Below are 57,671 nucleotides of genomic sequence, written 5' to 3' on the forward strand. Positions count from 1 at the left end.
TCCCTGAAATAGGCTGAGACAGCAGATATTCCAACATTTCCTCCCTCTGTTCTTTTTGCATCACTCTGGAATCTATCAATGCATGGATAATGGATGAAATATTTTCTGACGGAACCGGATATTGAGAAAGCTTTTCCCAAAGATTTTTCCTCGTTTCTTTAGAAATCTGCTCTACCTTGCATGCAGATGCCATCATTTCCTGCTGCTTCCCTGAAATAGGCTGAGACAGAAGATATTTTAACATTTTCTCTCTCTGTTCTTTTCCCATAATTCCATCAACTGAGGTTAATTGAGAAACTATTTGGGAAATGATGGATGAAGATATCTTTTCCTTTAAAAGCTTCTTCCATAGAATTTCACTAGTTTTAGATGATAAAAACGGGATTTGTGAAAAAATGGATGCTGATAATTCACAATTTTTAAAAATCAAAAAAGATAATAATTTTTGTTTCAGATGTGTAATTATTTTTAACACTGTATGCTCAACACTCCTCCCGTCTCCACTCTAAATAAATTAAAACTTCCTACTATTTTGAAAATTTATATTACGACATTAAGAAAGACTTTATCTCTAGAACTGAATTTGCCCATACCACGTTTTTCATCTTCTGAATTTCTTTCTCATCTTGAAATCCAAATCCATATGTTACGCCTATAAAAGAACATCCCTCCTGTACTGCACCTATATAGTCGTGAAGTGTATCCCCAACCATTAGAGTGGTTCGAGGTTCTGCCTGTAATGTAGATAGGCAAGTCCGTATTATATCTGCTTTTGTTTCAGTACTATTTCGGGCTCCCAGAGCAATATTAACTAACGGTAATATTTCTTTTTCCATCATTAAAGTTTGTGCATAATCATTTCGTTTATAAGTTGCTATCCCCATTTTCCATTTTTCTGCTTTCATCCAGCGCAGCAAATCCAAAATCCCTGGATAAGGTATCGCATCCATTAAATATTTTTCTGCATAAATTTCACGAAAAACTGAGGCCGCATGAGCAGCCTCTTCTTTAGACAGACAATAAATTTTTTGGAAAGATTGCTCAATTGGCGGTCCAATCATAAGTTTTTTTTGAGTTAGAGAAAGCTTTTTAAAACCAAGACTTTCAATTGTGGCATCAACAGCTTTCAAAATTCCAAAAGAGGTATCCAATAAAGTACCATCTAAATCAAAAAGCACAGTATTATATTTTTGTCTATTTTTCATAACAAGACTCCGTCAGAAAATCTATTTTCAATTTTGGACGAAATTCCTGCACACTTTTCTGAACCGTTTCATTAATAAGCTTAAGCTTGTCATAGTCTGTGGAAAAATCCATATATTCATCATAATAATTTTCTATTGTCTGTTCAGAAAAGCCATCAAATCCCGCAAGTGTAACATTATCAATTTCTAAAAGAAGAAGTGCTTTTAACATCATAATAAAAGCATTATCTTCAATGATGCAATTATCATCTCGTAATGAACTATAATTAAAAATATAATCAAAAGGCCTCTTTACACTCGAAATATTGGAAGTTGCAATTATTTTAGTGTTGTCTCTTAACTCTTTAAAAAATTGAAACAACATATTATATCTTTTGGAGTTTCCTATAAATACATAATCTAAACGGTAATCTAGAGGAATACAGTTTACAGAAATAACAATCGGATTTTTCTCTTCAATATAAGCATGGATTTGATCTCTTTTGGTATCAAGAGATTTCCCTGGGCCCAACAGTAAAAGACTTTTCCCTGTCAGCTCCATTTTTAATTGGCGTATTGTGTCACTTTCAAACTCTACTTTTCTCTGATACTGCTGATATAAGGATTCTATATATGACTGATCGTAATCCAGCTTTTTTTGCGATGAAATCTCACGTGCAATGTCATTGATTGCTTTGATAGAAAGTGTGTGTTTTGATAAGAGGTAATTAATATAATTTGGATGACAATCATTGGATGCTGATAGAAAAAATAGCAGAGAATACCCCCAATAATGTTCCCTATAAATCCGCATAATATTGACATCTATAATTTCCAGAATTTGATCAATATCATAATGAGCATTGTAATTTTCATTTAAATATTGCGCTAACAATTCCAGCGGTGCATTTCCTGCGCTTTTTCCCATTCCATACACAGTTCCATCAACCAATAAAGTACGAGCAGTAGAACGTTGGATCATTTCCACTTCATTGGAATAGCCCAGCTGAAAATTGTTATGGGAGTGATAGCCAATTGTAATACCCGGCAACAAATTTCGATCTAAAATGTGAAAATAATGAAGCATTTCTTCTTTATGCATCAAACCATAAGTATCCACCATAGAAATTGCATAAGGCCTTACCTCATTAATCTGATCAATTAAATCCAAAAGATCTCTATCGCTGTAGGATGTAATGGATACCATCTGTAAGGAAACCTGATACCCCTTTTCCATAAGCTTACGTCCAAACTCCACTGCCTGGTACATTTTTGGCTTTTTAAATATAACCCGAATGCCATCAATAAAAGATTCTTCACAAAGTCCAATATTTTCTAAGGAACATGTACCATAATCAATCATTGCCATAACAGTGGAATTTCCCTTATCGCATCCAGAAAAAATTTCATCATAGCACTTGGTCGTCGGTTGAATGGTACGATTTTTATCAAATGGATGGCGATCATCCAAAAAGCCAATTTCTATTAGATCAATCCCTGCACTTACCAGTCGTTCAAACATACATATAATTGTGCTGTAACCAAAATTCCAATCGTTTACATAACCACCATCTCGCAATGTGCAATCCAATAATTTAATTTTTTTGTCCATTTTTCCCTTCCTCTGACTCGATTAAAGTCTTTAACGTCTCTAAAAATTCAATTTGACTTTTTCCAAAACGCAATTCACGTGGAGCCATATCATCATAAAGATAGTATTTCAACATTTGAGCCACATGAAGTTCAAATGCCTCTTGTCGGGAGCTTGAAAATCCTTCTTGCAACGCCTTTTGAATTGTTTCTTTTAAATTTGACTTTTCAGCCTCGAATACAATTCCTTTTCCATGAAGTTGATTTCTTCCCAACATTACTACCGGCTTTTTTCGCAGCACCGCCTCATAACTGCATTGGGAAGCAATGGTAACAACAACATCCGAAATTTCTATGAGTTTGAAAATACTGAGCTCACTTATTACGATAACGTTGGATGGGATTTCTCCAACCTGTGATGATCGAACCATTTCCGGATGTGGTTTATAAACTATGTTCCATCCTAATTCCAGACCAATTTCTGATAAATCATGTAAAAGACTAATGCTGCTTCGATAATAGGGAGAATGAAAATTTTGCGTTATTGATGTGTAAGGATATAAACCTGACTCATAATCGCTTTGGCCAAAATAGAGAATAATAGGCTTATGTGGAACAATTAAGTTTTTTAAAGATTTTTCCTCTTTAAAATTAGAAATTTGTGGATTACGATTACATTGATGATCAACTAAATATGAACAGACTTTTTTTGCATATTCTCTTTCCTTTTCAGTTACCTTAAGGCGTAAAAACTTTTGCGCATTTCTGCAAACACTACTTTCTCCCATTTGTCCTATCTGATCAAAAGTTAGTGTTCCAGCCAATGAACCAAACTCCATCCATAAAATAGGAACGGATGATTCTTGGCAAAAATATTTCCAAATTTCATGAGATGGAATAAAGGCATTCCAAACAAGAACCAGTGAAGGTTTCAAAAGTGAAAGGCAGCTTTTTGTATATTTCAGAAAATATGAATATAAATATTCTGCATACCCTTTTCCCATTTTAGGAAAATGTTGCTCCAGATTCATGACAATTTGATTTTTTAATTTTGTTAAAAAATCAGATCCATAATCGACATTCTTTAAGGGAATAGAAAGATTTTTGTCAAAACATCCTTCAAATGGACACTTAGGAACTACTAAAAAAGGTATGTGAATTTTTTGTGCAATTTCTTTGCGTGAAATCTGAGGTGTTTCAGACAAAAACACCCAATTCCAAAATGGCATTTGTGCAGAAATTTCATTCAGATAACGGCAAGTTCCTTTATCAAATGAGGGCATATGACCTACTATCAAAATAGTGTGCTCTTTTGCTGGCAATTCTGTTGTAATATGTTCCAGTTCAACAAAGGATTTCTGAAGTTCATCTTTTAGCTTAATCCGTCTTTTTTGGGAAAGTAGTCCTTTATCGTTCTCTATAACCCACCTTCCAAATCGGTAAAATTTTCTCAAAAAAAAATATAAAAGAGGAATTTTATGAAGTTGTTCTTTTAAATTTAAGAATATTTCTTTTTTTTCAATATTTCTGTGAAAAACTTTTCTTTTTGGAAATTGTATCTGCAAATTACCACTATACTGCTTTTTCCATTTTGAAAATGCAGTCGATCTTGAAGCGGGAAATCCAATAATGCTTTGAAGGAGAATAGAGAAAAGGCGCCCATTCCCCCATGATACTGCTCCATCTTTGCTAAAAAGTTCTTGAAAAGATTTTTGATAAAAACCGCTCGCTTTTTCAAATTCTGGAAAAGAGGACAATAAAAATATTAGATCTCCCATTGCTTGACGCTCTATTTCATTTTGCTTAATGCCTCCATTGCCACCCAATAAAAAATATAAAGAAAAAGCTGTATTCAACAGCAAAGTTTCTGTGTTATTTTGATTGGAAGAAAAAAATAAGCGCACAGCATTTCCCAAAAGAAACGTATCATCAGAATCCCAATCAAATACAGACTCCATTTTTTTCCAAACAGCGGTTTTTTGAAATCGATAAACTGGAGAAGGATACCAAACTGCTTGAATTCCTGCCCTCCTCGCATTTAAAACATCGCTGATCCGATTGTCACCTATATGAATAACTTCTTTAGGCATAATGCCTTGATATGAAAGATCTTTTAACATAATATTAAAAAGAGAGCCTGTTGATTTTGTGCATCCAAAATTACTAGAAACATATAAAGATGAAACTTCTCTTATTCCATTTTGTTGAAGCGCAGATGTTATAATATTTTGTGGCAAATACATATCGGAGCAAAAAATAATCTTTTTATGCTCCGATAATGCCATTTCATACAAAGATTTAATTTCAGGATTTATACACAGGTGGTCCAGTTCCGTTTTTATTTCTTCTTCATAAATTTGATCGATTTTTGTAGAAGTAAACCCTAAAATTTTTTGAATTTTTTTGTAAATTTCCGTTAAAGTAATCTCTTCAGAAGCAGCAGACTCATTTCTTACCATCCATTCGGCTTTCTGCCTAATATCTGGGAAACTGTTGTCTAAACCGCAACGTTTTTGTACTAGGCGAAACATATCTACCGCTCTAAGACATGGACGCAAAAGTATTGTATCAAATACATCAAAGCTAACTGCTTTGCATGAAGAAAATTTCTTTTCAAACTCAGACCTATATGAATTTAAGTAATTGGATTGTCGCATAAATAATCCTCTAAATTCAAATACTCTTTTTCTTTAATTTGTATGGACTTTCTGGCCAACAATGCAGCTTCCGCAATTTTCCAGTCATCTTCTGTATCCAAATCTGCAGACTCATCCTTTGGAATAGAGAACCTGCCTACATTTCCACCAAAAATAGGACATTCACCATTTTCTTGCATCTTAATAAATGTTTCTCTTCTCCATGCTGTTAATGCCCAAACCACAAATTCTACAGGCTCCAACAATTGTGATGGTATTTTATCTTCTCCTGTAAAATTAATTCGTTTCCCCTGATAAAATGCTTCTGCCTGAATAGATTCTACTGATAAAACAGTATCAAATGTATTTTCCTGCAAAAATTGAATAAAGCGATTTAATGTCTTTGGCCTCAACGCAGGTGAAGTAGGGTTAATCATAACAACATAATCGCACTCATGATTTTTCAAAAATTCATATACAAAGTCTCGATTCGTAGCTGTATCGCTAGACAATTCTAAAGGACGTTTATGAAACTTTGCTCCCATTTTTTCGCAAGCATGCCCCAACGGAACGCTTTCTGTATTAACCCAAACACTTTCAAATGTATTGCTGCCAAGTGCTAAATCAATGGGGTATTGTATTAAAGGCTTTCCCATCATATATCGTATATTTTTTCTGGGAATACGTTTCGAGCCCATTCGTGCGGGAATCATTGCCACCAATTTATAATTTTTTTCCATAATTCATCCTCTCCCCTCGCAATTAAATCTATAATTATATCAAGAATTTTTACTCATTATTTGACACCGCATCCATTCCCACCAATAAACATTTTTCCGATACCACCATTTTTTCCACTCTGGTAAAAATGCAATAGCCCCATATGGCCAATAAGGTATTGGGCGGTTCTTTTTAGAGATTTTAAAAAATGACAAAATTCTTCTGGAAATGAGACAGTTCTGAAGTAATTCTTTATCAGGACTAGCCAAAGATGAAATAGAAGACTCTGTAATATCGGCACTGAACCGTAAGTCTCCATAATATTTCGCCTCTTGTTTAGTTGGATACATCATATATCTTTTTATTAATTTTTGCGTCTCACTTTTCTGTTCGTTTTCTTGAAAAAATTGGAATATAGTTGTTTCCAAGCGGTTTCGTGTATATTGCAAAAGCTTTTTCTCTCTATAAAAAAAAGAGCTATAATTTTGGGCCGGTTCCAATACTGGCATAAATTTATTATCCCTATAGGAATATTTTGTTGTCATACCATGCGGTGCGCTAAGTAGACATTCAAATAAATTATTACAAAACTCCGCTTTACCACGAATGTTTGTATTGGTGTCAAAATACCATGCATTATATTTTCCATTTTGCGGATCAGACGGAGATTTATATAAGCCAAAATAAAACCCTTCAATTTCCCCCTGAAACCCCATTGAATGTAAAAGTTGAGATAAAAAAAACTGCATGGACCCTAACCATCCACTATCCACAATAGCAATTTTTGGGGAATCCAATGGAATTTCCTGACGTAAATATTCACTTGTTGTCTGATACGCTTCCTTTGACTTCTTCATAACCAATTCTTTATATGCAGAGCTATTTTTCAAGCGTTTCGATAATTCTTGAAACTCTTTTTTCCCTAGAACCCGGTCTTTTTCTTTCCAAGAAAATTCACAATCAGAACAAACAATTTTACTTTCTTCATCAGTTAAATTAATTTGTTTCATTATTTTTTTAAATGTTATATAACATCCAGATTCTAAGAGGAAGTAGTAAGATTTTTCCCCTATCAAATGATAAGAAGGTAATCTTAACGAAACCCTTGAGCAATAAAGATATCGACATTCTATTGGCAACGCAAATCGATTACAAAATTCTTGAGCAATTTCTTTCAAAAGATAGCCATCTCTTGATAGAAAATACAATGTTTTAATTCCTCTTTCTTGAGTTTTCATTAAAACCCACCATACATAGGAAAAAAGTACTGGGCCTTCAAATTTATTTATTAAAGTCTGTGGCAAATTTTCAGATCTTATGTTCTCTGACAATTTCATAGTTTTTTTACCCTTTTTAAAATGCTTTCCGGCATCAATCCCACTGCAATTGGTTTCACCACATATGGCAAGGCGCCGGGCAAAATACCAAGTTCGTAAAAGCGATTCCAACGTGTTACCACTTCATTCCATCGATGCCGCATCTTCCGATTTCCTTTCACCATAGTGGGAATCGTGTAATCAAATAGATATTCCTGCAAATTTGCACCAAAAAAACCTTTGGCATATAATCGAAGCAAAAGATCGTAATCTTCGCAAAGAATTACTGATTTATCCTCGCTGTATCCATTTACAGCTTCTATCACCGTTTTCCGAAAAATAAGTGTCGGATGAATATATGGCTGTGTCAGATAAAAATCATGAACTTGTGGATATTCTGGAAAATATCGAGCACCAATGGTTTGACCTGCACGAGTCAGGCGAACATTACAGCCTACAAAAGAAATTTGTGGATGCTTGGCAAGGTAGTCTATCTGTTTGGCAAACCGATCCGGATGGGAAAAATCATCCCCATCCATGCGGGCCAATAGGGTTCCTCTAGCCTCAGCCAGACAACAATTCAACTTTACCGGCAACAAAATCGCATTTCCAGGACGAACCAATCGAATACGAAAATCATGCCGGGCTGTTTCTTCCAAATAAGATTGAATCTGTGGGGAGGAACCATCATCACAAATAAGGAACTCAAAATCAGAAAAAGTCTGATTTAAAATTGACCGTACACTACGCTGTACTGCAGTAATGTCTGCCGACTTATCATAAATCCCCATGAGAACGGAAACTTCCGGTTGATTCTGCATAACTCCCCCTCCGCAGCCGCATTTTGAAGCGATAATGCTGCAGCGCGTGTTCTCCGCTTTCCTTCCAGTCGGCGCTCTTCTGTTCTTTTTCAAGCTGATGCTCCATAGCCTGCTCGACAAGCAAATCGAAGTTGGCTTCAATGCCTGCTTGAGTGGTTTGGTACAGCTTTTTCAAGCAGCGCGGGTTACTTTTTCCTCTGGCACACCCGAAGCTATGCAGATCCGATGGATACGCTGTGTGATATTTGAACACTCCATGGTTTTGCCGTCTCGGGAGAGGAAGATCGGTCCCTGGTAAACGTTATTGTGGGCAGCGTAGTTCAGCAGTTCTTGCTGCAGGCAATGAGACAGTCGCAAGATCTGCTTGTTGTTGCTGGGCTGTGTCTCGATCCGTCCGGCTTTCACGGCTTCCATCGTTACTTTGAAAACCTCCAAAATGGTGATACCCGTAGAGACAAACAGCTTAATAAGAACATATTCGCACTCTCTGCCCAGAGCACGAGCAGTGTGCAGTAGGCGCAGATACTCCAATCGGTTGATTTCAGGCAAATTTTCACTCTTTGGGCGAAGCTGGTTATCCAGCTGGTACTCTTTAAGACCCAAATAACGGAACAGGCTGTTCGCCGCCGAAATGCACAGGTTCGCCGTCTGAGGGGCATAGCCGTCCACCAATATCTTCTCTCGGTAGTTCTCCAGCGTGTCCCGATAAACACATTTGTCCTTCGGCAGGGCAGCGTAAAACTGCTTGAGATCTCACTCATAGCGATTCACGGTTCCTTGAATATACTTTTTCTCTCTCAGATGTGCGACAAAATTTTCGATCTGTTCCAACGTCAGTACCCGTTCGGGCTGCCATGAATCGGCCACTGAGCTTCATGTGGTCTGCTTATCCACGACAGTCCCTCCTTCACCTACTCACAATACAAAATGAATATTTCGCATGAAAAATAGAAGAAATTCATATTCTAATCCCTTTTTAACCCTTTTATTCTAGCACAAAGAGAAAGGGATAGCAAGGCGTTTCTCCTGATTTTACATGGAAAGGCAAGCCAATTTGCTGTTCACTGTTATAGGAGCGTACCGCTTCCCGGCCCCCCTTTCCATACGACGACCTGATCTTTGGTCAATTCCCGCTTTCCCAGCCAAATCAGGAACTGCTCTGCATCCTGCACATACTTTTTGATGGTTGCTTCTCCACTTTCTTCACAGATAAAATATTGCCAAATCTTCTTAACATACTCATCAACTGCATGTTGAAAACTCCTTTGCTTTTCTTTATATTATAGCAGAATGCAGAAAGTTTATTGCTGTGCTGCCCTGTCAAGCAGACAGAAATTTATGATACCAGTTATGCTTCTGCTCCTAAACACATCTCCATAGAGGGATTTTTGTAGCAATCTGTATACGCTATGGTTATAAAAGTACATGTACTTGTCCACCAATTCAACTTCAGCTTGAATGATCTGAGGTTGGGGGCATAAATACACTCATTTTTCAGTAACTGAAAAAGTCTTCTACACAGGTATTTGTCATATTCAATTGATTGATGTGGTCTGCATCCGTCTTAGGTTCCACTATCTTCTCCCTTCCACGTTTGCGAATAATGAGTCCAGCAACTCTTTCTCATACCGACTTAGCTATTCCTTGACCGCTCGATACTGGATCCCTGTTTTTTCACCAATCCAGCAATGCTCACATCTTTTTCATAGTGTCGGTTGACCACACGGAGTTTAAATTCTTCCAAGTAGTATTTGGTGGTAGTGATTCCTTGCTTGCGGTTTTCTCGATACTGCTTGAGCAAATAGCACAGGTAAGATTTACTGATGCCGTATACCTCGCAGATTTCCTTTCGTGTTCTATGATGCTTTGTGTGTTCCTTGATAATCGCTATCTTTTATTTCCCAAAATAAGCTACACCATTTTCATGTTCAATATTTTCTTGGCTATATTCTACAGAAAAATGTCCTGTTTTTCACTGTCTATCTACATATATAGAGAGGATATCAACAGTCGCAAAAAAGCTCATAGTAAACGCATCACAATTTTGCAGGCTATACTCCGCCGCAGTAAAATAAATCACATCAAACTTCGTGACACACAGGAAGCAAAAACGCCTATTCTTTATCTCAACACCTTCTCCAATGAGGGGCAAAAGGTCTTTGAGGCGGCACGGGCTATCGGCTACCCGCCGTTTACGCTGGCAGCAATCAGCGATCTGGACTGGAATCACATATGGCGCTCTGGAACAGTCCAACTGTTTTCAAAAACGCTGAGCCCTTCATCGGAGACGCGGACGAGTATCTGCAACTATTGGTGGAGAAGATTGTTTCAGCAGCAGAAAAAGAAACTCCCTGCAACTTTACGTTGGCGTGGAGTCGCATGGTATTCGCTGGCAGGGCTGTTTGCCTTGTATGCCGTGTACCGGACCGATTGGTTCTTCCGTGTGGGCAGCATGTCCGGCTCCCTATGGTTTCTCGAGATGAAGGAGTATGTTTTTTCTCATGAACCGAAACGTTGACCTGATTGCATATACTTTTCTCTGGGAGACAAGGAAAGCAAGACCAGAAATCAGGTTCTGCAGCATGTTCGAGAAAACACGGAAGAGATTCAGACTTTTTACCAGGGCTGGGGGATCGATACCGTGTTTGAGGTGAACCCAGGCGGTTATCATGAGCGTGCAGAGGTGCGAACAGTTGCTGGCATTCGTTGGCTCCTGAACAAGTGAGGGAAGACTGTCTTTTTGGGGGGAAGCTTATCTTTGTTTACTACAGCTCAAAATTTGAAACATATGAGATTCTCTCATTTCTCTCCGTTGACCCACGCTCTGACCCATACCGGAAAATTTGCGTGTGACAGCACTCGTGAAAGAAGCCCGACCTGATGATTCAACCGCTGCAAAAAGCCTAAAAACTACCGTTTTACCTTGGTTTTCACTCTTGAATCCGCTTCGTAATCAGCAGGTCGTGTGTTCGAGTCACATTGCCAGCTCCAGAAATCTCCGTAAACCGCTTGGTTTGCGGGGATTTTTTTGTGTGCTCACAGTACTTGTTCCATAAAGCTTCCCCATCTTCTCTACTGCCCTCTCCTGCATCTGACGGGTAGCGTGCGTATTTTGAGGCGGGAGTAAAGAGCACAAAAGTTAGGAGTCTTTCTGCGAAACAGATAGCGGTTACTAAATATTGTATCTAAACAAAAATCAGGCTCTTCAAACTATTTTGCCATTTGAAGAGTCTGATTTGGATGCCAAGCTTTCTTTGTTTACTGTGCAAGCAACACTGCCATAAAAAAGTATTTTGATTTAAACCCTTAACACTACTTTTGCAAGACATAAGCATCAGCGTTTCAAAGAGATTGCTGCCAACCGCCTGAATCAGCCCCAGCTTTCCCAACCATCCGGCCCCCACCGACGGTGCCCCTTTGGTTTTAGGCTTGGAGGAAGTATCATCGTATCCATTTACATAGAGGAGCCAACGCGCTGCCTGGGCATACCCCATCCCGTTCTTTTCTTCGCCGGAGCAGGGGGGAAACAGCCGAATTTTATTACCGCTCTCGGAAAGCTCTCCGTTGAGCTTCGCCGCCGTGTACTCCGTCCCGATCTTTGCCTGCGGTACCTGCCAGAACGGGCGTTCCGGATGAAAGAGCCAAAAGCGCTCTCTCCATGTCTCCAGATACCGGCGCAGGGGTTCTTCCGGAAAACGCCCCAGGCGCCAAAGCGCTCCCCATCGAGCGACAGCATCCTCCTCCGACTGAAACGGCGCGGGAATCCCCTGCTCATCCACGCACGAAAAAACTGTATGCAAGACAGCAAGCAGCAGACGAAGCACCGCCGCATCCTGCGCGGGCAGCTCACCCGCCAGATCCGTTGCCTCGTGCGCATGCAGAAGAGCGTCTGTCAGCGAAACCTCGCGCACCGCGCAATCAGGGGATCTCACACGGAGCCACGGTTCCTCCAAGAGATTAAATTCCTTTTCTCTCATTGCCTTCCTCCCTCGTACCGTTAAGCCATTCTCACGGCTGTACCGCAAGGTTGTGTCCGCCAAAGAGGCGGTCAGGTTCTCGTCGAGCAGCAGCACCAGTTCTCCTCTGAGCAGCGGAGCCTCCTGCCATCGCGGCAGGAAGCGGCTGTTGACCTCCTCCAGTTCACGAATTATACCGTCGATACGCCATCTGCGGCTGAATGCGGCGGGAAGGCGAAGTTTCTGCCGCGCAATTCTCCTCGCCTCCTCCCGCGAAGGCGGCGCGTCCGCCGCCACTGCCGCTCCTCTCTCCTGCCAAGGCAGGAACCGGACAGTTCCATCCACTCCACGCATCATCACCAGCACATCGATCGAGGGATCCCCATCGCGGACGGCTGCCTGCGCGATGGTATCTGAAACAGCCGCCGTTTCATGCATCCAATCATCCAGCGTATCCGGCCCGAAAAGAGAACGTCCGGGACGTGGAGGCAGGATAACAAATGCATTTGCCCTTGCTTCTTTTTCCTTTTGCTTCAACTCAAACTCCTGCTTTGCCCGCAGGCTTTCCACGCTCTCCGGAAGGCAATCTTCATGTTCTCACCCCCTCACCCGGCAATCCTGCCGTCCTCAATCCGTACAATACGGTCGGCAAGCTGGGCAATCTCGTTGTTATGCGTGATCATCACCAGGGTCTGGTGAAACTCCCGGCTGGTGCGCCGGAGCAGCCCCATCACTTCGGCGCTCGTCCGGCTGTCCAGGCTTCCGGTCGGTTCGTCGGCCAGCACAATCGCCGGCTTTGACACCAGAGCGCGCGCGATCGCCACGCGCTGCTGCTGGCCGCCGGAAAGGGCTCCCGGCATGCTTTGAAGCTTTTCTTCAAGGCCCAGCATTTCCACCACCTCCTCCAGAAAACGCCGGTCCACCGTATCGCCGTCCAGCTCCACGGGTAGAACGATGTTTTCATACACACTGAGGATCGGAACAAGGTTATAATTTTGAAACACAAAGCCGATGTTGCGGCGGCGGAAGATGGTAAGCTGTTCGTCGCTCATCTTTGCCAGCTCCCTGTCCCGGACAACAACGCTGCCGGAGGTGGGGGTATCCAAACCGCCCATCATATGCAGCAGCGTGGACTTGCCGGAGCCGGATGTCCCTACCACGGCCACAAATTCCCCTTCCTCCGCGGAGAAGTTTACGCCGTCCAGGGCACGGACGAGATTCGGTTCCGTTCCATAATATTTTTTCAAATCGGTTGTTTGCAGGATACGCATGGGAATACCGCCTTCCTTTGTTGTATACAGCAAGGGTACCGGTCAAATGTTGCGGAAATGTCCTAACGCTCGTTTTTTATTTACGAGGCAGAAAAATCGAAAACGTGGAACCCTTTCCGATCTCGGAAGCCACCATCATATAGCCGCCCTGCATGGTGACAATCTTGCGGGCGAGATACAGCCCAATCCCGATCCCGTCCGTCTCATGCACGGCTTCCTCCCGGTAAAAGCGTTTGAAGATCGCCGCGTGCTCGCATTCCGGAATCCCCCGGCCGGTGTCCGCCACATCTATTTTCAGATACATCTCCCCACTCTGCACCGTCACACGGATGCTGCCGCCGGGCGGCGTGTATTTTACCGCATTATCCAGCAGATTGAACAGGGCTTCCGAGGTCCAGCGGCTGTCGTGGGATACCGTCAGCTCCTCCGGACAGTCCACGCTCAGGGAAAGGTTTTTCTTCTCCATGGGAGCCAAAATCCCATTGATGGCAGCCGCCAGCGTATCCTCTATGGCAGCATCCTTTTTTTCGAGAACAATCACACCGGTTTCCAGCCGGGAGGTTTTCACCAGCGCCTGAATGAGAAAATCCAGCTTGTCCAGCTGGCTCCCCGCCGCCCGCAGAAATTCTTCCCGCTGCTCCCCGGAAAGCGGACGGGTCAGCATGGTTTCGTGGATCAGCTTCAAATTGGCAACGGGTGTTCTCGTCTGGTGGGAAATATCCGATAACAGGGACTGGAGCTCCGCCTTTTCCTTTGCCACGCTGTTCCGATCCTGCTGCATGACACGATACAGCCGTTCCAGCCGGTGGCTGATCCGCGCCAGGAGCGTCTCCGCTTCATAGTCCATCCCCGGCCGGGCGGCACTGTCCATCATATCATCCAGCGTCCGGCACAGGCTGTCGGCAAACCGGGTCAGCTTCTTCTGAAAGCAGTACAGGAAAACCCCGCCCCACACCAGCAGCACGGCCGTCAGAGCTCCCCCATACAAAACCAGCCACCCATTCCCCGTCACCCAAAACAAGACAAGCAGCAGGATTGCCGACGTTGCCAGCGCACCGCAGATGATAATTCCCAACAGCTTTTTCACAGGCAGGCGTTCCATTTTCATCCCGGCTCACCGCCGATCCACTGATACCCCATCCCATAGGCTGTTTTGATGTATTTGCGTTCCTCCGTTTCAATTTTCCTGCGGATACGGCTGATGGTGCTGACCAGCGTATGCTCATCCACAAAATCCCCCTCCACGTCCCAAAGCTTTTCCAAAATCTGCCTCTTGGTCAGGATGATGCGCGGATTTTTCACAAACAGGGACAGGGTGCGGTATTCCTTCGGCGTAAAGTCCAGCGGTTCGCCGTCAATGGACGCGCTCCGCTCGGAAAAATCAATTTTCAGAAAGCCGTCGTCATATACATCGTGCCGGGGTGCGCGCATCTCCAGGTTGGCAAAAACCGCGGCCGCCTTCCTGCACAGCACCGCCACCGAAAAGGGCTTCGTCACATAATCCGCGCCGCCCGCCTCATAGCCTTTGAGCATATCGCTTTCCCTGTCGTCTGCGGTGATGAAAATAATGTAGGTATGCTGGCCGCGTCCCCGGATTTCTTCACACAGATCCAATCCGCTCCCGTCGGGCAGATGGATGTCCAGGAACGCGATGTCAAATTCATGCTCCTTCAAAGCCCGAACAGCCTCCCTGTAATTGCAGGCTGACGTGACATCATACCCATCGGAGATCAGGTTATAGCCAAGGGTACGGTTCAGCAGAGCGTCATCCTCTGCAATCAGTATCTTTCTCATGTGCTTATTTCCTCTCTTGTTGCATACGGATTCGGTCAGGCGGTACCGTTTTTATGTTAAACGGAAAAGGTTGCGCAAATGTCTCAAATTCTTTTGGCCAGGCGATTGACAGCACGATGAAGCAAACGGTATGATAAAAAGACGAAAGGTTTTCTTCTGAAACCAGCAGAACAGAGGGCTGATACGATGTTTTTCAGAAAAAAGCAGAAACCTCTTCCCTATGACAGGGACGTGTGCAGGCCGGTGATCCGCTCCAGCATCTGCACAGGGGAAAAGGTGGCGGGATTCCAAAACCTGCACAGCGGAAAATTCAGCGAAGTCATGCTGATCCGCACCCCCGGGGATCTGGAGGAATTCCGGCGTCTTTACGGCATCGGAGAGGAAGAAATCTCCACGGAATATTAAAAGACGTACCTACAGAAAGGAGCTTTACCATGCGTATTCTCATGCTGGGCAACAGCTTTATTTTCACCAACGATATGCCGCGGATGCTGGCGGAACTGACCGGCGCGGAAGTAGTCCACCACACGCGGGGCGGAGCACGGCTGTCGGAACAGCTGAATCCCGAGACTCAACTAGGCGCACAGACGCAGGCCGCCCTGCGGGAGGAGCACTGGGATTATGTGGTGCTTCAGGAGATGAGCCACGGACCCATCACCTCCCCCAAAAGCTTCTTTTCCAGCGTGGAACAGCTCTGCGGACAGATCCGGGAAAACGGCGCCATACCGATCCTTTACGCCACCTGGGCTTATCAAAAAGGCGGAGCCGAGCTGACAGCCAAGGGCTGGGACTATGAGGAGATGGCCCGCGGGCTGTTTGAAGCATACCACAAAGCCGCCGAAGAAAACCACACTCTCATCGCCGATGTGGGACAGCGGTTTTACGAATTGTCCAAGACCCAGAATCTTTATGGTGAGGACGGCTATCATCCCAACGAAGCAGGCTCCCACATCGCGGCTCAGGAGATTGCAGACATCATCCGGAAGCACGAGGAGAGCCTGTCATGATCCGGGATATCTGCAAGGACGAAGCGTTTCTGGCACAGAAGGCGGAGCCTGCCGCGCCGGAGGATCTCCCGATCGCCGCCGATCTGCTGGAAACGCTGGAGCACCACAAGGAAGGATGCGTGGGCATGGCCGCCAATATGATCGGCGTAAACAAACGCATCATCGCCTTTGACAACGAGGGGGAATATATGGTGATGCTCAATCCGGAGATCGTCAAACGCGCCGGTCCTTACAGCACGGAGGAAGGGTGTCTCTCCCTCAGCGGCACACGCCCTGTCAAGCGGTGGAAATCCATCAAGGTCCGCTGGCAGAATGAAAATTTCCAGGAACGCCTGAAAACCTTCACCGGCTGGACGGCTCAGATCATCCAGCATGAGATCGATCACTGCGAGGGCATCCTTATATGAAAAAATGTAAAATCACCGTCATGCGCATCACCCGGTATGAGGATCTGATGCGCCAATATGAAAATCCCATCTCCCACGCCTGCGGCATGGAGGAGGGACAGGTTTTCATTGCCAACGGATGGGAAAAGCCGGAGGGCTTCTGCCAGAGTGCCTGGGACACCCTGTCCCCCTTTGTGCTGGCTCTGAGCCATGGCGGCGAAAACTTCTATGATGGTTGGATGAAAAACCCAAAATCCGCCATGCTTTCCTGCAACGATGGCTTCCGCCCGGTCAGCTTTCTGGTGGAAGCCCTGGACGAGGACGCGGAGTGAGGAGGGAACAGGATGTTTGAAAACAAAATTGCCGTTGTGACCGGCGGAGCCAAAGGAATCGGAAAGGCTATCGCGGAGGAATTCCGCAAGGCCGGCGCCCAGGTATGCGTCATCGATCGGCTTCCCAATGCGTATTTCGTCGGCGACCTGGCAGATCCGGGCGTTTTGGAGGATTTCACCCGCAAGGTGATCGATGATTACGGCCACGTGGATTATCTGATCCACAACGCTCTGCCGCTGATGAAGGGCCTTGATACCTGCACCTACGAGGAATTCAACTACGCTCTGCGCGTGGGAGTCACCGCGCCCTTTTACCTGACCAAGCTGTTCGCGCCTTATTTTGCTCCCGGTGCGGCTATCGTAAACATCTCCTCCTCCCGGGATCGGATGAGCCAGCCCCAAACCGAGAGCTACACGGCTGCCAAGGGTGGAATCTCCGCCCTGACCCACGCCCTCGCGGTCAGCCTGGCGGGCAGAGTGCGGGTAAATTCCATCTCTCCCGGCTGGATTGACACGGCCTACACTGTGTATGAAGGGCCGGACGCGGTTCAGCAGCCTGCCGGACGGGTGGGAAACCCGCTGGACATTGCCAACATGGTGCTGTATCTGTGCTCGGACAAGGCAGGATTTATCACAGGGGAAAACATCTGCATTGACGGCGGCATGACCCGTCAGATGATCTACCACAACGATTTCGGCTGGACGCTTCAGGAATAAAAAGCCGAGCGGAGGAAAACATGGAACAGCCGCCCGAAGCTTCTGCATTGTTGGAAGCTTCGGGCGGCTGTTTTATGCCTTCCGCAGAATCTGTTCCATGGATTTGCCCTTGGCCAGCTCATCCACCAGCTTATCCAGGTACCGGATATCCCGCATCAGCGGATCCTCGATCGTTTCCACCCGGACGCCGCACACCGTGCCTGTAATCCGAGCGCGGTCCGGATTCATGGCGGGAGCGTGCAGGAAAAAATCACCATAACGGACTTCGGACTGCTCCAGGCGGGCGATCTCCTCCGGCGTGTAGCCGGTAAGCCAGGAGGTGACCTGATCCACCTCCTCCCGGGTACGTCCCTTGCGTTCCGCCTTGTTCACCAGCAAGGGATAAAGCTTTGCGAAAAGCATCTGTGTAACATCGGTGCGCGGCATAACAGTCTCCTTTCCCTGGCTTCAACGCCCGGCAGACCCCCGCCGCCGGGCAGGACTCTCACTGTTTACTGGTTCTATCTTAGCATGGACAGCCCTGTCTGGCAATCAAAAGAAATGCCTCCCTGATTCCCTGACCGGCAGACACAAGCTCACAGCGGTAAGGCGTACCGCCGTGAAATTCCGCTTTGCCCCCATGGGCGGCGGCAATCTGGGCCACCAGCCGCAGGCCCGTGCCGTGAGCAGCCCCACCGTCCGCTTCCAGCGGCCCGGAGGAATCTGCCCGCCCTGCTGGGGGTGTTCTGCGCCTGGCAGTGGCGGCTGTGCGGGATGGGGGAAGCGTGAGAATGTGTTTTCCCAAAAGGTCTTGACACAGCAAGCATTCCGGCATATAATTAACATCGTTAACTATATGCCGAAGGAGCGTGACCTGTGTGGAATGGACCGACATGATGCATTACCAGCAGCAAATTCAAAAAATCATGCGCGCCCTGCTGCCCATGCGCAAATCCATCCTGACAGCCAGCGAATGTGAGCTTCTTGCCCGCCTGTATCTGAATCCCGAGTGCAACACTCCTGTTTTGCTCAGTCAAGGAACCGGCATGAAAAAAGAAGCGGTGAGCCGCTGCCTGAAATCTTTGGATGAAAAAAAATGCATCCGCAAACAGCGCCAGGTCAAAGATGAACGGAGCTATCAGCTGTTTATCACGGAAACAGGTCTTGCGGAATTAAAAAATGGATATGAGAGCATTTTGCAGCCTTTTTACGATCTGTGGCGCAGCTCCAAGGAAGATTTTGAAGCGTTTTTGCACTATGCGGATAAACTCGCCGCACATCGGAGATATTTACACAGGAGGACCTCGGCATGAAAGAAAACAAATACGATAATGAAATCTTTTTTCAAAAATACAGCCAAATGCTGCGTTCCCAAAAGGGCCTGAAAGGCGCGGGAGAATGGTTTGAGCTGCAAAAGCTTCTTCCTGATTTTCAGGGAAAAAACGTCCTTGATTTGGGATGCGGCTATGGCTGGCACTGCAAATACGCGGCCGACAGCAAGGCCTCTTTTGTACTTGGCACGGACATTTCCCAAAAAATGATTGAGACCGCGAAAAGAATCAACTCCGCCGCGCAGATTGACTATCGGTGTATCGCCATGGAGGATCTGGATTTCCCTGCGGCCACATTCGATGTGGTTCTAAGTTCTCTGGCTTTTCATTATATTAAAGATTTTGACCCGCTGGTTTCGAGCATTTCCAAATGGATCAAACAGGGCGGCAGCTTTGTTTTCTCCGTGGAGCACCCTGTTTTCACTTCCTACGGAACACAGGACTGGTATTACGATGAAAACGGGAAAATCCTTCACTTTCCGGTGGACAATTATTACTATGAGGGAAGCAGGGAAGCGATCTTCCTGGGAGAAAAAGTTATCAAGTATCATCGGACATTAACAACATACCTGAATACGCTGCTCCGGCATGGATTTGAACTTCAGCGTATTGTGGAACCGCAGCCGCCAAAAGAAATGATGGATCTTGACGGCATGAAGGACGAAATGCGCCGTCCTATGATGCTGCTTGTCTCCGCCGTAAAAAAATAACGGTTTCTTTTCCCACAACGGCAGTGCTCAGAGCACTGCCGTTGTTTTTATTCGGTTCAATTTGTCTTATCCGCAAAAGGTTTCTAAAAAATTTCTAAAGCTTTTTCTTCCCTTCTCTCAAGACACTTTACAAAAGCGCTCTATCCGATTTATAATAGAAATACGCTGACAAACGCTTCCGGTATCCGGAAGCCGCTTATCTCCCGGTTTTTTTGATAAACCACGGGAGTATTTTCTGAAAACAGGCAACTTTGAAAACAGGGATGTGGTGTTGTGAATAAATCGCTGCCTTCTGATCTTCCAAGAGCTAAATCCATCACAATCTCCGCGGATACCCAAAAGCTTGACACGGTTCTCGATTTCGTCAACGCCCCTCTGGATGCGCTCGGCGTACCGGAGGAGGAAAAAACTGTTCTTGATATCGCCGTGGAGGAAATCTATGTAAACATTGCTCTCTACGCCTATGAACCGGGGCGTGGTCCTGTTACGCTCGAATGGAAACTGGAGCAGGAGCCTTTGAGCATCCAGATTGATTTCAAGGATCGCGGTACACCGTACGATCCCCTCTCCCGAAAGGATCCCGATATTACGCTGAGCGCCGAAGAACGCCAGATTGGCGGCCTTGGGATTTACATGGTGCGCAAAAGCATGGATAAGGTTTTTTATGAGTATCGGGATGGGCAAAACTGCTTTACCATGAAAAAGGTTCTTTTTCCACCTCAGCCAACAGACGAAAAGGAAGATCCGGACCAGTAACAAACGTCCGCGATCTTCCTTTTTGGAATTTTATCCTGTCTCTTTGGGCTGATTGCCAATGCGGCTTTTTGCTTTGCCTCGCCGCTTGATCAAACAGCCCCCCAAATTACTGCTTGCTTTTGGACAGTCTCTTCTCTGTCCGGTTCATATTGAAAGGAACTGCCGCTTATGGAACAGATGTTATTTCCCCTTTCCTATGCTCAGCAAAACATAGAATCTCAGGAGCTTGTTGCTTCCGGTACGGACGTCAATGTTCTGTATTTTGTCCTGAAAGCCGGGGAACCGCTCCGCCACGACTGCCTGGAGCGGGCGGTCAACCTTTTTCTGCGTGAAAACCCCGGCGCACGCACGCAGCTGGCAGAGCGCGACGGCTCTTACATGCAATATATCGCCCCATACACCGAACAGCCTCTGCGCACGGAGGATCTCCGTTCCCTCCGCCAGGAGGAGCAGGAGGAAGCCTTCCGCCGCTGGGGACACCGCCCCTTCCGTCTGCTGAACACTCCTCTTGTGGAATTCCGCCATGTTCTGCTTTCCGACACCATGGACGGCCTGTTCTGCAAATTCCACCACATCTGGTGCGATGGCTGGGCCACCGGCCTTCTCTGGTCGGAAATTTTCACCAACTACCTGCAAATCCGTGACGGAAAAACCCCGGAACACCATCATCCTTCCCCCGTTGATTTTCTGCCGCAGGAACAGGAATACGCGGGAAGTGCTCAGGAGCAGGAGGATCGCTCCTTCTGGCAGGAAACGCTGCGGGATCTCTCCCTGGGAGAATCCTATCTGGCTCCCGATATGGCAGCGGATCGCTCCGCGACGCGGCGCGTGTTTCATCTCTCGTCCTCCTTTTCCCGGCGGGTTAAGGAGTTTGCCCGCTCTCATAAATTGCAGCCCTATATCCTCTTTACGGCAGCTCTCTGCCTGTCCTTCTATCAGCGCGCGGACTGCCGCGACGTTGTGATGGGAATGCCGCGCCTGAACCGGGACACGGAGGCGGAGCGCGACACAGTGGGCATGTTTGTGATGGAACTGCCGCTGCGGTGCACGCCCGATCCGGAGCAGACCTTCCCCGAGCTGTGCCGGGCGGTTGCCGCACGGGCCGGAGAAGCCGCGCAGCATAAAAAATACCCGCTGATGAAAATTGTGGAGAATATTTCCTCCAGCCAGGATCTGGGCAGAGATCTGATTGACGCTTCCGTTTCCTACCAAAAAACGCGGATTGATACGGGAGAATACCATTTCCCCATCGACGTGTGGTTCGGAGATCCCTCTTCCATGATGGGAAATCTGATCCTGCATGTGCTGGATTTGTTTGACGACAGCTATACGGTGTTCTACGATCACCGTAAGGCACTGTTCAATGAGGATGAAATCCGCCGTCTCCATGAAGGTGTGATGCAGGTCCTCGAAACAGCCCTCTCGTCTCCCGACCTCCCGATCGGCTCCTATTCGATCATCGCGCCGGAGGAAAAGGAGCTTCTCGATCGGCTGGGACAGCTGGAACACATGGATCCTCCCTCCCCGGAAACCGTTGTTGACCTGTTTGAGGCACAGGCTGCCAAAACGCCGGACCGCTGTGCGGTGCGCGGTGCGGACGGGGCTTTCACCTACGCAAAGCTCTCCCTGCGCGCCAACGCTGTGGCCAACGCCCTTCTGGAGCGTACCGGCCCCGGAGAGCGTCTGACGGCAGTGATGCTGCCGCGCGGAACCGGCGTGCTGGTTTCCGTGCTCGGTATTCTCAAAGCCGGACAGGGCTTCTTGTTCCTGGAACCGACCTATCCGCAGGATCGCATTGCCTATATGCTGGAAAATGCCGCCATATCCTGTGTGATTACAGAGGAGGAGTTTGTGCCCCTTCTGCCGCAGGGGATTTCCATTCTTCCCTTCTCCGAGGCTGTCGCGGCTTCTCGGGAAAAGCCGCAGGCGGAGATTTTGCCGCAGAACCTTTGCTACTGCATTTACACCTCCGGCACCACAGGCCGTCCGAAGGGTGTCCTGATTGAGCACCGCGGCCTTGTCAACCTGGCCCGTCCGGCAAGCTGCCCGCTCATCGGGGCGGTAGCCCGCCACGGTAAATCCGTTCTGGCAATCGGTTCGCTTTCCTTCGATATCTCCGTGCTGGAAATTTTCACGCCGCTGCTCAACGGGGTTACCGTATGCTTCGCGTCGCAGGAGGAGATCGACAACCCCGCCCTGCTTGGCAGAAGAATGCAGGAGGAAGGCACCAACGTTCTGTTTGCCACCCCGTCCCGCCTCATCTCCTATCTTGGCTATGAGGATTTCCGCCAGGCCGCGAAAAACCTGGAGGTGCTGATGAGCGGCGGCGAAGCCTTCCAGCCGCTTCTGTGGGAAAAGCTTCGCGGACTTTCCTCTCATCTGCATGTATTTAACGCTTACGGTCCCACGGAGGTCAGCATCGTCACCACCGTGCAGGAGGTATTTGGCCCGAACGCGAATCTGGGGCGTCCCGTAAGAAATCTGCCTGTGCGGATTCTTGGGCGGCGCGGCCAGCTTCTCCCGGCCGGATGCCCCGGCGAGCTGTGTGTCGGCGGAGTCGGCCTGGCTCGCGGCTATCAGAATCTTCCGGAAGAAACTGCCGCACGCTTTATTGACGCGGATGGGGAACGGATGTACCGCACCGGCGATCTGGTGCGCTGGAGCCGCAGCGGTGAGCTGCTCTATCTGGGACGAATGGATGATCAGGTCAAACTGCGCGGCCTGCGCATTGAGCTCGGGGAAATCGAAGCTGTGCTCTCCTCTGTCCCCGGCGTATCCAACTGCTGCGTCCTTCTCAAAACCGATGGAAAAACACAATTCCTGTGCGGATACTTTACCGCAGCCCGCTCAATTCCCGTGCAGGAGCTCAAGGACGCTCTTTCCCGCAAGCTTCCGTATTATATGGTTCCCTCCGCATTTCTGCAAATTCCAGAAATGCCCACCACCTCCAGCGGAAAGACCGACAAAAAAGCGCTGGCCGCTCTCAAGGTGTCGGTCCATGTGGAGTACCGGGCTCCTGAAAACAAGCAGGAAGAGATTTTGTGCGGCATCATCGCCCGCCTGCTGGAAAAGGATCGGATCGGTACGGAGGACAATTTCTTTGAGATTGGCGGAGATTCCCTTCTCGCGGCCCACCTTGCGATCGAGGCAGAGGCAGCCGGAATCTCGCTGAAATACTCCACCATTTTCTCCAGCCCAACCGTCCGCCTGATGTGCTCCGGCCTGAAACAGGAGGAAGCCGTTCAGGAGCGGCCGGAAATCGCCGCGTTTGACTATGACTCCCTCGCACCGCTGCTCACATGGAAGCAGGACGCCTCCTTCCAGGCCCCGCCAAAGCGTATTCTTCTGGCCGGATCCACGGGTTATCTGGGGCTTCATGTCCTGCGGGAGCTGATTGAAACGACGGATTCCTCCGTCATCTGCATGGCACGCGCCAAAGGAAAGCTTACCGCGGAGCAGCGCCTGAAAACCATGCTCTTCTACTATTTCGGCGACAGCTTTGACGAAGCCTTTGAGACCCGCCTGACGGTACTGGAAGGCGATTTGACCAAAGATGATGTGTTTGCCGGCGCAAAGCCGGAATTCCAGCTTGCCATCAACTGCGCGGCCGATGTTTCTCACTTCACCTACGGTGAAGCGATGTATCAGATCAACGTGGACGGTGTGCGCCGCCTGGCGTCTCTCTGCCTGGAACAAAATGCCGCCCTTTTCCACATCTCCACCCCCACGGTTGGACAGTTTGGCCTGAAGGGCCGCACAGAATACCGCCCCTATCTGACGGAGGAGGATTTCTATTTCCATCAGGACCTGAGCAACGATTACGCGGCAAGCAAATTCCTGGGAGAACGCGAGGTACTGGCCGGAATTCAGCGGGGACTGAAAGCCCATATCCTGCGCGTTGGAAACTTGCAGGGACGCTTTTCCGACGGTGAATTCCAGATCAACCATGCCACCAACGCCTTCACCTCCCGGCTCAAGGCTTACATCCGTCTCGGCTTCGCACCCCGTTCCGTCTGGGAGAGCGATGTGGATTACTCGCCTGTGGACTGCACAGCCCAGCTGATTGTCAAATTTGCGGGCATCACCTCCGCGCAGCCCATTTTCCACATCTTCAACGACAAGCGCACTTCTTACCGCATCATCTTTGAAAGCCTGCGCGACATTGGATATGAGATCGCCTGCCTGGAGGACAGCGAGTATGAAGAGCGTATCTCGGAAATCCTGACGCAGCCGGATAAACGAGAGCTTCTGGTGGATATCATCTCCGAGCTGGAGGGCTCCGCCGAAGGCCATTATGAAATTGGCTATGTATGCCGCCTGACGGCCGGTATTCTGGGCCGCAGCGGCTTCCATTGGCCGGAAATCAGCCGCGATTATCTTGTCACCTGCCTGACTAATCTCGACATGCTGGGAGCGTTCGGCCTGTAAGGCTCGCTCCGTACGGAGGAGGTATCCATTTTCATGAATATTTTGACGGAAAATTCTTTCTGGTATGCAGCTGCCGGTCTTGTTTCCGCCTTGCTCGCTGTCATTCTGACGCATATTACGCTGGAATGTAAACGAAAGCCTGTCTTTGCCTGGCTGAGCTGGGGACTTTCCCTCGTATGCTATTTTATCTTCGCCTGGCTCGGATGCAGATTCACAGGCCCTCAGTGGTATGACTACTTCATCTTTTTTGGATGGATGATTTTCCTGCCGCTCCCCTGCTTCTATCTTTACAAAGAGCCCATCAGCACGAAGCTGTTCACCGTGGTGACCGTCATCTTTCTCTCCAATGTCGGCTCCTTCCTTACGGGCCTTTCTACCACGGCTCTCATCAACAACATTGACCCTTACGGCCCGGAGGGCTACCGTTTCCTCATCCCCTTCACCATCATGAAGGCACTGATTGCGGCCATCATCGGCATCATTTTTGTCGCATTCCTGCGGCGCACTGTGATCGATGTGTTCAACATCCTCTCACATAAGATGGGGCGGTATGTGCCGATCCCGTTCATCGCCTGCTTTGGTTTCTTCTGCATCGTGCAGATCGTACAGTCTGTGGGGCTTCTGCCGCAGACGGGCATCCTATTCGTGCTGTTTTATCTGGTCATCTGCCTGATCTTCGCGGTTATGTACTGGCTGATCTTCTCCAACGCGATCTGGTCCTCCCGCGCGATGAAAACGCAGGCGGAGCTGAACGTTGCCCGCAACATCCAGCGCGATATGCTTCCCTGCATTTTCCCTCCCTTCCCGGATCGCCAGGAATTTGATATCTACGCCACGATGGACCCCGCAAAGGAGGTCGGCGGCGACTTTTACGATTTCTTCCTGGTGGATGACAAGCACCTTGCTCTTGTCATTTCCGACGTGTCCGGCAAGGGGGTGCCTGCCGCTCTCTTTATGGTGATTGCCAAAACGCTGATCAAAAACCAGACACAGCCGGAGATTCCTCTCGGTGAGGTTTTTACCCGTGTCAACGACCAGCTTTGTGAAAACAACGGGGAAGGCATGTTTGTCACCTCGTTTATGGCCGTGCTGGACCTTGATACCTTTGAACTTACCTACGTCAATGCAGGCCACAATCCCCCTGTCCTGCGCCGGGACGGCGTGGAATTCTCCTTCCTGAAAATCAATCCCGGCTTTGTGCTGGCCGGTCTGGAAGGCATGCGTTACAAGGAAGAAAAGATTTCCCTCGCAAAAGGTGATCGGCTTTTCCTTTACACCGACGGCGTGACGGAGGCCAACAATCCGGCCGGCGAGCTGTTCGGCGACGATCGTTTGCTGGAATCCCTCAACAAAAACGCCATGCTCCCGCTTGACCAGCTCCTCAGCGGCGTGAAAGCTTCCATGGACACCTTTGCTTCCGGCGCGGAGCAGTTTGATGACATTACCATGATGGTGTTGGAGGTTCGCTGAACCGCCAATCCTGTGAAAAAGAAAAAGCCGTATCCGGCTCCATCCTCACCCGATGGAACTGGATACGGCTTTTTCTATGGAAGAGACGCAAAACTGTTTTCAGTGAATAGTCAGAATGTCCGCAAATCCAACGGACTGCAGAATCGTCATCACAGCAGGGCAGACGTGGATCAATTCCATGCTTCCGCGCTTGGAATTGGCTGTTTTCTGCCCGATCAGAAGAGCGCGCAAACCGGCGCTGCTGATGTACGGAACCTTTTCAAAATCCAGCACAATGTGCGAGGAGCGCTGAAAAGCATCCAAAATAGCGCTCTGAAGCTGCGGGCTGGTGTTGGTGTCCACCCGTCCGTCAATTTTGAGCACCACCTGATTCTCCTGCATTGTAGATGAAATCGTCATAAAGCCGTTTTCCTCCTTGCGTTTTACTGTAAACAAACCAAGCCGTTGAGAGCTGCACCCTTATCTGCCCTGCCGGGCTCAGGCTCAGAAACCGCCGCGTTTAAATCCAGACACGCAAAGGAGTCCAGACGTCCGCAATTATCCAAAAACACCAGGCTTACTCTGCTGCGAAGGGGCTTGAATTGATTGATCAAAAATTTCAACTGGGAATACAACCGTTCATCCGGTACACACTGGAGCAAGACGGTAAAGTCATAAGGCGCCTCTTTTCCCTGGGAGGACTGGCGTTCCAGTACATAAACGGGAGCATCCGTCAAAATTCTGACCACTCCGACAATAGCTTTCCTGGTCCCTTTTGCACAGATCAGAGAAAACGCGTTTTTCAACAGAATCCGCAGCTGGCTGTCATCCAGAAAATTCCCATCCAGTTCCAGCCCCAGCCAGTGTGCAAACACCGGCAGCAGGGCGGTCGGCGCCGTGTCCAGATCGAGATACTGGTCCAGAGCGTCAATCTTTTCCTGGAAATCCGCATACATGACATTAAAAATCGAAAGATACCGCCGGAAAAAATCTCCATCCGTCCGATAGACCTCCGGAAAGCTGTTGAAAAAGTTGTCCTCCGGGGAATAAACGCGGAAATTCTTGAGCACGGCGTTTCCCGTACCAAGCACTTCCACCGAGATCCACAGATAACGGCCGGACAGGCCGTTAAGCAGCAAATCCGTCACGCCAACCGCTTCCAGGCAGCCTGCCGCCAGAAACAGCGCGGCTTTTGGCTCCTCCCCCACCGACTCATCCAGCAGGAAATCATCCATCTCTGTGAGGACGCCCTTGCGGACGAACCGTGCTTCATTGGATGCGAAAATACGCACGCCCAGCGCCATACCGTCTCCCAGCTCCGCCTCAAAAGCCAGGCGGCCCCAGGCGAAATCCGGCTGCACCCCATCCAGGGCGCCCAGATAGACAAGACGGCGCGAAGCCTCTCCGGAAGCTCTCAGCTCTCCGCTGTCGGACAGGGAAAAGCCTTTGAGCAGTCCCTGTGCCAACCGGTTTTTTCCGATTCGATATTTCTTTACCAGTGCGGCCATGCTTTCTCCTCTCCCTGTTCCGTGATCAATCGCTTCCGTCCCGTGTACTCAATTCGAGCAGATACTGGCCGGGCCGGCAAATGCTGTGGTTTCCCATCCTGATATCATGGCCTACATACATCATATCACCCTTTGCCTGCGGAATCAAGAAAAGTTCGTAAACTGATTCCACACAAGGCAGCTGTTCGAGCTCCCGAACCAGGCGGTGATAGGAAACCGTCTCCCCAAATCCGCGATCCGCCGCGGAAAAATCCAGATGCCGGTCTAACACCGACTCAATTTCTTCCCGGGCTCCGTTATGATAACTTTTGACATAGATCGTTGCCTGTACGTTCATTTTAACATACTGGGGCTGCCGCAGGGTAATCTGAACAGACAGCAGACGGTGCATTTCCAACCATTTACGGATCTGGTTGAGATAAACGGGGGAAAGCTGCGGATCCGGTTTTTCCGATCGCGGCTTCACCGCGATGCTCACGCTGTTGGCGTCTTCGTCGACAACAGCCTTGACTTTATGGATGCACAACCCCGGCGTGCGGCGCACAATTTCCTCATAATCCTTCTCCGTCACCGCGGTGGTGGGCCGGCGCATCTCCGCGGCAAAGCGCAGGCGCACCTCTTCCATCGTCTCATACGTTTCCCCGCCCCGCCCGGCAGCTGGATTGAAAAGAGAGAGCTTCGCCGGAAGCCCTTCTCTTGACTCCGGCTCAAACCGGTTCTGCTCCCGGATGTTGCCCCGTCTTCCCTCTGTAACGGCGCAGGAAGCCAAAAACAGGCGGCATCCGGATCCGAGTCCGGGCCTGCGGACCCGGATTTGTCCGGGAGAAGGCAGGATTTCATAGCACAAATCGTCCGGATCGGTTTCACCGGGAGCCACCAGATGATAAGTAACGCGGCCATCCCTTTCGGTCATCTCTGCCAGCAGGGAAAAATTATCAGGAATCATATGCCCATATGGCTCCAGGGGAATCACCTGATCGTCATATCCATACACAGGCCCAAGCGAACGGTGATACATGGTCTCGTCATCCCAGCACAGGACCAGCACCCCTTGCGGTTCTCCCTCTGCGGGACCGTAACCCCAGCTTTCCCTGTCAAAATGTAGCAGGAGGGTTCCTCCCTCTCCCTGCTCCATCGCATAAAAGCGGCCTGTCTGCTCTTTGGCAGGCTTCGGCCGGTAGGCAAGCAGCGGGCCGCCCTTCTCTTCCCGGCAGCAGACGAAAAGATTGCCGTATCCGCTCATCGCACTGTTTACCGCAACCGTCCCGCTGCCTGCAAACTGGAAGCAGGCGGAATGTGTGCGGCGCTGCACCAGCTCCAGCAGATTCCCGGTAAAGGAGTGGATGCGCGGCGCGATATCGTACTCCGCTCTCACCAGAAGGCACCGCACCGCATACGCGGGCTCCGGCAGCTGATCACACAGCTCCAGCGGCTCCTCCGGAAAGGTCAGGCGGATAGCTCCGCTCCGCAGAAAAGCATCCGTGCCGTCTATAGCCTGCACATCCGTCCAGCCGAGAGCAGTCCAGGCCTGCCATTTCAAGGCGGCAAAGCTGACGGGAGCTTTTTGATCTACCGGGTTTCTTCCCGTGTTTTCAGTCGCCTGCACCCAAAAGACACTCTGCGAGCCAGGCGCGGGCCTGCCTGTCAGCGTGCAGCACATCCCCATCCCCGGCTCCGGATCCGTCCCGAATACAGCGGCATCCACGGGAATGGCACGTCCCAGAAGATAACTGACGTCCCGGTATTCTTCTCGCGCGGCGATGGTGTAAACTTTTCCTACACTCCAAGGCTCCACCGTGACGGGGTGTTCCGTCTCAAAACAAAGGTCTCCCACATGGCATTTCCAGTGAGCGGGCAGCGAGAGCGGATCCTGTATCCCGCACGACACATAGACATGTGCGGGTTTGTCTTTGGCCGCTTCAAAGCCGAGCAGACGAAGCAGGCTGCGCTGGATCGGCTCCGTAATCTCATTGATGGCCGATTGCTGCAGCATGGAAAAGGCAGACAGGTTCTGTAAGACCGTGATGCCGGGATCGGAATGGTTGAAATTGGTCCACTCATCGGAATAGAGGGGGATCTGGGAGATCGCCTCCGCCAGAATATCCTCAAAGCTCTTATCATCCAGGTTGATGCTGTTCAGCATTTCCGGTTCCTCCCAGTTCCCAAAAGTCTCGGCGCACCCGCGCCGGAAAATCATTTCAAACGGATCGAGACAGTATGCGTCCCGCTCACGCCAATCATGAAGAGTGTGGGGCGCATATCGCTCAGGCTGCACTCATGCACGCCCCGGCGATCGGTATAGCGGGCAGTGGCACAGAAACGCTTCACCACCAGCCCGCAATCCGTGGAATGCAGCATGCGGCTCAGCTGGGCTTCCTCCGGCAGCACACCGATCGGCCAGCCTCTTCCGCTGCCGCCTGTAAACGGATCCAGATAGTCCTCGATCTGCCTGCGCAGCTTCTCCTGAAGCTCAAACGCATGATCGGGATCCTCTGTACCGGCCCACACACTCACGGAAATCTCCACATACGACGGTTCCCCGATCAAAAGCTCCTGCAGCGTAGCCTCGCTCTTCTGCATCAGATGAGCACGCAGGCGGTCCCGGAGATTGGCAAAGACATGGCTGCTCTCTGTGTAGTCCTCCGTCATCACGGCAATGCTCACGGCATCCGGCATCGGGTAGCCGTCAAAATCGCGGCCCACAACACAGCGCACCTTGCGGATGGACGAGGCAAACGCCTGCACCTCCCGCAGGAAGTCAAGCTCACTGACCAGCCGGTTTTTGGAGCAGATCAGATTGGCTCCGCGTTCCCGCGCACTCTCCACGCTTTCCAGATCACTGCCGGAGGCGACGGGGAGCGGGTTTGTCAGGCTTTCCACATACAGCAGCTGCGAGAAGGACTGGCGCACCCTTCCGGCCGCAAGGTTCCCCGCGCTTCCGTCGCAGCAGACAGCCTGCACGGTAAAGGCAGGGCCAGGCTGGGCCGGCGGAATCATCACCGAAACGCCGTCCCCAAAGCGCAGGACATTGTTCATGCGATCCAGCGTATAATGCCGGTCTCCGGGCGAGGAATGGTCAAAATTGTCCACCTCAGTCCAGCGCACATAGAATTCGGTAATCTCCCCCAGAAAGTCGTATTCCACCCTCACATCATCGGGGTGTTCCTCCAGCATGGCGCGCATAGCGGGAACGGAAAGACGGCTCTTCTCGCTGACAAACACATCAACGGAGAGAATGTTCCGCGCGGAAAGCGGGAACTCCATATTGGGCACGGAGGCGGTGACATAGAAAACCTCCTCCGGCATGGTAATCCGGTTGCGGATTTCCACCGCGTTCGGCAGAATCCGGCGGATGACAGGATGATACTGATCCGGGTTGTCAAACTGTCCGCGCTCATCCACCAGGCGGATCCACCAGCGGCTCTGGCCCTCAATCTCCCGCCGTGCGAAATGAACGGGAGGGATAAACAGGACTGTCCCCGATTCCGAAAGGTTCCGTGTATGGTCCACCACGCGCAAAGGCTCAAAGCCATCCCCCGTGGAATACTCAAAGCGCAGAGGGGCATCCACAAAGTTGGCACTTTCCTTCACGTCAAACAGCAGACTGATCGGCGCGCCGTCCATGGGACGGTCAAAGCCGAGATACAGCGCGTTTCCGCCATAAGGAAGGGTACAGAAGCCCTCAAAGGCCTCTCCCGCCCACAGGGAACGGGTCAGATCCGCCACCTCGGTACCGCAAAGCCGCCGCACTTTCTGCGGCTGCTTCCATTCACCGGCGTAGGAATACGACAGCATGAGGTTTTCCAAACGCGGCATGGTGTGGAGGCAGGGCTGCAAATAGCAATCGTCCGCCCTTGTGACACGCAGGCGAAGCGAACGCCCTTCATAGCCGCCCACCACCAGAGGCCGCCAGTCTCCGGGGCAGCGGAAGCGGATGGTAAACTCTCCCGCGTGCGTTCCGTCAAACAGGCTGCTCCAGTCCTCCTCACAGGCCAGCCTGCGCCAGCCCGCCCCGTTAAAGTATTCAAGGGAAACCACCTGGGGGGATGTCCGCGCCGCCTGATACTGAATGGTGCGCGGCTTGCGCTTGATGATCCGCAGCTCCTCCTTTTCCTGTGCGAGCGACAGGCTGACAAGGTGTTCCTGCGTGCGCAGGCGGAACGAGATCTCGACCGAGGCATCCCGCTGGCTGAATACGCTGTCGGCACACAGATAACATTCATCAAAGAGCGATACCGTTTCCCCAAACGGAAGGAAGGAGGCCGGTTCCAGCTCGCTCATACCATCGTAAACCGTATCGGGAGGGAGACTGTCACAGCTTGAGGAGAGCGTCAGGCTTTGGATGGTGATATTCTCCGTGATGGGACGCAGCGCTTCCACACAGATTTCCGTACACTCATACGCTGTCTCATCCTCCCCCGTCCCGCCGGAAGCCTGTGCACGCCAGAGCGATACCGCTCCATCGCGCGGTTCCACACGGGAGAAAGGAACATAGGCGCCGTTTTCCAGATAGCTCCACCGGAAACGGAACGGATCGGCAAGCTGTTCGGAAAGATCCTCCCCCTGCGGCCCGCGCACAGCCACACGAAGCTCAATATTTTCCCGTGTGCGGAACAGGGTGTCGTGCGTCAGCACAAGAGCCCAGCGCTGGATTCCCTGCGCGTCAAAATCAAACAGCGGAATCTCCGGCATCTGCTCCGTCTCCAAGGATTCCTCCGCGGCGGCCTCCCGCTCCTCGCGCGCGGCCGTTCCGGGAAGCTCCTGACGCGGACGGCATCCCCTGACAGGAAGCAGCTTTCCGAACGTCCCCGAAGCCTGAAACACATCCGTCAGCTTCGCACCTGTCACATAGAGATCGGAAACCGTCTCAAAGAAAATCTGCCTCGCATCCTCCGTGTCCTCCTGGCCAATCAGGCGGGTCCCCGCTGGCACCTGCACACCGGTGACGCTGCCTTCGATCAGATTCATTACCACCACACCGGAGGCCGGATAGGCCGGACGCAGGGAAAGGTTCAGCATATTCACAAATTCCGTGTGGTATTTTTCCATCACCAGATTCATTCGGCGGATATTTTCCTCCATCTGGTTGGCAAAAATCAGGCCGACCACAGAACCCACGTCGGGGTTGGTATCAGAGAACGCCCATTCCGGCGTGTAGGAAGCCGCCAACCGCCTGATCTCGCCGCGCAGATCCTGCACGCTGCGGGGATCCAGCAGCACATCATTGTGTTTCATCGGCTTCCTCCTCCATCCTTCCGGCATTCAGATAAAACGGGAACACCAGGTTATCCCGCGTGTTGCTTTCCGTTATCCGATACTGGATACTGACCACCAGACATCCCTCCCGCGTCTGCGGATCGATGTCAATCTGCACATCCGAAATCCGAGGCTCCTGTTCAAGCAGGATACTGCGCAGGCTGTTCGACATTACATTGAGCATCGTCACGGACGGATCCATAAAAGTGTAGCTCATCAAGTCGCTTCCGAACTCCGGGATCACCCATCGTTCCCCCCGCTGCGTCATCAGAATCAGATAGACGGATTCCTTGACGCTCTGCTCGCCGGAGGACGTCAGAAAACGCCCTGTGCCGGGATCCACACTGGGTGGGAATTTGAACCCCGTGCCTAAAAACATTTTCTTTTCCACAAGGACGCTCCTTTCCGTTATTTGCCCAATTTCATCGGAGTTCCCGAGAGGCTCATCATCCCGTTGCATTCCGCTTTATACATGGAGGACGCGGCCTGGCTGACCTGTGCCCCTTCCTGCTTGAACATACCGTCTGTTTTTATCTGCACGCTTTTGCTCGTTTTGACGGAGAACTCGTTTGCCGTGATCTGAATGGCCCCGGAATCCCCATTGAGGATCAGTTTGATGTTGTCTCCCACCTCAATGGTGAGCTTGGATTTGGCCCGAAGCACCATCTGCCCGCTTTCCGTGGAAAGCTCCACCATGTTTTCTTTTTTCTTATCGGAAACACGGATCAGCTTGTTTTCGTTGTCCATGAGGATCTGGTGGGTCTTTCCCGCCGTCTCCATGGTAATTTTATCCTTTTCGCCGTTCCCTTCCTTGTTATCTTCAAAGAGGATGGTGCTTCCGTTTTTGGTTTCGATGCATTTAAACTGATTGTTCTCGTCCGTCATCCCCCGCAGAAGAGGGGCGTTGTCTTCCAACACAGAGCCAATAATATAAGGCTTTTCAATATTTCCTCCCTCGAAGGCCAGGAGGACCTGATCGCCCACCTCAGGCACAAAATAGTGCCCTCCCTTTTTTCCCCCGCTGGGGAACGCCTTGCGCGCCCATTGCAGCTCATTGGCACGGTCGTCCCGCGTGGGAATGGTGACGCAGACGCGCCCGGGCATATCCTTATCGTAATTCTTGGCCACAACCCCGACAACCACCCCGGAAATCCGCGTGTCACCTGTCTCCGTTTTCGTGACCTGCTTCTCTGAAATTTCTTCCATCATATCATAAAGACTCATTTGCGCACCTCCGAGGCCTTGGCGATCAGCCTGGTCCGGTATCCCGTGTCTTCCCGGAACTCATGGATCACACTGGTAATATAAAACGTATTGTCCACCGGAACGCCAAGCCCCGTGACTTTGACAAAGCGCCCCGGAACGAGATCCGGGATCCCGGGACAGGTGCACTCCAGAGAGCCGAGACGGTAGGAGATCTCCTCCGCCAGATAAGCCGCCCGCGCGTCGGCCTGCTCTTGGGTCGTCACAGTGGGATCGATATACACCTTTTTGCTGCTGGAAATAATCCCCTTGGCCCGGGTGCCGGTGGAAAGATTGTTTGTGAGCTTCTTTTTGGCTGTGATCACCTTGCCCGTGCCCGGATTCATCGACCGGACTTCCACATTTCCCACCAGGCCGGTGATGTCGTACCCGATTTCAAAATCCACCAGACCGGAACCGACGCCAAGCTCCATCAGAATCGAAGCGTCGCTTTTCGCCTTGCGGAAATAGACCTCCCCGCGATCCACAAAAAACTCGTAGTTGAATTTTTTCGCGGCCTTCACGACAAAATCATAGTCGCTCTCCTCCACCATCTCGATGGTCTCCGCGCTCGCCTTGTTCCCGCCCGTGCCCGCTTGTTTATCCGGCGTATCCGTCACATAGACAGCGGTGATAGCGTTGGCGCTGCGCAGCTTCTCATAGGAGGTGCGCTTGAGGATCTCGGAAACGGCTTCGCCGTAGGAGTGAGAGGTCAGCTGCTGGGCGTAGCTGTTCGCCATCATGACGCCCTTGACGTCCATCGCGGTAACCTCAATATAGGGCAGATCGGAGGACTCAAAACCAAAGCTGATGGTGGAAATAAAGCCCACAAACACCGTCTGCACTGTACCGAGATATCCCAACTTCAGCACAAAAGAGGCGCCCAGAATCACATTTTTTTCAATCTCACTGTATCGGAATTTTCCTGTATGAATGTCAAAAACACCGTACAGGCGCAAAGTCGCGACGGAGGCTTCAAAGCCGCAGGTGGCTTCCACGCTGATATCCGTGACTATCATGGTATCGCTCTGGAACACCTGGCCGTTGAACTCCACCACAGCTTCGGGCTGGGAAAAATCCTGATATTTGCTTTTGAGATTCTGATAGGACAGCCCTCCCGCCGCGCCGCTGAGAGCACCTCCCAGCGACCCAAGCGAGGACATCAATCCCGCCATCCGGATTCCTCCTTTGTCAAATCCCGATATTCAGGAGGTTGCTCAGCCCCTCCGTGACCTTTTTTCCACCCGCGACGGCGTTGCCGGAGGCGGTGAAGCACTTGTCAAACGCGCTGTTCCACATCTGTTCGTCTCCACTGTCTGTCAGTCTCTGCGAAAGGTTCAGCGTGACCTCGCTGTAAACCGGACGTCCGTGAATGGAAAACATTTTGTATTCCGCCCGCGCTTCCGAAACCTCGCCTGTAAAGCTCATCCCGGCCCACTGGAACGTCACTGTGCGCGTATCCTCACTCATAAGCATCCCGATGAAAGCGTTTGTGACGCTTTGCACGGAATACACCTTCTGATTCAGCCCCTTGTTCAGGGCAAGCTGTGCCACATCCTGCGTGGACACCTTGAATTTTTCCAGCATAAAGCAGTCCTTAATGTTGATCTGTTCAAAAATCAACAGGACAGACATCACGATCGACGCGGGCTGGGTATGCTGCGCCGGGATATCCGGATCCATGTTCTGCTGCAAATAGCGAAACTCGGTATCGCTCGTACTGGCACGGAAGGAGATAGAGGAGGGGTTATATTGCACAGAGAGCTGGAGCACACGACCTGCACCAGACTGCCCTGCCGCTGTGCCCGCGCCTGTCACCGCCTGCACCCCTCCGGAAAGCGCTGCCGACGCACGGTCCGACAAACCGCTTCCTCCTGCGGCGCCTGTTCCTGCGCTGGGCGCAGTTTCCACCAGAAGCAAAGCCTTACTCGTCTTTCCTGTGATCGACGCCTTCGCGTCATTGGTATAGGAGGAAAACAAACTTTTTGCCGCTGTACTGAACGCCATCTTTTTTCCTCCTCTTTAAATGCCGATGTTGATCAGGTTCTTGGCGGAACGGAGCGCATTTGCCGCCCCCGTGGCCGGGGAAGCGCCGAAAGCTGTCTGAAAATCCCGGATCCAGGAATTCATGCTGGTTTGTGTCTGTTCCTGACGAATTCGCAGGGACACTCTGGCCCGGATCGGACGTCCCGCCACGGAAAACATGGTGTACTCCGACGCCAGATCCCGCAAATGGCCGCGAAAATAAAAATCTCCCCAGGCAAACGCCGTTTCCCTGGTGTGCGAGTTCCGGATGGCGGCAAGCAGTCCCTCCACCTCCGTCTGCACGGTGCGGGCCGTGTTGCCCTTTATGGCGTTGTTGATGCCGTTCGCCACAGCACCTCCAACGCCCTGCCGGAGCTTATCCCACATAAAAGCATCCGCGTTGTTGACACGGTCGAAAATGAGATCGACGCTCAGTTCCACCCAGGGGCGCACCGCGGAATCCACATGAACCCGCTGCTCGCCTGTCTGCTCATCCCGCACCGCGTCCTGCCTTTTCACTTCAATGGAATTGGAATACAAAGCCAGAGAGGAAGGGTTGAACTGGACAGCCAGAATTCGCTGCACACCGCTGGAAGACGTCTGTGCCGCCGTTGTGCCGCCCGTCAAAACGCTGCTGGCCGTTGCGGCCAGCCCTGAGATCGACGCCCCGGTTCCTCCGGCGGAAGAACCTGCCGATGCGCCTGCGCCGGTCCGGCGATTATCCCAGATAATCAGGCGCGCGCCGTTGGCCTTTCCCATCAGAGCACCTGTGGTGTCCGACGATGTCAGCTTACCTTTCAGGGCTCCCAGTTGATTTTGCAGAAACTGCGGCATATCCTAAACCCTCTCCTCTCTTAAAAGTATCTCAGCGCAGGCGTCTTATTTCCAGCCGCGCCGGGCACGCTCTGATTGCAGGCGGCGCTCCATCTGGCCGTAAACCTTATCGGAGATGGTGCCGATCTGCCTGGCCAGTGTGCGATTGACCAGCTCGGCGATATCCTCCGCCGTCCTCTCCACCACCTGCTGGCGGATGTTGTTGATCTGTGTCTCATTCACCGTCTCCTGTGTGACGGTGTGCGTCTCTTCTGTCTGGCGCACCTCGTTCGTCCGGCGCTGTTTCAGCTGTTCCAGAAGTTCCTCGCTGAACAGCTGCTCCGGCGCACGGTGCACGATTCTGGCGGAGGAACGCCGCCCCTCCTGCGGGACGGGAGCCTGCGCGGCCTGCTCCGGCTCCAGATACCGATCCACCACGGAATGAACCTGTTCGCGGACGGTATCCTGTATCTCGATCTGTTCCCGGCGCAGGTGTGTCAGTTCCTCCCGCTCCGTGCGGGAAATCGGCTGTTCCCGGACGGCGGCGTTCAGTTCACCGGCTCCTGCCGGGCGAAGGACTCCGCCGGCAATCGCGGCGGCGGGATCCCGCTCATACTGCATCAGCGCCTGATAGACCTCTCGCGTGCGCTCGTCGGCGTGCTCCAATATGGTTTCGAAGGCCGGGTTTTCCTGCTGCGGGTGCGACAGCTCGACCGGCTGCTCCTGCATCTGACGCAGGAACTGCTCCGGGTTCTGCATCGCCAAAAGGGAATCGCGAAACACCCGCTTCGGATCGGGAGGAGGTGCGTTTCTCGCTCTCCTCTGTTCCTTTTGCTCCGTATTCTGCAATACCTCTTTGAGGATTTCCCGGTTCCGCTCGTCCACGCGGTTCAGCTCCCGCACCAGCTCCGTGGTTCCCGGCTCTGCGGGGGGGTGAGCCCCGTATGCTGCCGGACCGGCTTCTTCGCCTTCCCCGGAAACACCGGCTGCCGGGTGCGCCAGACGCACGGGAGGCTCCGCGCCTTCGCGGCTTTCCCCCGGCATGATCGCTGCGGGCGCAAGCGCTTCCTCAAACAGCTGTCTGGAATCGGAGGAAACCTGTTCGGATGCTTGCGGCTGTGTCTGCTGCCCTTCCTCGCGCACCTCTTTGACCAGCTCACGGTTCTTTTCCCGGATCCGGTTGAATTCTTTTACCAGCTCCCTGGTGCGGATCTCGGCGGGGGAAGGTTCGGACGGGGAACGGCGCACCGTCTCCTCCTCCGCGCTGTCCGCCGGTGTATCCAAACGGTACACCAAATCCGCATCGGCGCTTGACGGATCGATCGGCGGGAATGGCCGCCCCGCCTGGCTGTTCTCATATTGCTGAAGCAGCTGGGTGAACGACGTTTCCTCCTGACGGTACAGCGCCGTCATCAGATGGTTTTCCGCTCCCTCCGCCGTATGGCGCACATACTGCTCTGTGTGGTATTCCTGATACCGCGTCAGCGCGTTCTGCACCGACTGGCTCACCGCGCTGCGGATATCAATCCACTGCTGGTGATTGTGTCTGGCGGTCAGGCGGCTGATCTGCGTGGACAGCACCTGATCCGTCAGAGCCAGCAAAATTGCCTGCGCTCCCTGGGCCAGCACCTGCTCCTCCGTCTGCGGCGGGGGCAGAAGCTCTCCCGTCTCATACCGGTTGACATGGTGGTGCAGCGTCAGGTAAGTGCGCGGGGCGGCGGACGGCTCGACGCGCACAGTGGGGGCTGTGAGCGCACGTTCCGGCGTCCGGCCCGAAGCTGCGTCCTTTCGTCTGGCGGCCTGCTCCTTTGCCGCGGGCGCTGTTTCCGCATGTCCGGGAAGAATTGCTTCCTCCTCTTCGGTTTCCCTTTCCGGAGGAAGCACATGGACAAGCTGTGTTTCCTGTCCGGCAAACACCGTCTGCTTTTGGTTCCACAGGCTCAGCTCCTGGCTGACACGCGACTGTTCGGACAGCTTCAACTCATTGCGAAACAGGGAATCGGAGTAAAGCTGACGGTTCTGCATCAGGGAGCAGAAGGTTTCATAGACCTGTGCCGTCTGCAAACGGCTGTATATCTCATTGTGCAGATAGTAGCGCGGAGCGGGCAAAGCAGGAGCCTGCGGCGTCTGCTCTTTCCCGGAGGGCCGTTCCTCCCGGTTTATCTGCGCAAAAATCTTTTCCAGTCGGGAGGAATTCTCCCGATACAGCGTGTTCAGACGGCCAATGCTCACCGATTCGTCATACAGCTCGCGGACCTGCCGCATAAACTGGTTAACGTCTGTGACTCCCAGCTTATGCAGAACGGTGGAAACATAGACGCGGTCCTGATAAGTAAAATTCTGCTCCTGAGAAAGCAGGAGGCGGTTGACCACATTGTTGACCACATTCAGGGAAAGCTGATGGACATTGTTCTGGCTGTTGTTGACGGCAATCGTCGTCATCCCGCCCAGATCCTCCGGCAGCTCCGCCGGGGCGGTGGTCAGATAAAGCAGCTCCTTCGGCGTGATCCGGGATGGCATCAGCTCATAATTGGACAGCAGCTTTTCCTCAAACACGCTCGAAATCGTCAGAGGCGGCAGCCCCATGTTCAGTTGGATCGGCTTTTTCAGAATCACGGGACAGCTCTCCTCCTTTCTCCGTCATTCGTGGGGGTCAAACATCCAGATGAAGCAGATTTCCATATTCCTCCGGCTCCGGCTGCCGGACTTCCTGCTCGTTACTGGGAACAGAGGGACTCTCGCTCCCAGCCTCGCTCCCGGAGCTGCTTTCCTCTCCGGTTTCGCTTGCGGCTCCGGCTGCATTCTCGGTATCAGTTCCACTTTCGGCGCTCGTGTCACTTTCGGCCCCGGTTTCGTTTCCGCTTCCTATGCTGGTTCCGCTTTCGGCTCCGGTGCTGCCTCCAGCCTCAGTACCGCTTCCAGTACCAGTGCTGCTTCCGGCTCCGGTTTCACTTCCAGTGCCAGTACCGCTTCCTGTGTCAGTGCTGCTTCCGGTACCGGTATCACTTCCAGCCCCGGTTCCATTTCCGGTGCCGGTGCCGCTTCCAGTACCGGTTTCGCTTCCGGCTCCCGTGCCGTTTCCAGTCCCGGTTTCCTCCTCATTGGGGGAACTCTTGGCATTGGTGGGAGGGTTGGCCGGTCCGCTGCCAATGTTAAACACGTCGGCGCTCGACCACGGGATATCAATGCAGAGCATTTCATTGTAGTCAATGCGCGTCGTCTCCACCATCAGACCGGACTCCTTTGCGTCCAGCTCTCCATAATCCTTGCGCGTGACGGTGCATCCCGTAAAAACAAAGGTGCGCGCGACGACACCGGGAATAAATTGCCCCTGATAACGGCTGACAAACAACAGAACCGGCAGCACCAGCTCCGCGCCAAGCGGCAGCGGGTCGATATAATCAAGGCCGACATACCGATCGATCTCAAAATAAAAGCGGTTGGTATTCGGCTTTCTGCGTCTGTGAACATAATCGTTCAGCCCGCCTTCCTGAATCAGCTCATATTCCATTTCCCGTGTAAATGTCCGGACCGATTTACACGGGAGATCGAACAGGAGCTCCACTCTCAGCATAAAGTGGTTGTTGACAAGAGGAGCGTTCCCCTGATTGTATACAAGATAATTCCCATCTGTGATATTCGCCATCGTACAACCTCCTGCCAACCCGCCTTACAGGCGGCGCGCTGATTTGCCAAGCTCAAAAATGCTTTTCTCCTTGGGCTTACTTTCCGAGGGATTGAGGCTGCTGTTAATGGAGGAAATCTCCTCACACCAGCGCCTGCGGCTGGCATGAGGAAGCTCCATCACATCCTTCTCCCCCCAGTGAAAGTAATAGGAGATGAAGGACATTTCCCGATACAGCTCCTTTTCCGGATACAGCGTTATCCCTCTCGCGTAAAATTTATCGGCACCTCGTGAATTTCACCGCATTTGGGACAGACAACCTTCATCGTCGGCGGCTCAATATCGTTGATCCGCTGGTACATATCCTGCAAAAACGCCAAATCCGCCGTGAAAAAACGCTCCACGATGTTGGGCACGATGGTGGGCATCCCCTCCAGCTCGGTGATCACCTTGGCAAGCACCACCACGGTCAGATAGGAAGGGTTGCTCAGCACACGCGGATCCCGTGTGGCGCTGATCTCATCGCCCGCCGTCGCCAGGCGCATCTTTCCACGCTTGTGGACGTCTCCATTGGAATCCACATAGCCGCGCGGCAACTCAAATTCATACTCTGTTATCATATGCTACCTCCGGAATGAAAACCGGAATCTGCCGGAGGACAGAATCCTCCGGCAGCACCGGCATCGCTATCAGTTCGGGATCACCAGTTCCTCATACGCAATTTCCACGGACTCAATCGCGACCTCGCTTGTGGAAGCGTTCAGGTCGGGAGCCGTATACTTGCAGACCCAGGCGTTGGTGAGCTGCCACGTCAGAGAGGAATCGATCGTCGTCTCCACCAGCGTTTGGGGGGAGCCCTCCTGAATGTTGATCAGTTCGATGGTCACATTGGAGCGGGCATCCTCGCCGCGGCGCTCCGTCACGCACTTCTTCAGCCAATCCTTGAACGCATTGTTGCGCGTATAGCCGAACTTGAGCGTCACGTTGCCGTGCTTGACAAGACCCGGAATCTTGACGGGTGCGAGGCTGTTGGAGTTGCCCTGACGGAACTCGATCACGTCGACGGTAGCTTCCACGCCGGTCACCTCGTTGAAGGCGGCGACGCCGCTCACAGAGTCAACCGTGACGAGGAAGTTCATTTTCGTTAAGGGGTAATACAGGCTCCCCGAAGTTTTATCAGCCATCTTTTCATTCTCCTTTTATTGAAATCAGGTAGGATCCAAGACGGTTCCGCGCTGGCCGCTTCCGGCCGGCGCAGGCGTCTCTGCGGACATTATTCTGCGGCAGCCTCTCCGCCCGCTCCGGCGGTGAACTGCGTCACACGGAAGATGACAAACTCGGCCGGACGGCTCGGCGCGATTCCGATCTCGCAGATCAGACGGCCGTTCATGATATCGTCCTGGCTCATGGTCGACGTTCCGATGTTCACATAGTAAGCCTCGGCCGGCGTCTCGCCCGCCAGCATACCGGCGCGGAAGAGGGACTCGAGGAACGAGGAAACCGTCATCTGCACACGCGCCCACAGCGAGGAATTGTTGGGCTCGAACACCACCCAGTTGGTGGAAACGCGGATCGACTGCTCCACAAAAATGAACAGACGGCGCACGTTGATGTACTTGAAGGCGCTGTTGCTGCTGGCGGTACGCGCGCCCCAGATGCGGATGCCCTGGCCCGGCAGCGCGCGGATGAGGTTGACGCCCGCGGGATTGAGGATATCCTGCTCGCCGGTGGTATAGTTGACGGAAAGGCCGGTGCAGGCGATCGTCTCGTTGGCGGGAGCCTTGTGCACACCGCGGCTCACGTCCGTGCGGGAATACACGCCCATCACCGCTCCGCTCGGCGGAATGAAGGTGGGCTTCTTGGCTACGCGGTCATAGACCTGGATCCACGGATGGTACATGGCGGCATAGGTGCTGTCAACCATGTTGCGGTATTCAATGATATCGTTGGTCTTGCGCAGCTCCTGCGGGATATCGAGAACGGCAAAGCGGTTCTTCATGTTCTCGCAGTGGCTGATCAAAGCCACCACAACCTCCGGGATCGTGACGCCGGGCACCGCGATGATGCTGGCCACATCGTTCTCCAGGAAAGCCTGGATACCGGTGCGTTGGCCGGGGCCATTGTCCTCACCGATGAACACGCCCGCATTGACGGCTTCCATGGTGCCGTCGCTGCCGCCCGTGAAGGAGATGGTGCCGGAGAGAACGCCCTTGCCGAGAATCACGGAAACCGGATTGTCCAGCGCGTCGCTCGGCTCAACCGCTGCGGCCACCAGACGGCTGCCGGACAGTTTGCGGCCCAGATATGCGGGAGACGTGGGATTGAGTGTTACGCCGGAGAAGGTCTCCGCGTCGCCGTCGCAGCGGATGGTGACATCCATCTCAACGGAATACAGGACCTTTTTCGGGACGATGGCCGTATCGACCGGATCCGCGGAGAATTTCTTCTCGAAGGTTACGGTATTCTCAAAGATAGCGGAAATGCGGTTCATCTCGCCCGCAAACTCAACCAGATCGCCCTCACGGAAGCCTTCCACGGATTTCGCCGTGTACACCGTGTCGCTCTCCTTCTTGATGAGCTGCATCTTTCTGCGGTTGGTGGACAGAAGGGAAACCTGGATGCGGTTGCCCCACTTTCCTTCGTTGGCCGCACGCATGGAAAGAATCCCGGCTTTGGCCGTCGCGATCGCAGCGTCCTCCGGCACAACGCGGCTGATGTAGCAGCGGGTGCCGCCGTTGATGAAGAACTGCTCCACGCTGTACGCAAGATAGCGGTACTCGCCGTGCGTGAACTCGGAGAGGAAGCCGCCGAACTGGCGCTGGAAGTCAGCGAAGCTCGTCACAAGGCTCGGCGCCCCGATGGTCGGGCCCTTCACGGTCATGCCGACAAAGCCGCCCGTGCTGGTTCCGACTCCTTCGATTGCGCGGGGGGAAGATTCAAATTCCTCGACATACACACCGGGAGAAAAATACTCAGCCATAATTTTGTTTGGTTTTGAGGAAACCTCAAAACCGCCCTCCTTTCAGATTTCTCATTTATTTTAAAATTTAAATGGAACACAAACGCAATGGGACGAAGCACGTCCCGGCAGGCAAGGACCGGCTCAGGTCATGATCTTCCCCTGTCCCGGCATAGTGATGCTGATAGCGCCGCCGTAGGAGCACATCAGCTTTCCGTCGTTGATCAGGGCAGGAATCCCGCCGATCAGCGGTCCCGGGCTGCAAACCCAGATCCCCATAGGAGCGGGAACGCAGGGCATTGGGGTGAGAACCCCCAGCGCCGCCGCCGTGGCGGAAGCAACCGTCGGGTTCATCAGGGATGTGCACATCCCACAGGGACCCACATTCGTGATGGGAGCCGCGTCCTGGATGGTAGCAGCCGGCTTTCCATCCATCAAAACGGTAAGCTGTGAAGTAACCATCAGTTGACCCGGCGACATGCCCATCGTACACATGACGGACGCGCCCGAGACAACAGGCAGACCCATTTACATTCCTCCCTTCCCGGCAGGCTCCTCCTGGGGTTCAGAGTCCGGCTCCTCCTGCGGCGGCGAAAGCGGGGACTCCTGCGGGGCCTTTGCGTCCACCGCCTGGAACCACTCCTTTTCCCCCATGACACACCGGACAAGCCAGCGGGAATCTCCCCCGCGATCGGCAAGCCGGAGCAGATAGGATCCGTCCTCCCTGACAAGGCCGAAAACACGCCGGGCAATTGGAAAATTGCTTCCATATTCCATGCTCAGCCCCTGCTTCAGAAGAAACTGCGTATCGGAAATTCTTTCTTCTATTTCCAGCGGCTCATAAACCTGTTCCTGTGGGTTTACCAGCGCATAGAAAACACGATCCAGCAAAAGGCGATAGGGGTTAAACACCGTCAGCGATTTCTTTTTCGCATTGAAATCGCGGATCATGCAGCTGCGGTCTCCCAGCCAAACGGCGTCCAGAGCGGAAAGGCCCTCCAGCCTTCCCTCCAGATCCACATACTGCACCAGCGCCGGAGCGCTGCCGTCCGGGATCATGGGAAGCTCAATCAGCGGCAGCTTCTCGGAAAGCTCCTCATATCGCACGTCGATCGTACGCGGCAGATAGCCGCGCAGCTCCACCGTCAGGCGGAAATCTTCGCGTCCCCGCCCCATCAGGAGCAGATGGCCGTCACCCTTGCTCAGGAAATGCAGCGGCTTCCCGCCGCAGAAAAACCTTGCGCCCACACCGGTGAGCAGGGAACCCGTGGTGGTGTCCACCAGGTGGAGCACCAGATCCAGCTGATGCCGGATCACCGTATGGTCCGCCATCGGCTATCCCTCCTTGTTTTCGCCGGTGAGATGCAGCGAAAATTCGGCCTGCGTGACGCGCGGCGCGTCGATCAGGATCTCGCTTGAGAGCAGAATCGGGGCCGCTTTGTAGAACAGGCTGACCTGGTAGGGCTTGTTGATTGCGGACCACACACGCACCTTATCCTCCAGCGAAAGCTTCGAGGGGGTGATGATGATGGGCGCTTCCCGCGATTCCAGCCAGGTTTGCAGCTCGTTGGGATATACGACGTTCCCGTCGTTGATCACCTGCGCCGCGCGCCCGATGATTTTCTGGATATCGTGTGCCTTCAGGCCCATCTGCGACGATCCGTTGATAAACAGCATATAATACAGGCTGTACGGCTTCGGCGGCGGCGCCAGGCGCGTTTTTCCCGTGTTCATCAGGGGCGGCACGGAGATCTCGCCCTCCGCCCGGATATCATACAGGTACAGGCCCAGGATGTAGTCCACGTCCTGCTCCGCCGGAGACGAAACCTCAATGTTATTCGGCGAAGGGATCGGCTCCGGACACATCTTTCTGCGGAGCAGCTTCACCAGATACGACGAAACGTCGGAAATAATCGGATAATCGGCCAATACTGGTCCCTCCCTTTCTCAGGCTGCCAAAAAGCGGGAGCACAGCTCATCCGCCAGAAGCGAAAGATCCTCCCGCACCACGACACCGTAGGAGGTGGCGGAGAGATACTGCGCCTCCACCGAAAAGGCGCTGAGCGTGTAATCCTCCGGAAGATAGAGCGTCCCGTTTTCCAATCTGGCCGCTTTGGTCATGCGCTCATAGCTTTCCTCGTCCTTGCCCTTCTGCACCAGATCCGAATAGGCGGCAAACGTATAATACAAGCTTCCCTTTGCCAGCGTTCCCTGGCTCTTGTTCTGATTCCACACATACCGCAGACCGGCGGCCTGCGCGGCGGTTTTCACAGGAAGATATTCCATGGAGGGATCCTGCGCCTGCACAAAGACAAGCGGGCTTCCGAGGTTTACCTGCTGCTGCGAGACAGAGCCGAGAAGCTGCAAAGCCGCGCTGCCCTGTGTCGCGTCGTAATACCGCTGCAAAGCCAGCAGATAGACGCAATTCTTTTCCCAATCGGAAAGGCTCGACAGATCGGTTTCTCCCGCATCCAGCAAGCCTCCTTCTCCGGCGAGGAACGCATCTGCGATCTCCTGGAGCTGATCGGCGGAGAGGGAGCCGGACAGCGCCGCGTCGTAAAGGGCCTTGCTGCCCAGGATTGCCTCCTCCACCGTCGTGATTTCATCCCCATAGGAGCTGTCCCCGTTGAGATCGCGTTCCGTGGTCATTGCCTCGTGGATCTCCTGCAATGCGGGGAACACCAGCTTCACATTCTGATCCAGCAGGGAAACCAGCGTGTCAATGTCATTTTTCAGTGTGGTCCGCTCCGGATCGCCGGAAGAGGAATTCCCGATGATAGAGAGACATTCCGCCTTGAGCGTGGCCACCAGTTCCCCGAGGGAACCATCCGACATATTGGATTCCAGTGCGGAAATCTCCGCCTTCTGCGCCGCGATCTGCTTTTCCAGATCGGCGGCTTCGCTGCTGCCCGCCTCGGCGTTCGCCAGCTGCTCCTCCAAATCGGAAAGCTTGGACTGCGCCGCGTTGAGCTCATCCGCCTGCGCGGCCTGCTGCTGCGCGATCTGGTCGTCCAGCGCGGAAATCTGCTCCTCAATCGCCTTGGCTTCGGTGAGATCGTTGTTATCCAGCGCCGCCATATAATCCGTTTGCAGCGACTGCTTTTCGGCAATAAGCTGGTCCAGCTCGTTGCCGCCCGCCGCCAGCTCCAGCTCGCGGAGTTTATTCGTCAAAAACTCGATGTGGCTGTCCACCGTCGTCCGGACGCTTTCTGAAAAATCGTCGTTGGGAACGTCGTTGTAGAAGTTCTGGGCATCCTCCAGACGCTGGTTCAGATAATCCATCCCCTCGCTGTTGGAGAGACGGAGAACCACCGCCGTGAGGTACGATTCCAGCTCGTTGCGGTAGGTATTGACCGTGCTCGCGTTGGTGCTGATCAGATTATTCAGCAGCGCCGACGAGGAATTGGACGCGGCCGCCTGTACATAATCGGTGCTCACGCCCGCGCGCAGGCCGTCGCGATACGCCTGTTCCGCCCGCGGCACCACTGTGTCGTTGAGCAGGGCAAGCTCGCCCTCCTTGTCGGCCACGATGCTGGACGAAATGTTTGTCAGATGAATGAGCGAAGCCACAGCGGTATCACAGGCCGCGTCGTTGCCTGCCTGCGCGCTCGTGATCAGCTGCTGGGAATACTCATACCGCAGGGCTGACATGACAGTGGTGCCCTCCGCGAGCATCTTCCCCTGCTGCTCCACCAGCGACGACTGCACATTGGAAAGGCTGTCGTTGACAGCGGATTGCAGCTCCGTATCGGGCGCACGGCCCTCCTGCGTCTCGGTGGTACCCTCTTCGCCGTCCTGGCCCTCTGTCGTGGTCGTCGTATCCTGAATGCTGGACAGCTCCTGCGCGTACTCGTTCAGAACGGTTTCCAGCGTGGTGAACACCTCCGCGCGCCGGGTAGCGTCGACAGCACTCATCACGGACTGCACCTCGCTGATCTGCTCAGCGGGGGCATTGTTTTGGGAAAGCACATCACAGTATCTTTGAAGTGCCGCGAGATTGGTATCACACTCATTGGTGGTGTCGTTCTTCACTTCGGTCGACAGGATTTCCTCAACCCGGGCGACCTTATCCTTGCCCGCCTGGCTCTCGCCCTGCAATTCCTTGATGATCTCATACTGGTTTTTGAGCGGCATCAGCTCTTCCAGCGACTCGATATCATAGGGATCCACGATGTCATACGGATTGACGGGCTGACCGGTCCGCAGATCGTAGGTCACGCCGTCAGACTTCGTGTGATGGGTGAAGAACAGCTCCGCAATCACGGAATCCTGCACCGGCGTTCCGCCCGTGGTGATGTCCTCCAGGGAGGAAGCCGTTGTAATGTTGAACCATGTTCCGCCCGAAAGCTCGGACTTGTAGTAGATTTCTCCCTGTCCGGATTCCTCTGCGGAATCGGAAGCGATCTCGTAGAGCTCATCCGTCAGGGCGGACAGATGGATCAGATGCGTTCCAATCACCAGCGTGGAGTCCTCTATCTCGGAGGGCGTAACATGGACGGCCTCCTCTTCATTCCATACAGCCCGCACCAAGACGGTCAGCGTCCCGATGGCAGCCACCAGCACAAGGGCGAGTGACAAAAGGATTCTTCTTCGTTTCATGTGTCCCCTCCTTTCCCGCGGCGTCACTGTGCCGCAATCCAGATCGTCTGCGTATCCTCGTGGAAAGAAGCCGTGCCAATCCGGTTTTCTTCCTTGTCATAAAGAGCAAGCTGAACCTCTCCCAGGCTCCCGATCAGGAGAGTCAGGTAGGAAAAGCTTTCCTCCACCGGCACAAGCTCCTCGGAATACACGCTGGCCCCCTCCGCGTTTTCAATGCGGTAATAGGCCGCTCCCAGCCCGGCGTCCAGCGTGAGCGTCAGGGTACTGGTGCTGATGGAGCCGTGCGGAACCGTGTCCACCTTATAGCTCCCGCACTGTGTCTCCACGGCCTCCTGCGTTTCCTGCGTGCCCTCTATCGGGAGGACGTCGCGCGGAACCGTGGTATCGATCTCGCACTCGGAAACAAAGGTATCGTTGTTGTACAGCCGCACCGTCAGCTTACTGGTCCCCTGGTAGTCGAGCGCCAGATGGCGGAGCTGCTGGTCGGCCGGGGTCCGTTCCCCAATCTGGGTGCCTGCGTACCAGATCTCAAAATCGGTGATGGCCGGATCAAAATCCTCCGGGATTTCCAGGCCGAACACGAACACCAGATCCGAGATATCGGTATAGATGTAATAGTGCGGGACAGTGGCATCATCAACCACATAGCTGTCCGCACCGGATCCCGCATCCGTGCTGACCGAAGCGGAATCAAAATATGGGGAAACTGCGCCGCAGGTAGTAGCGTCCAGATCATACAGAAGCTCGTTATATTCCGCCAGCACGTCAATATAATCCATCTGGCTGGTCTGATATTCCTCCTGCTTGGTCTTGACCTCGCTGTATTCCGCCTTCCCCAGCTGGTTCAGCCCGGAAAGGCGTTCCAGATCCTCGCGGTTCTGTTCCACCGTCTGTTCCAGAGCCAGATAGGCGTTGCGGGCGGTAACGATCGATTCATAGCTGGTGGTGATCTCCGAACGCAGCGTCTTTTGCGCTGACTCCAAATCGGATACCGCGGCCTGATACTCCTTGCACGCAGTCAACAGTGCGTATAAATCATTCTCAATATAACGGGTTCCGTCAATTTCCCCTTTAAACCATTCCTTGGTGAAGCGGAAAAACAGGATTTTGATGCTTCCGTTCCACGGGCTGTCAAACGATTCCAGCATTTCATTGTACTTGAGCTGGAAAGCCGCGTAGTCCACATCCTCTCCCCGCTTGACCTGATTGAGGAAATTGTCGATCGCATTCAGCTTCGAGCCATACTGGCTGCGCATGAGGGATTCGTAGGAATCCATATTTACCTTCGCGGTGGAGACTGCCATTTCCGCCTCGTAGATCGTCTGGCTTTCCTCCATCGCGTGCTCGATGATGCTTTCCAGATCCTCACGGGGAATCTCCGCATCCACCACAGGGCTGGCCAGCGTGTAGCCGGAGGTGACATCCAAGTGGATGAGATCGCTGACCTCCTCCAGCGCTGTCTGCAAATTCCGTTTCTGCTGCGCGAGATCGCTCGTGAGCGTATCGACGGACTTCTGCATGGTGTCAATGTCGGACTGTGTCGCCTGCCCGATCGCCAGCCTTGACTGGTTGCGGGCCAGCTCCTCCTGCGCCGCCGCCAGACGTTCCTCGGTGAAGGAAACCTTTTCCTGGTTGACGTAAGCCGTCAGATACGCCTTGTTGATCTTTGCCAGTTCCTCGCTCTCCTGCGCCGTCTGCTTGTGACGCAGGATGTCGATCTCCGTCTGGAGATTGAGAGGCTTGACGTTCAGATCATACTCCTCGCTCATGTCAAGCTGCTCAGGGAATTTGAAGCTGAGCAGCGGCGTCCAGCGAAAGCTGGTCAGGTTCTTCACCTTGGCCTTGATCTCCTTGACCGCTTCCGTGTACTGGATTTCCTTGAGCAGGATTTCATTGTAGGTTTTGGTGATTTCGGTATTGTTGGAGAGCGCCATGGTCCGGGCCTGCCGGATTTGAAGGGTTTTCGGGGCCGCGGCGCTCACCGGCGACAGAACAAACAAAGGGGAAATCAGGCAAAAGCAAAGAACAGCGCTCAGGATGCGCAAAGCGCCCCGCTTTCTCTTCATGTTACGCTCCTCCTTCCTCAGCGCTCTGCTGCGCTGTGCTCTGTGCAATCGAATACATGGAAAAATCGGATGTGCTGGTATCGCAGTAGAAGGTGTAGGTCAGACCATCCGCTTCATAGACATAGATATAAAGCTCATAATTTTGATCATAGGAGTTCACCGTCTGAACATCCTCAAAGCTTGCGGTCATATCCATCGTGATCGGCGCGAAGCGGCCCTTCCCTGTCTCACTGAGACGCTGGATTCCCACCGCCTCGGTGAGGTTCGGCCAGGTATATCCAAAATAAACCGGCTCGCCGAAATGGGCGGTGAGGTCGTTGATCTTACTGATCTCCCCGTCTGTGGTGGGGAACACACTATCCAGCACCAGCACCTCAGTCAGGGACCATTCCGCCGAGAGACTTTCGGATCCGTCGTTTGCGGTATAGAGGGCGTTGATTTCATCCATGGACACACAGTGCTCGCTGGAGGAATTGTACACGGTCGACTGCCCGCTGTACATGGCGGCGACCTCCGCCGTCGTCTTGCCGAGAAACTCACTGTATAAAAGCCGCCCGGCCAGGAAATTCCCGGTGAAAATCTGGTTGCCGCCGCTGTTATAGAGGACACCGGCTCCCGACCACTGCCCCTTTAGGAACTGCCCCGCATACTCCATCACGCCGCTCTGGCGGTACTGCGTTCCCTGGCCCTCAAAGAGGTTGTCAACGAAGGCTCCCTCGTATTGCAGGACACCGTCGGGATAATACAGCTTGCCGTCGCCGTTGTAGCGGCTGTCGGAAAAGGCTCCGCTATAGAGCAGGCTCCCGTCCGCGCGATACAGATCCCCCTGGCCGGAGGCGGCCCCTTTGGAAACCTCTCCGATGTATGCCGTATGGCCGTCCGCCGCCAGAATCTCCACCTTTCCGCTTTGAAATTTGAGCGGAATGGAATTATAGCGGAATACCGGAATGGTCGGACTCTCGCTGAACAGCATGGAGCTGACCGGGGAAAAGACACAGATATAAAACACGCTGGCAAGCCCAACCAACACCACAAGAGCAAACGCGAGCCGCTTGCTGATGAGCCACGACAGGACAGGATAATAATCTGTTTTATCCTTCGGGCGGATGTTCAGCAGATTATTGAAAAACTGCCGCAGGGAGGTAATTCCCTTGGTCTCCCAATAGGAACGGCTGGTCCACAGGCGGATTTTCGTCCACAGGCCAATCACCTTGGCCTGAATGGTGGAAAACAGCGTGTTAAAAATTCTGTTCATTGCTCACCGTCCTTTCCCGGTCCGGAGCTTATCCCTGGATCCCGAAGAGATTATAGCCTTCGCTTCCGGGATCGTTCTGGTTGAAATAGTGCTCGCAGGCAAACAGATACCAGCGGGCGATCCCATCGCTCGGATTCAGCTTGAGAATCGCGGAGAAAAGGTTCCGCGCAAGGTAAAAATCGTTCTGGCAGAAAAGGCTGATCCCTTTCTGGAATTTTTCATCGTAGGAAAGATACATCGATTTTTCCAGATCGGAGCATCCTTCCAGAATCTGGTGCAGCTTATAGCGGTATTTCCCATCTTCTGACGAGACAAAGCCGATATACCGGGAGGCGCAGGGCTGTGTCATCGCCTTGAGACAAGCCTCCGTGGCGGCGACGCGCACACCCGTTCCCTTGAAATGCTTTGAGAATGAGTGGAGGAACGCTATCTCGGAGGAGGACAGAAGCGAAAACGTCCTCTGTTCCGTGCCCACCAGGCCATACAGGAACGATGTGCTGTGCAGCAGCAGGAAGAAATCCGGTGCCTGCTCCCTGGCCATGCCGTTGCTCTCACCCAAAAGCCCCAGGCTGAACGCCACGCCCTGATCCGGGGATTTCTGGAACAGGATCTCCATTCCCTCCGGATCGAAGCCGCTCGAAAGCAGCGTTCCCTCGTGCCGCTCCATCTGATGATCGATCAGCGAATAGCTGTCGCTCAAAAAGCCCAGAAATCCGCTGTCGTCCAGGCCCGCGCGCAGCTCGTCACGGTTCTGGATGGAGAGGATCCCCACCGTCCCCGTCACATTCGCCATATCGCCCAGACTCGTCTCCATGATGGAGGCGCGGTTGAGAAGGCGATCCAGGCCGCGCGGGACAAACCGGTAAAAAGAGTGAACCGTGGCATTTGTCTCATAATCCTTGATCCGCAGCGACACCGACATTTCACGCAGCGACTGCCACATATCCCCCACCTCGTCCGAGGCGGTGCGCAGCGGCACGAGATTGAAGTCTCCCTCGGAGATCCGGCTTACCCGGCTGGCAAGCCGGCGGAGCGGGCGCATCATGGTAAAGGTGAGGAACGCGACCGCTACGGACGCAAGCAGCGCGCTCCAAAACGGCGGCAAAAAGCTGCGCCCCAGCATATTGGCGTAGTCCGTCCGGACAAGCACGACCTGCGAAACCAGCATGCCGACCTTTTCGCCGTACCGGTAAAGCGGCCGAATGTCATACGCGCAGGTCTTCCCCCCGCATTCCAGAGACTGCTGCATTGCCATGTCCTGGGTCACGGCGCTCTGTGCCAGCGCGCGCACCTCTTCCCCGTAAACAGAGGCCACGGGACTTCCCGCCGCCGCCCGATCGGAGATCTGCACCGTATCGCCTTCCGCCGTCAGCACCGACGCGCGGAACGAGACGTACTGCTCCTCCGTCTCCATTTCCAACGGAGCAATCAGACGGCGAAGCTCCGCCTGATCGGCGTTCCCCGCCAGAATGGAGGTCAGATCCAGCTCCTCCAGAATATCCTCCCGGATTTTCCCGGCGGAAGCTGCCTGCGTTTCCAGCAGCTGCCCCGACTGCCCCTGCGCATCGACCCAGGAAATGGTCCCCGAGACTCCCGCCGCAACGAGCAGCAGACAGATGCAGCAGGCCGTTACCCGCACCGCCAGGCGGTGCATCCGGGTGCACAGGAACACTGTGAACAGAATCAACGCCGCACAGACGGCATAGGTCGTAAGGAGGAAGATCAAACCTGAGGCTTTGAACTGCATCCGCACGAGGAACGACGCCTCGGGCGTCTGCCTGCGCACGTCTGCGTCTCCAATCCGCAGCAGAACCGTGCTGCCGTTTTCCACGGAAACCACCACTGTCTGGCCCTTGGCACCGCCGCGGCCGCCGTACAGGACAGCCTGACCGTTCACCTCTACGCCGCTGCCGTTCTGAATCCCAATGGAACCGGAGCACGCGGTCCCGGTTTCTTGCCGGTAAGCCCACACGCTGCCCTGGGACGCGGAAAGCAGGGTGAAACCCTCCGCCTCCTGAAGTGTCTCACTGTTCTGCTCTCCCGTCCGGCTGCTGCGCACCCGTCCGTCGGAGAGAAGGCAGAACAGTCTATCCTCCGCAAACACCGCGCTGACCGCAATCTCCCCCTCCGCGAGCTCCGTCTCCAGAAGCTGCACCGGCTCACCGCCGGAAAGCTCCATCCGATAGACGGAAACCTTCTTATCCGTCAGGAAGGTGAGGTCGATCCCACTGGGAGAAACGCTGACCGCCTCGGGAGAAACAGGAAAATCTCCCGTTTCCTCATACAGAAGCTCTGTGGTTCCGTCCTCGCGCAAACACAGAAGCTGCCAGCCTTCCTCGGTCAGCTGCGGAGTCTGTACAAAATAGACGTCGTTTCCATAAGCGGACAAGAGCGTAATCCGAAACGATGAGTCCTGAGCATACGCCTTTTGTACGCTTCCGTCATCCTTCACTCCGTAAATCCAGGAGGAACCGCTGGTGCTCTCTGTCAGATAGACTGTCTGATCCTCTGTGACAGCCAATGTTTTTTCCGCGTTGGAAAGCTCCGGCAAACCTGTCGGAAGCGCAAGCAGAAGCACAGTCAGCAGCACACCGAGAATCACAAGGACTCCAACAGCCCTTCTCACGCAGGCTCCCCCTCTCATTTCATCGTCAAATTTTCTGTTCCAATCACTTCAAACGTATTCTGAAAAATACGAAGAAGCGGGAAATTACCAAAAATCAGTTGGCAAATCAAAATAATCAGCGCCAGAACAGCCGCTGTCACGCTGATCCGCAGAAGTATGCGGAAAAAGGTGTCCCGGTTCCGCTGCCAGAAGCCGTGAAGGCGTTCCCGGATCGGCTCCTTGTGCTCCGGCAGAGCGCTGATGCGGATATCCCGGTACAGCTCCGGCAGGTTTTCATACGCGCCGCGCTCGGATTTCTTCCGCAGCAGTTCAAAGCTTTTAAGCTGACGGCGGGAATGTTTTTTCAGCAGCGACAGCAGAATCTGCACACAGCGATCCGTGCAGTCGGCCTCCCCCACCGATTCCTCCATCCGGCTCAGATCAAAGCTGTAGGTAAAATACACGCCGTCATCCTGAAGCAAATGCACGTTTTCCTTTTCCAGCGCCAGATACAAAAGCGGATACGGCAGCGGAACGGAAAGGCACTCCATCACCAGATTGACGCACACGCGCTCCCGCGACTGCGGCGTGACCAGCTGGCCCTGCGCGAACCGATCGAGGCGCCTGTCGGGCCGGTATGGAAACAGCAGGCAGAGAAGCTCGTTTTCCGTGAACATTTTCAGGAAGGGCTTTTCCTCCCCAGAGCTGCGCTCGGAATCCTGCAGCACCATCAGCAGCCGCTTGGCCGTCTCTCTGTCGTGCACCGCAAGCAGCAAGTAGCAGGCGCGTGCGGGGGAACGGAGATCCTGGCAGACCAGGACGTCGTTCACAGGCCCTCTGAGAATCTCCCGCACCGGCGAAAGAATCATGTCATCCGCATGGTAAACCAATCCGTCTCACCCCTTCCCCGCGGCTTTCTGCTCTCAGGAGGCATCGCTGTCGCTGTGCTCCTTTTTCTTGACAATCGCGTATGCATACGTACAGATCAGCGGCGAGTCGGCGCAGCTGATGCGGATCTCATACACACCCTCCCTGGCCGGAGCCGTGTAGACGCCGTCCGGTGTAATTTCGCCCGAATCCCGATCCGTGAGCTCATAGATCAGGCCGCAGGGCTCCATGTTGCGGAAGCGGACGCTGAAATAGCAGCTCTCGCGCGTACCGAGAAGCACAGTGGGCTGCACCGCGCTGATGCTCTTGTCGGAAATCTTCTGCAGCAGCGTATGATCGTCCTCCGAAGGAATCTTCACTGCGACCCAGCGCATCAGAAGCATCACATAGGAGGTATCCTTCTGGAGACGTGCCGCCGCCACAAAGCTGCCGCGATCGTTCATCACCTTCACTGCCGTCTGGGCGAGCGGAACAGGCGGATTTTCCTGTTCAAACAGGCTGGCATCGCCGTAGATGGTATTTTTTGCCGTGGTGGACAAGCGGGAATCCTCCACAAGATATTCAAAGCCGACCTGTACGTGCACATTGCCGGCGCCAAGCCCATGCATAATCTCACTGGAATAGAACGTCTCGCCCTTGCGCGCCCTGTCACCCAGCGGAATCTCACAGGTACCGGTAGCGTAAAGCGGGGCCTGATAGGACAAGCCCGCGGACATGCCCTCGGATCCATTCTGGGAAACAGGAGCCGCAGACACCGTGCTTTCAGAGGAAGCGAACCATTCCTCGTAGGAGCGGCGCGTTTCCTCACCGGAGGTGGTGTACAGGTATTTCTTTACGCCGCACTCCTCCACGCGATCGATAATGTAAGCGTTTTTCGTGAGCTGAAGGGTAATGTCCGCCAGCCGTATGTATTCCGGAAGTGTGGAAAAGCTTCTGCTCTCCAGGCTGACACGGCCTACCTCACGGGAAAGGATCTCCTCCACGGAATCGGAAGAAATGGACGCCTTGATCAGGAATGCGTCATGCGGTGTCCTTTCCTCCCCGTCAACCGTGATCCGCACGGCGTCGGTCTTAGCCAGCACCACCGCCTCGGCCGAAGGCTGCTGCGCGGTCAGCCAGCACGGGCAGTCAAACACCTCGTCCTGCTGCAGATCCAAATCGACGGCACGGATTCTCGCCTCATGGCCGCCGCCCGCCGCCAGAAACGCGGGCGCCTGAAGCACACAGTCAAGCGACAGCTTTTTCGCTGCCTCCGAAAGCTTGCGGACCCGCACCAGCACCCGCACGGCGCTGCCCGCGCTGGCCACGGCGGGCATCATCACGGTAACGGAGAAATCCGCGTCCTCATAAAGCGGCGACTGGAGCAGAAACTCCGACTCCTCCTCCAGACCGCCCTGCTGCTCCAGCTCCTGCGCGTCCGTCAGGAACAGCTCCCAGCCCTCGCGCAGGCGGTTGAGCTCATATTCTTCATCGCGCTCCATGCGGTTGACCGTGCACACGGGATGCACCGCTTCCTCGCGGTAGCGCAGGCACAGAGCCGCATGCTCGCTTGAGAGGGTCTCAAAGCCCTCGATCGCGGAAAGCTTGCGCACCACGGAATTCTCCACAACAATTTCACGTCCCAGCCCGTCGATGGCTGCGCCGGACTCAATCATCACCGAAAGATCGTCCAGGCTGTATACGCTCAGCCCACAAACAATTCCGGAACCAAACATCAGCTGGTTCAGGAAACGGCGCTTGTTGTTAAAATAAGCCTGCTCGGCCTGAAAATCAGCCGAAGTCAAGAGCTTGCCGACATAATAACGGTTTCGTTCAAACGGCAGCAGTTGACGGTTTTCCATGCCATACACCTCACACCAGATATTTTTACGCGCGGTTTCCGCACTCCGATTTCTGTTCTGCGTCTATCATATCACACATTTCTCTCATTTTTTCTAAAGATTTTCTAAAATGCGCCCCTTTTTCCTTGCTTCAGGCCATTTCTAAAACTTTTCTAAAGAATTTTTGCCTCAGGCCCGCTCTCCCTCCCCGCTGTGCTATACTTTTTTGTGTATCACTCCGCCGGACTGTCCCCGGCAGGCGCGGAGGAGTCCTCCTGCTGGGAAAGCGGAAGCAGCATCAGAATGGTCATCCCGTTTCCCGGGCTGCTGCGCGCGGTCACGCTCCCATGGTGCGCAATCGCGGTGACGTAGACGAGGTAAAGGCCCATCCCGTTTCCCTGCACACTGTTGGAGCCGCGGTAATTCAGCTCAAAGATATGCTCCGCCTCCTCGCGGTCCATGCCCGCTCCGCTGTCCTTGAATACAATCAGCACCTGGTTGTCCACCACGGACACCGTCACCATGATCTTTCCGGCTGTGTTCATGTATTTGAGGCTGTTTTCCAAAATATTGTAAAAGGAACGTGTCAGGCGCGTGCGATCCCCCTCAAACGGCAGCTTGCGGCAT

Annotated in this window: 51 protein-coding genes (1 of these 51 running past the window's edge); 11 read left to right on the forward strand and 40 right to left on the reverse strand. The window is 52.9% G+C overall.

Annotation, left to right across the window (positions count from 1 at the left end; all coding sequences use genetic code 11):
- The 9 genes from B5F35_RS06690 to B5F35_RS06730 form a co-directional block, all read right to left on the reverse strand.
- On the reverse strand, positions 1-475 hold a 475-nt coding region (locus B5F35_RS06690; RefSeq protein WP_140401164.1), incomplete at its 3' end, for a hypothetical protein.
- Positions 476-545: 70 nt separating this feature from the next.
- Positions 546-1,205 carry an HAD family hydrolase gene (locus B5F35_RS06695; protein WP_087239299.1) on the reverse strand — a complete coding sequence of 220 codons (660 nt, stop codon included), beginning with the start codon at positions 1,203-1,205 and terminating at the stop codon, positions 546-548.
- Positions 1,195-2,796 carry an aldolase catalytic domain-containing protein gene (locus tag B5F35_RS06700; protein WP_087239301.1) on the reverse strand — a complete coding sequence of 534 codons (1,602 nt, stop codon included), beginning with the start codon at positions 2,794-2,796 and terminating at the stop codon, positions 1,195-1,197. The genes B5F35_RS06695 and B5F35_RS06700 overlap by 11 nt, the downstream gene beginning before the upstream one ends.
- Entirely contained in the window at positions 2,780-5,431 is a 2,652-nt protein-coding gene (locus B5F35_RS06705; protein ID WP_140401165.1) for a capsular polysaccharide export protein, LipB/KpsS family, read from the reverse strand. The genes B5F35_RS06700 and B5F35_RS06705 overlap by 17 nt, the downstream gene beginning before the upstream one ends.
- A complete protein-coding gene (locus tag B5F35_RS06710) occupies positions 5,410-6,150 on the reverse strand; it encodes an acylneuraminate cytidylyltransferase family protein (protein WP_087239306.1) in 741 nt (246 codons plus the stop codon). Before B5F35_RS06710 ends, B5F35_RS06705 begins: the two co-directional genes overlap by 22 nt.
- Positions 6,151-6,189: 39 nt before the next feature.
- Positions 6,190-7,467: a hypothetical protein gene (locus B5F35_RS06715; RefSeq protein ID WP_140401166.1), complete on the reverse strand. Its 1,278-nt coding sequence runs from the start codon at positions 7,465-7,467 to the stop codon at positions 6,190-6,192.
- Positions 7,464-8,267 carry a glycosyltransferase gene (locus tag B5F35_RS06720; protein ID WP_087239310.1) on the reverse strand — a complete coding sequence of 268 codons (804 nt, stop codon included), beginning with the start codon at positions 8,265-8,267 and terminating at the stop codon, positions 7,464-7,466. The genes B5F35_RS06715 and B5F35_RS06720 overlap by 4 nt, the downstream gene beginning before the upstream one ends.
- Complete coding sequence (locus B5F35_RS06725) at positions 8,224-8,442, reverse strand: hypothetical protein (protein ID WP_087239312.1); 219 nt, start codon at positions 8,440-8,442, stop codon at positions 8,224-8,226. Before B5F35_RS06725 ends, B5F35_RS06720 begins: the two co-directional genes overlap by 44 nt.
- Positions 8,439-8,936, reverse strand: a complete 498-nt coding sequence (locus B5F35_RS06730) for a site-specific integrase (RefSeq protein ID WP_140401167.1) — start codon at positions 8,934-8,936, stop codon at positions 8,439-8,441. The genes B5F35_RS06725 and B5F35_RS06730 overlap by 4 nt, the downstream gene beginning before the upstream one ends.
- Positions 8,937-10,035: 1,099 nt before the next feature.
- On the opposite strand from B5F35_RS06730, the gene B5F35_RS19170 reads away from it, so the two are divergent.
- Positions 10,036-10,785: a hypothetical protein gene (locus tag B5F35_RS19170; RefSeq protein WP_242969424.1), complete on the forward strand. Its 750-nt coding sequence runs from the start codon at positions 10,036-10,038 to the stop codon at positions 10,783-10,785.
- A gap of 667 nt (positions 10,786-11,452) precedes the next feature.
- Here B5F35_RS19170 and casA read toward each other — a convergent pair.
- The 4 genes from casA to B5F35_RS06755 form a co-directional block, all read right to left on the reverse strand.
- Complete coding sequence (gene casA / locus B5F35_RS18685) at positions 11,453-12,760, reverse strand: type I-E CRISPR-associated protein Cse1/CasA (RefSeq protein ID WP_162611355.1); 1,308 nt, start codon at positions 12,758-12,760, stop codon at positions 11,453-11,455.
- A 68-nt stretch (positions 12,761-12,828) separates the two neighbouring features.
- A complete protein-coding gene (locus tag B5F35_RS06745; protein WP_087239316.1) occupies positions 12,829-13,494 on the reverse strand; it encodes an ABC transporter ATP-binding protein in 666 nt (221 codons plus the stop codon).
- 76 nt (positions 13,495-13,570) lie between these two features.
- Positions 13,571-14,602: a sensor histidine kinase gene (locus B5F35_RS06750; protein ID WP_087239318.1), complete on the reverse strand. Its 1,032-nt coding sequence runs from the start codon at positions 14,600-14,602 to the stop codon at positions 13,571-13,573.
- Positions 14,599-15,288, reverse strand: a complete 690-nt coding sequence (locus B5F35_RS06755) for a response regulator transcription factor (RefSeq protein ID WP_087239320.1) — start codon at positions 15,286-15,288, stop codon at positions 14,599-14,601. Before B5F35_RS06755 ends, B5F35_RS06750 begins: the two co-directional genes overlap by 4 nt.
- Positions 15,289-15,474: 186 nt before the next feature.
- Here B5F35_RS06755 and B5F35_RS06760 point away from each other — a divergent pair, with 186 nt between their 5' ends.
- Genes B5F35_RS06760 through B5F35_RS06780 form a run of 5 tightly spaced genes read left to right on the forward strand, consistent with a single transcriptional unit; the run spans position 15,475 to position 17,730 of the window.
- Positions 15,475-15,693, forward strand: a complete 219-nt coding sequence (locus B5F35_RS06760) for an aspartate dehydrogenase (protein WP_087239322.1) — start codon at positions 15,475-15,477, stop codon at positions 15,691-15,693.
- A gap of 29 nt (positions 15,694-15,722) precedes the next feature.
- Positions 15,723-16,295: an SGNH/GDSL hydrolase family protein gene (locus B5F35_RS06765; RefSeq protein WP_087239324.1), complete on the forward strand. Its 573-nt coding sequence runs from the start codon at positions 15,723-15,725 to the stop codon at positions 16,293-16,295.
- Positions 16,292-16,702, forward strand: a complete 411-nt coding sequence (locus B5F35_RS06770; RefSeq protein WP_087239326.1) for a peptide deformylase — start codon at positions 16,292-16,294, stop codon at positions 16,700-16,702. The genes B5F35_RS06765 and B5F35_RS06770 overlap by 4 nt, the downstream gene beginning before the upstream one ends.
- Entirely contained in the window at positions 16,699-17,013 is a 315-nt protein-coding gene (locus tag B5F35_RS06775; protein ID WP_087239328.1) for a TIGR04076 family protein, read from the forward strand. Before B5F35_RS06770 ends, B5F35_RS06775 begins: the two co-directional genes overlap by 4 nt.
- Positions 17,014-17,025: 12 nt before the next feature.
- Complete coding sequence (locus B5F35_RS06780) at positions 17,026-17,730, forward strand: SDR family oxidoreductase (protein WP_087239329.1); 705 nt, start codon at positions 17,026-17,028, stop codon at positions 17,728-17,730.
- A gap of 72 nt (positions 17,731-17,802) precedes the next feature.
- Here B5F35_RS06780 and B5F35_RS06785 read toward each other — a convergent pair whose 3' ends face one another.
- Together B5F35_RS06785 and B5F35_RS06790 are read right to left on the reverse strand one after the other, a co-directional pair.
- Complete coding sequence (locus B5F35_RS06785; protein WP_087239331.1) at positions 17,803-18,156, reverse strand: DUF2200 domain-containing protein; 354 nt, start codon at positions 18,154-18,156, stop codon at positions 17,803-17,805.
- 79 nt (positions 18,157-18,235) lie between these two features.
- Positions 18,236-18,544: a hypothetical protein gene (locus B5F35_RS06790; protein ID WP_140401168.1), complete on the reverse strand. Its 309-nt coding sequence runs from the start codon at positions 18,542-18,544 to the stop codon at positions 18,236-18,238.
- A gap of 43 nt (positions 18,545-18,587) precedes the next feature.
- On the opposite strand from B5F35_RS06790, the gene B5F35_RS06795 reads away from it, so the two are divergent.
- The 5 genes from B5F35_RS06795 (at position 18,588) to B5F35_RS06815 (ending at position 26,404) form a co-directional block, all read left to right on the forward strand.
- Complete coding sequence (locus tag B5F35_RS06795) at positions 18,588-19,022, forward strand: MarR family winged helix-turn-helix transcriptional regulator (RefSeq protein WP_087239335.1); 435 nt, start codon at positions 18,588-18,590, stop codon at positions 19,020-19,022.
- Positions 19,019-19,750 carry a class I SAM-dependent methyltransferase gene (locus tag B5F35_RS06800; protein WP_087239337.1) on the forward strand — a complete coding sequence of 244 codons (732 nt, stop codon included), beginning with the start codon at positions 19,019-19,021 and terminating at the stop codon, positions 19,748-19,750. The genes B5F35_RS06795 and B5F35_RS06800 overlap by 4 nt, the downstream gene beginning before the upstream one ends.
- A gap of 273 nt (positions 19,751-20,023) precedes the next feature.
- A complete protein-coding gene (locus tag B5F35_RS06805) occupies positions 20,024-20,506 on the forward strand; it encodes an ATP-binding protein (RefSeq protein WP_242969425.1) in 483 nt (160 codons plus the stop codon).
- Positions 20,507-20,674: 168 nt separating this feature from the next.
- The gene (locus B5F35_RS06810; RefSeq protein ID WP_087239339.1) at positions 20,675-24,934 is read left to right on the forward strand and encodes a non-ribosomal peptide synthetase; all 4,260 of its coding nucleotides are present in this window, start codon (positions 20,675-20,677) and stop codon (positions 24,932-24,934) included.
- 33 nt (positions 24,935-24,967) lie between these two features.
- The gene (locus tag B5F35_RS06815; RefSeq protein WP_087239341.1) at positions 24,968-26,404 is read left to right on the forward strand and encodes a PP2C family protein-serine/threonine phosphatase; all 1,437 of its coding nucleotides are present in this window, start codon (positions 24,968-24,970) and stop codon (positions 26,402-26,404) included.
- A gap of 99 nt (positions 26,405-26,503) precedes the next feature.
- Here B5F35_RS06815 and B5F35_RS06820 read toward each other — a convergent pair whose 3' ends face one another.
- The 25 genes from B5F35_RS06820 to B5F35_RS06940 form a co-directional block, all read right to left on the reverse strand.
- Entirely contained in the window at positions 26,504-26,803 is a 300-nt protein-coding gene (locus tag B5F35_RS06820) for an STAS domain-containing protein (RefSeq protein WP_087239343.1), read from the reverse strand.
- A 23-nt stretch (positions 26,804-26,826) separates the two neighbouring features.
- Positions 26,827-27,891 (reverse strand): phage tail protein, encoded by a 1,065-nt coding sequence (locus tag B5F35_RS06825; RefSeq protein ID WP_087239345.1) that lies wholly within the window; start codon positions 27,889-27,891, stop codon positions 26,827-26,829.
- A 25-nt stretch (positions 27,892-27,916) separates the two neighbouring features.
- Entirely contained in the window at positions 27,917-30,034 is a 2,118-nt protein-coding gene (locus B5F35_RS06830) for a baseplate J/gp47 family protein (protein WP_087239347.1), read from the reverse strand.
- A gap of 50 nt (positions 30,035-30,084) precedes the next feature.
- Positions 30,085-33,126 carry a baseplate J/gp47 family protein gene (locus tag B5F35_RS06835; RefSeq protein ID WP_087239349.1) on the reverse strand — a complete coding sequence of 1,014 codons (3,042 nt, stop codon included), beginning with the start codon at positions 33,124-33,126 and terminating at the stop codon, positions 30,085-30,087.
- The gene (locus B5F35_RS06840) at positions 33,113-33,538 is read right to left on the reverse strand and encodes a gp25 family contractile injection system sheath assembly initiator (RefSeq protein ID WP_162611356.1); all 426 of its coding nucleotides are present in this window, start codon (positions 33,536-33,538) and stop codon (positions 33,113-33,115) included. Before B5F35_RS06840 ends, B5F35_RS06835 begins: the two co-directional genes overlap by 14 nt.
- Before the next feature lie 17 nt (positions 33,539-33,555).
- Complete coding sequence (locus B5F35_RS06845) at positions 33,556-34,371, reverse strand: phage baseplate assembly protein V (RefSeq protein WP_087239353.1); 816 nt, start codon at positions 34,369-34,371, stop codon at positions 33,556-33,558.
- Positions 34,368-35,564: a phage late control D family protein gene (locus tag B5F35_RS06850; protein WP_087239355.1), complete on the reverse strand. Its 1,197-nt coding sequence runs from the start codon at positions 35,562-35,564 to the stop codon at positions 34,368-34,370. Before B5F35_RS06850 ends, B5F35_RS06845 begins: the two co-directional genes overlap by 4 nt.
- Positions 35,565-35,580: 16 nt before the next feature.
- Positions 35,581-36,396 carry a CIS tube protein gene (locus B5F35_RS06855; RefSeq protein WP_087239357.1) on the reverse strand — a complete coding sequence of 272 codons (816 nt, stop codon included), beginning with the start codon at positions 36,394-36,396 and terminating at the stop codon, positions 35,581-35,583.
- Positions 36,397-36,411: 15 nt separating this feature from the next.
- On the reverse strand, positions 36,412-37,248 hold the full coding sequence (locus B5F35_RS06860) for a CIS tube protein (RefSeq protein ID WP_087239359.1): 837 nt from the start codon (positions 37,246-37,248) through the stop codon (positions 36,412-36,414).
- Between the two features lie 45 nt (positions 37,249-37,293).
- Positions 37,294-39,843, reverse strand: a complete 2,550-nt coding sequence (locus B5F35_RS06865) for a prolipoprotein diacylglyceryl transferase (protein ID WP_087239361.1) — start codon at positions 39,841-39,843, stop codon at positions 37,294-37,296.
- 37 nt (positions 39,844-39,880) lie between these two features.
- Positions 39,881-40,873 carry a hypothetical protein gene (locus B5F35_RS19000; RefSeq protein WP_087239363.1) on the reverse strand — a complete coding sequence of 331 codons (993 nt, stop codon included), beginning with the start codon at positions 40,871-40,873 and terminating at the stop codon, positions 39,881-39,883.
- A 24-nt stretch (positions 40,874-40,897) separates the two neighbouring features.
- On the reverse strand, positions 40,898-41,077 hold the full coding sequence (locus B5F35_RS06875) for a DUF6760 family protein (protein WP_206424026.1): 180 nt from the start codon (positions 41,075-41,077) through the stop codon (positions 40,898-40,900).
- Positions 41,078-41,109: 32 nt separating this feature from the next.
- A complete protein-coding gene (locus B5F35_RS06880) occupies positions 41,110-41,472 on the reverse strand; it encodes a hypothetical protein (RefSeq protein WP_087239367.1) in 363 nt (120 codons plus the stop codon).
- A 69-nt stretch (positions 41,473-41,541) separates the two neighbouring features.
- On the reverse strand, positions 41,542-42,036 hold the full coding sequence (locus tag B5F35_RS06885) for a phage tail protein (protein WP_087239369.1): 495 nt from the start codon (positions 42,034-42,036) through the stop codon (positions 41,542-41,544).
- 89 nt (positions 42,037-42,125) lie between these two features.
- Positions 42,126-43,832: a phage tail sheath family protein gene (locus B5F35_RS06890; protein WP_087239371.1), complete on the reverse strand. Its 1,707-nt coding sequence runs from the start codon at positions 43,830-43,832 to the stop codon at positions 42,126-42,128.
- Between the two features lie 123 nt (positions 43,833-43,955).
- The gene (locus B5F35_RS06895) at positions 43,956-44,339 is read right to left on the reverse strand and encodes a DUF4280 domain-containing protein (RefSeq protein WP_087239373.1); all 384 of its coding nucleotides are present in this window, start codon (positions 44,337-44,339) and stop codon (positions 43,956-43,958) included.
- A complete protein-coding gene (locus B5F35_RS06900; RefSeq protein ID WP_087239375.1) occupies positions 44,340-45,143 on the reverse strand; it encodes a hypothetical protein in 804 nt (267 codons plus the stop codon).
- 3 nt (positions 45,144-45,146) lie between these two features.
- Positions 45,147-45,740, reverse strand: a complete 594-nt coding sequence (locus B5F35_RS06905; RefSeq protein ID WP_087239377.1) for a Pvc16 family protein — start codon at positions 45,738-45,740, stop codon at positions 45,147-45,149.
- Positions 45,741-45,758: 18 nt separating this feature from the next.
- The gene (locus B5F35_RS06910; protein WP_087239379.1) at positions 45,759-48,410 is read right to left on the reverse strand and encodes a hypothetical protein; all 2,652 of its coding nucleotides are present in this window, start codon (positions 48,408-48,410) and stop codon (positions 45,759-45,761) included.
- A 23-nt stretch (positions 48,411-48,433) separates the two neighbouring features.
- On the reverse strand, positions 48,434-50,476 hold the full coding sequence (locus B5F35_RS06915; protein WP_087239381.1) for a TolC family protein: 2,043 nt from the start codon (positions 50,474-50,476) through the stop codon (positions 48,434-48,436).
- A 1-nt stretch (position 50,477) separates the two neighbouring features.
- Entirely contained in the window at positions 50,478-51,731 is a 1,254-nt protein-coding gene (locus B5F35_RS06920; protein WP_087239383.1) for an MORN repeat-containing protein, read from the reverse strand.
- Between the two features lie 28 nt (positions 51,732-51,759).
- Positions 51,760-54,357 carry a HAMP domain-containing protein gene (locus B5F35_RS06925; RefSeq protein ID WP_162611357.1) on the reverse strand — a complete coding sequence of 866 codons (2,598 nt, stop codon included), beginning with the start codon at positions 54,355-54,357 and terminating at the stop codon, positions 51,760-51,762.
- A gap of 14 nt (positions 54,358-54,371) precedes the next feature.
- Complete coding sequence (locus B5F35_RS06930; RefSeq protein ID WP_087239387.1) at positions 54,372-55,226, reverse strand: hypothetical protein; 855 nt, start codon at positions 55,224-55,226, stop codon at positions 54,372-54,374.
- Positions 55,227-55,259: 33 nt separating this feature from the next.
- A complete protein-coding gene (locus B5F35_RS06935; protein ID WP_087239389.1) occupies positions 55,260-57,065 on the reverse strand; it encodes a hypothetical protein in 1,806 nt (601 codons plus the stop codon).
- A 212-nt stretch (positions 57,066-57,277) separates the two neighbouring features.
- Positions 57,278-57,671, reverse strand: the 3' portion of a protein-coding gene (locus tag B5F35_RS06940) for a sensor histidine kinase (protein ID WP_087239391.1). 599 nt of this gene lie beyond the right edge of the window; the window shows 394 of its 993 coding nt (coding positions 600-993); the start codon falls outside the window, past its right edge — the gene reads right to left on this strand; the stop codon is at positions 57,278-57,280.

Origin of the sequence: Anaeromassilibacillus sp. An200 (assembly GCF_002160025.1) — a bacterium.
In the GTDB taxonomy this organism is placed as follows: Bacteria; Bacillota; Clostridia; order Oscillospirales; family Acutalibacteraceae; genus Caccousia; species Caccousia stercoris.

What these genes read in the sequence shown, in the direction of transcription:
- B5F35_RS06700 (WP_087239301.1), bottom strand. Translation starts at nt 2,796, where the DNA reads ATGGACAAAAAAATTAAATTATTGGATTGCACATTGCGAGATGGTGGT.
- B5F35_RS06915 (WP_087239381.1), bottom strand. Translation starts at nt 50,476, where the DNA reads ATGAAGAGAAAGCGGGGCGCTTTGCGCATCCTGAGCGCTGTTCTTTGC.
- B5F35_RS06845 (WP_087239353.1), bottom strand. Translation starts at nt 34,371, where the DNA reads ATGAGTCTTTATGATATGATGGAAGAAATTTCAGAGAAGCAGGTCACG.
- B5F35_RS06720 (WP_087239310.1), bottom strand. Translation starts at nt 8,267, where the DNA reads ATGCAGAATCAACCGGAAGTTTCCGTTCTCATGGGGATTTATGATAAG.
- B5F35_RS06710 (WP_087239306.1), bottom strand. Translation starts at nt 6,150, where the DNA reads ATGGAAAAAAATTATAAATTGGTGGCAATGATTCCCGCACGAATGGGC.
- B5F35_RS06750 (WP_087239318.1), bottom strand. Translation starts at nt 14,602, where the DNA reads ATGAAAATGGAACGCCTGCCTGTGAAAAAGCTGTTGGGAATTATCATC.
- B5F35_RS06885 (WP_087239369.1), bottom strand. Translation starts at nt 42,036, where the DNA reads ATGGCTGATAAAACTTCGGGGAGCCTGTATTACCCCTTAACGAAAATG.
- B5F35_RS06755 (WP_087239320.1), bottom strand. Translation starts at nt 15,288, where the DNA reads ATGAGAAAGATACTGATTGCAGAGGATGACGCTCTGCTGAACCGTACC.
- B5F35_RS06825 (WP_087239345.1), bottom strand. Translation starts at nt 27,891, where the DNA reads ATGGCCGCACTGGTAAAGAAATATCGAATCGGAAAAAACCGGTTGGCA.
- B5F35_RS06910 (WP_087239379.1), bottom strand. Translation starts at nt 48,410, where the DNA reads ATGAAACGAAGAAGAATCCTTTTGTCACTCGCCCTTGTGCTGGTGGCT.
- B5F35_RS06705 (WP_140401165.1), bottom strand. Translation starts at nt 5,431, where the DNA reads ATGCGACAATCCAATTACTTAAATTCATATAGGTCTGAGTTTGAAAAG.
- B5F35_RS06900 (WP_087239375.1), bottom strand. Translation starts at nt 45,143, where the DNA reads ATGGCGGACCATACGGTGATCCGGCATCAGCTGGATCTGGTGCTCCAC.
- B5F35_RS06815 (WP_087239341.1), top strand. Translation starts at nt 24,968, where the DNA reads ATGAATATTTTGACGGAAAATTCTTTCTGGTATGCAGCTGCCGGTCTT.
- B5F35_RS06785 (WP_087239331.1), bottom strand. Translation starts at nt 18,156, where the DNA reads ATGCCGCGCACCGATGTTACACAGATGCTTTTCGCAAAGCTTTATCCC.
- B5F35_RS06875 (WP_206424026.1), bottom strand. Translation starts at nt 41,077, where the DNA reads ATGTCCTTCATCTCCTATTACTTTCACTGGGGGGAGAAGGATGTGATG.
- B5F35_RS06920 (WP_087239383.1), bottom strand. Translation starts at nt 51,731, where the DNA reads ATGAACAGAATTTTTAACACGCTGTTTTCCACCATTCAGGCCAAGGTG.
- B5F35_RS06765 (WP_087239324.1), top strand. Translation starts at nt 15,723, where the DNA reads ATGCGTATTCTCATGCTGGGCAACAGCTTTATTTTCACCAACGATATG.
- B5F35_RS06760 (WP_087239322.1), top strand. Translation starts at nt 15,475, where the DNA reads ATGTTTTTCAGAAAAAAGCAGAAACCTCTTCCCTATGACAGGGACGTG.
- B5F35_RS06790 (WP_140401168.1), bottom strand. Translation starts at nt 18,544, where the DNA reads ATGCCGGAATGCTTGCTGTGTCAAGACCTTTTGGGAAAACACATTCTC.
- B5F35_RS06820 (WP_087239343.1), bottom strand. Translation starts at nt 26,803, where the DNA reads ATGACGATTTCATCTACAATGCAGGAGAATCAGGTGGTGCTCAAAATT.
- B5F35_RS06830 (WP_087239347.1), bottom strand. Translation starts at nt 30,034, where the DNA reads ATGCTGAACAGCATCAACCTGGATGATAAGAGCTTTGAGGATATTCTG.
- B5F35_RS06780 (WP_087239329.1), top strand. Translation starts at nt 17,026, where the DNA reads ATGTTTGAAAACAAAATTGCCGTTGTGACCGGCGGAGCCAAAGGAATC.
- B5F35_RS06715 (WP_140401166.1), bottom strand. Translation starts at nt 7,467, where the DNA reads ATGAAATTGTCAGAGAACATAAGATCTGAAAATTTGCCACAGACTTTA.
- B5F35_RS06860 (WP_087239359.1), bottom strand. Translation starts at nt 37,248, where the DNA reads ATGCCGCAGTTTCTGCAAAATCAACTGGGAGCCCTGAAAGGTAAGCTG.
- B5F35_RS06745 (WP_087239316.1), bottom strand. Translation starts at nt 13,494, where the DNA reads ATGCGTATCCTGCAAACAACCGATTTGAAAAAATATTATGGAACGGAA.
- B5F35_RS06935 (WP_087239389.1), bottom strand. Translation starts at nt 57,065, where the DNA reads ATGGAAAACCGTCAACTGCTGCCGTTTGAACGAAACCGTTATTATGTC.
- B5F35_RS06835 (WP_087239349.1), bottom strand. Translation starts at nt 33,126, where the DNA reads ATGAAACACAATGATGTGCTGCTGGATCCCCGCAGCGTGCAGGATCTG.
- B5F35_RS06770 (WP_087239326.1), top strand. Translation starts at nt 16,292, where the DNA reads ATGATCCGGGATATCTGCAAGGACGAAGCGTTTCTGGCACAGAAGGCG.
- B5F35_RS06810 (WP_087239339.1), top strand. Translation starts at nt 20,675, where the DNA reads ATGGAACAGATGTTATTTCCCCTTTCCTATGCTCAGCAAAACATAGAA.
- B5F35_RS19000 (WP_087239363.1), bottom strand. Translation starts at nt 40,873, where the DNA reads ATGGCGAATATCACAGATGGGAATTATCTTGTATACAATCAGGGGAAC.
- B5F35_RS06850 (WP_087239355.1), bottom strand. Translation starts at nt 35,564, where the DNA reads ATGGCGGGATTGATGTCCTCGCTTGGGTCGCTGGGAGGTGCTCTCAGC.
- B5F35_RS06800 (WP_087239337.1), top strand. Translation starts at nt 19,019, where the DNA reads ATGAAAGAAAACAAATACGATAATGAAATCTTTTTTCAAAAATACAGC.
- B5F35_RS06890 (WP_087239371.1), bottom strand. Translation starts at nt 43,832, where the DNA reads ATGGCTGAGTATTTTTCTCCCGGTGTGTATGTCGAGGAATTTGAATCT.
- B5F35_RS06695 (WP_087239299.1), bottom strand. Translation starts at nt 1,205, where the DNA reads ATGAAAAATAGACAAAAATATAATACTGTGCTTTTTGATTTAGATGGT.
- B5F35_RS06880 (WP_087239367.1), bottom strand. Translation starts at nt 41,472, where the DNA reads ATGATAACAGAGTATGAATTTGAGTTGCCGCGCGGCTATGTGGATTCC.
- B5F35_RS06855 (WP_087239357.1), bottom strand. Translation starts at nt 36,396, where the DNA reads ATGGCGTTCAGTACAGCGGCAAAAAGTTTGTTTTCCTCCTATACCAAT.
- B5F35_RS06775 (WP_087239328.1), top strand. Translation starts at nt 16,699, where the DNA reads ATGAAAAAATGTAAAATCACCGTCATGCGCATCACCCGGTATGAGGAT.
- B5F35_RS06895 (WP_087239373.1), bottom strand. Translation starts at nt 44,339, where the DNA reads ATGGGTCTGCCTGTTGTCTCGGGCGCGTCCGTCATGTGTACGATGGGC.